Here is a 57,671-nt window from a genome sequence, read left to right on the forward strand (position 1 = left end):
CTATGCCGATGTCCTTCGCCTGTCGGACCTTGCCCCGATGGACCCGGCTGGCCCGAACGAGGAAGTCGTTCAGTGTGACCTTGCCGACCGTGCCGCCGTGCATGAACTGACCAAGGATGTCGACGGCATCGTTCATCTGGGCGGCATTTCAATCGAGGCCGCGTTTGATGACCTGCTTCAGGCCAATTTGCTCGGTACCTATAACCTCTATGAAGGGGCGCGCAAGAATGGCAAGCCTCGCATCCTGTTTGCCAGTTCAAACCATGCCATTGGCTTTCACAAGCGTACCACCAAACTCGATGAGGCCTCCGAACAGCGCCCCGATAGCCTGTATGGCGTGACCAAATGCTATGGCGAGGCACTGGCGAGTTACTATAACGACAAGTTCGATGTTGAAACCGTGTCGCTTCGTATCGGGTCGTGCTTTGACAAGCCGCGTAATCGCCGGATGCTGTCAACCTGGATGAGCCCGCGTGACTTTATGTCGCTGATAAAGGCGGTATTTGATGCACCGATGACCGGCCATCTGGTGATGTATGGTGTTTCAAACAACGCATCCAAATGGTGGAGCAACGACCACGCCGCATTTTTGGGATGGAACCCCCAAGACAGCTCTGAGCAATTCCGCGCGGAAATTGAAGCCGCCTCTGAGGCCGAATACCGCCATGACCCGGCGGTGATTTATCAAGGTGGACCTTTTGCTTCGACAGGTCACTTCGAGGACTGAGTTGAGAAAAAAAGTCCAATCATCTGATTTGGTAAGATGCCTGAAAGGCCCGCACATGCGGGCCTTTCATCTTTGGGATTGACGATTGTTTCTCATCGGCTATAACCAAAATTGAAAATGATAACCGTTATCATTGTTGATTGTGCCGGTGTATGAGTATGGCGGCCAGAGACCGTTTCTGGGACGTAATTTACCAACAATATCATCCGCGTCTTCTGCGTCAGGTTGAAAAATACCTGCCTACGCGTGAGGAAAGTCAGGACGTGTTGCAGGATCTTTATGTGCAATTGCGCCGCCGGGATGTTGATCCCAAAGAAGTCGAAAATCCGCCTGCCTATTTGATGCGCATGGCGACCAATCTGGCGATTGATGTTCTGCGCCGGAAAAACCGCAACCCGCTGGAATTTAGCGACCCTTCCGACATCGCCGAGATGAAGGGCAGCGGTGATCTTTACGCGACACCCGAACAAATCAGTTCAGATCGTCAACGGCTTGATATCATTGCAATGGCGGTTGAAAGTTTGCCGCCACGCTGTCGCGAAGCGTTTCTTTTCTGCAAACGCGACCATCTGACCCCGGCCGAGGCGGCAGAAAAGCTTGGGGTTAGTCGTAATATGGTGGAAAAGCATTTGCGAACTGCGTTAAAGCATTGTCGGGAAGTCTTGGCGCGTCATGAGAATTAGGGGATTGTTCCTCGATATCCTCATTTCCCCGTTCCAAACGTCATTTAACCAATAAGACACTTTATCAAAGGCCGGGCCGCAAAATTGCCATGACAGAATTCCGTTATCCTGACGATTGCACATGCGACAAGGACATTGCCGATTTTTGGGCCGTCCGGTTTGACGGCGGTGATCTTGACCGCGCCGAACAGGTTGCGTTTGATCACTGGCTGGCGGCATCGCCACAAAATTTGGGGCTGCTCGACCGGGCGCGCCAAACATGGCGCAGTATGGAAATTGTGGCCGCCGACGCCAAAGGCCCTGCCGGGCCGCTTGCGGTTGATCAAAACCGATCATCACGTAACCTGTCAAAAGATATGCCGCGTGCGCTTGATCAAACGGATCTTGATGGCATTCGCGATGATCTTGAACGCCTTGGTGCTCTTGGTGGTGGGCCGGGACGGTTGCCGGGCATGCGTCCGGTAAACCGGAAATTCAGACCCGTTATGGCGGTGGCGACCTTGATGGTGATTGTCGCATTGTTTGTTTTTGGTGCGGTGCGCCCTGATCCCGACCTGATGGCGGAAAAGTCGGCCAATGCCATTTCGCAAATCCATGACTTGCCCGACGGGTCGCAGATCTGGATGGAGCCGGGCACACGGTTAAACATCGATTATACGCCGGAGTTCCGCGATATCACGGTGCTGCAGGGCGGTATCTATGTCAAGGTGGCAAAGGACACATCACGTCCGCTTCGCGTTGGTGTCGGTGATCTGGTAGCGCGTGCGGTGGGAACGGAATTTGCCGCGTCAAACTGGGCGGGGCACCCGCGGGTCGAAGTTCGCGAAGGTGTGGTTGATGTTCTAAGCGGCGATCTTCGGTTGGCGCAATTGTCCGCCGGACACGCCGCATGGCAGGGAATACAGGGCGATATGCGCTATGGCGCTTATAACATTGATCGGTTGGCCGCATGGCGCGATGGACGATGGATCGCAGAAGACATGCCACTTGAAGAACTTCTGGCAAAAATCACGCCCCTGATCGCCGATGAAACCTATGTTCTTGATCCGCTTTTGGATGATGTCTATGTCACCGGCAGCTTTGACCTCAGCAAACCGCAAAGTGCAATTGCCGCAGTGCTCGGTGCTTACGCACTTAAAAAGCAATCCTTCCCGGGTGGCTTCGAAATAATTTCAAAAAAATAGCATAACCGACATCCTCAAACCCCGTCCCCATGCGTCATGAGGATAATAGTGAGTTGCATTATTATTTCTGATCTTGGGGAAAACGCGTGAAAAACACGAAAATGACAAAAGCACGCATGCTGGGTACCAGTGCGCTGGTTGCCGCCGTGCTGGGGATTTCAACGCCAAACGCATTTGCGCAATCTGGGGCAAGCACACCACAAGTGGTGGCGATCACTGCGGGCGATTTGCGGACGGCACTTGATCAATTGACCGGGCAGTTCGGTCTTCAACTGATTGTTCAGGGCAACCTTTCGGGGCTTAACAGCCCGTCGGTCAGCGGGGAGTTCAACGCACAAGCCGCCCTGACGGCTTTGCTGGCAGGGTCCGGGCATAGCTTTGAATTCATGACCGAAGACAGCGTGCGGGTTTTCCCACTGGCGGCACAGCAAACAGATAGCTCGATGGTCCTTCCTGACATCGTCGTAAGTGCCACGCGGTCGCGCCGTTCCATCACATCGATGTCGCCATCCGTTGTGGTGATTGGTCGCGATCAGATTGACGCCCAACTGGCGAAAACAAGCGACATCACCAATGTCATTCGCAACTCCGTGCCGGGTTTTATGTTTGATGACCAAAGCCTGATTGGCAGTACAGAAACCTTCCGTGGCCGCGATGTTCAGGTGCTGGTTGACGGGATTTCGCGCAATACGCCGCTACGTAATTCAAGCCGCATCCTGTCGATGATTGATGTCGCCCAGATCGAAAGCATCGAAGTCATCCCCGGATCAAACGCCATGAACGGCGATGGTGCCACCGGGGCAACCATCAACATCATCACCAAAACCGGCGAGGCCGGGGTAAACACTTTTACGGTTGATGGTCATATCAAGGCCTTTACCGAAGATGTTGGTGACAGTCTTGCCCCATCCCTGACCCTGTCGGGAAGTGGCGGTGTTGGTGCGGTGGATTACGCTGCCAGCATCACCGGGGCCAAATCGGAAAACTATTATGACGGTTACGGCAATCAGATGCCGTCCGACGCGATGCTGGGGCAGGGTGGTTTTGATAATGCCGAGGACCTCAATATTTTTGCAAAAACTGGCCTGACGTTAGCTGATGGACATCGTTTGTTTCTGTCGGGCGAAGTTGTTCGGTTTCGTCAGGACATTGAATATTATCCTGACCTGACCACCGATCCGATTTCGGTTGATTATAACGAACCGTACAATGCCCAGCCGCTTGAGGATGAAAGCCAGTATTTCACCGCCGGATATGAATATGACTTTGGCAAGCTTGGCGTTGGCGATCTTAAGCTGTTTTACAATGACAGCTATAAACAGGCCGCGAGCGCGCAATATCACGCGACCTATAACTTCGCGCTGGTCGCACTGCCCGGTAGCCCCGCAACCGAAGACCCGCTGGGTCAGTCGGTGATTGATACGGTGAAAACCGGGGTGAAACTTTCGACCGATACGTCGCTTGATATGATCTATGACGGCATGACGGTTAGTTGGGGTGGGGACCTGACATATGATGATGTCAAATACCGCACGGTCAGTGGGCGCGATATTGGCGCGCCGATGACGCAGGATGGCAAAGCGGTCTTTGCGCAATTGTCTGCACCGGTGACCGAATATCTCGATCTGTCGGGTGGGGTGCGCTATGAAAAATATGATCTGACGGTCAAGGATTTCACCCGCCCGAACTATATGCGCTATGTCGGCGGTGTCGGGCAGGCCTATTTCGGAACAGCCGATTTTACTGGTGGTAACACGACCTATGATGCGGTGACCTATAACGCCTCGGCAGTGGTGCATTGGACCGACAAAATTGATACCTCGCTTAGCTATAGCGAAGGTTTCTCTGTTCCTGATGTCGGGGCCTATACCCGCCGGGCCGGACTGACCGGCATTCCGCTTGATTTCGCCGATATCGATGTTGAGGCCTCCAAGGTCAAAACCTATGAACTGGCCGCACGCTATGCCGGGACCGATTTTCGGACCACCGGTGCTGTTTACATGAGCACGAACGAGCGCGGCGATAACTTTGATTCGTCAACCAACAAGCTCAGTCAGGAAAAAGAACGCATTCTTGGCGCCGAACTCAGTGCCGAATACGATATCAGCGAAGACACCTTTGTCGGTGCCTTGGCATCCTACGTCGAAGGGCGCTATGACACCAACGAAGACGGTGATCTTGATAGCTGGCTTCCCAATAACCGCATTCCATCGCCGTTCCGCTTTACCGGATATGTCGACAGTTACGTCTGGAATGATCTGAACATGCGTTTTGACGGTACATACACCGCCCCGCGCAATAAGATCGAAGATGAAAAGATCAAATCGAGCCTCGTCTTTAACCTGTCGGCCCATTATCCGGTGCTGGGCGGAACAGCGCGGTTTGGGGTCGAAAACATCTTTGACGCCAGCTATGAAAACCCGGCAGCAACAGCCCTGCGCGGCTATTCCGTGGCCGGACATGGCCGGACCGTCATGCTGGGATTCCAGCGCGAATTTTAAGTCCTATTCCATTTGAATTCAGGCCCGGCGGGAAATCTGCCGGGCCATTGATATTAAGGGAACAGATGTTCAGATCAAGTACCCATGGAACCGATATCGTTTTGTTTGAAACGATTGATGCGCAAAGCCCCGCTGATGGGGCTGCCTATATCAAGGCGCTTGATGATTTTGCAAAACGCAGCGAACCGGCCGTTCTGATCATGCTGGTCAAAGGCATGACAGGGCAGGATCATGAAACCCGCAAACAGGCCGCTGCATGGTTTAAGCAAAACCGCGACCGCTTGACGGTGTTTGCCAAAGGTGTGATCCGTGTCGAACAAGACCATCATCACGGGGGTGGCCATATGCATGATCATGCCGAAGAAGTTGAAAACAGCAACTTCGCCCGCATGCTGCCATTTCCAATGAAACATGCACGAACGCTGGATAGCGCATTCGAGATGGCAAAGAATTGGCCGCCTGAATTGGGTGAGTGAAACCAAGAAGGATGATGGACGAGCATCAGGGGTATTCTTGCTGGCAGGCACTAAATGTTCATGATATGTTCTATTGCTTTGAAGCATAAAATCGGGATGTAAAATGATCAAGGGAAGCTGTCTGTGCGGGAATGTCAGGTTCGAGATTTCCGGTGAACCGTCATCGCTGAGTTACTGTCACTGTTCACGCTGTCGTAAGGCTGCCGGGGTATTTTCTGCGGTGGTGATTGGCAAGGCCGATGACTTTCATCTCCTGTCGGGTAAAGAGTCGATTGGTCTTTACAAAGGGCCGGATGGAAAGTTTGAACGTTGCTTTTGTAAGGAATGCGGGACATCTTTGGGCGATATGTCGTCAGAGAAAATCTATGTGATTGCGGCATCAGCACTGGATGATGATCCGAAAATTCGTCCGTCGGTTCATATCCATACCGCATCCAAACCCGATTGGTATGAGATCAAGGATGACTTGATCAAGTTTGACGGTGACTACATCCCGTCAAACTGATGCCGGCGTACGGACCCGGCGACACAGGCGTCAGGGGAACCGGAGACGCCTGTGTTCGTTATCGTTTGCGTGCGGCGAGAATCAGGAAATAGCTGGTACCGATCAATGCGGCAATCAGGCCGGTTGGCAATTGCTGTGGATACAGCATGTTGCGCGCCAGCCATTCGGCAACCATCATCACATTGACCCCGATCAAAACCGATCCCAGCAAATGCCCCCCAGCCAGCCTATATCCGGCCACGCGCGCCAGATGGGGCGCCATCAGCCCGACAAAGCTGAGCGGCCCAACCAGAAGCGTTGCCGCCGCGGCCAGAATGGCCGCGACCAACATCATGGCGAACTGGAACGTTGAAATGCCAAGGCCAAGCGACACCGATTGATCCGTGCCAAGGGACGCCAGTTCAAGCGGACGGCGCAGGGCAATCGCAACAATCAGCAAGACACCGGTAACACCCGCGACAATCATGACCTCGTCCATATTGGTAAAATAGGTCGTGCCCGCCAGCCACGACAGCAACATTGATGTCTGTGTGCCGCTGCGGGTCAGCACAATGCGCACGATGGCCCCGAGGATGGCGGTCAGGGCCAGGCCGTTCAGCAACATATAATGCGGCGCATGGGTGAATTTACGACACAGGGCGAGTAACACGATCAACGAGATGATCCCGCCAAACGCTCCGATCAGCATCAGATCAGCGCGCTGTCCAACCCCGAAAATGGCCAGTGCGATGATAATCGCCAATGCGGTGGCCGAACTGACCCCGGTGATTTCCGGGCTGGCCAGTGGATTGCGCCCGACCCGCTGGATCAAGGTGCCCGATACGGCAAGGGCGGCCCCGCAAATCATCGCGGCAAAGGTGCGTTCGGCCCGTCCTGTGAGGATGTCAAAACTGCTGTCGCCCCATGGGCTGGTCCAGCCCAGAACGGCAAAACCATTCCCGTCAAGCGATGTAAACAGTGAGAACACCACGCCAACAATCAGGGTGACGGTCAAAAGGATGCTCAACCCAGTTTTGGAAATGATCTGTTGATCGCTGTGCTGATCATCGCTTTGTTGGCCGGGCATAATCCGGGCTTTGCGCAGGATCAGGATGATAAACGGGGCGCCAAACAAGGCCGTTGCCGCCCCGGTCGGTAAAATATCCCCGCCAAGACCGTTAAACTGACGCACCATGAAATCAATGAACAGCAATGCAAATCCACCGGTAAACACCGAATAGATCATAAGATCGCGCGACCGCGTCAGTCCGGCAATCCGCAAGGCGGCGGGCACGGCCAGCCCGACAAAGCCGATCATGCCGGCGGCAGAAATCACCGATGCGGTGATGAACACGGCAAAACCAAGGATCAACAGGCGCAAAATCGTGACCTTGGCCCCGAGTGAACTGGCGGTATCATCGCCAAGCGCCAAAAGATCGAGCGGGCGTGACAGGGCCAGCACCGCGATCATGCCAATCGCCACACGCGGCAGAATAAACAGGGTGGCGTCCCAGCCATTCTGGGCCAGATCACCAGCCCCCCACATAAAGACCGATTGCAAATACTGTTCGTTAAACAGTAGCAAAACCTGCGTGCCCGATTGCAGCAACAGATTAACAATCATCCCGGCCAGAATAAGCCACAGCGTCGCATTGCCGCGTTTGGCGGCAATCAAATACACAGCCCCCAGCGCAATCATACCCCCGGCAAGCGCGAAGGCTTCTTGAAACATCGCAAAGGAGGCCGGGGCAATTAGGATGAAGATCGTCAGGGCAAATTCAACGCCGGCCCCGACACCAAGGGTGGTGGGGGATGCTAATGGGTTGCGCAAAACCGTCTGGATGGCCGCCCCGGCAAGGGCAAGCCCGGCCCCACATAGAAACGCCATCGCAAGGCGCGGCAGGGTGCTGTAATGAAACAGGATCTGGTCAAAGTCGGTTTCATCGGGTGACAGGATCACCTGACCGGCAAGGCCGCGTTGCAAAAACGGCCAGAAATCAGCAATCAGCACGCCAGTACAACACAGCCCCAGAACGCCAAGCAAGATGGTAGGCGTGCGGGGGAATACACGTTTCATGTTCAGATGGGCGGTCGGGCTCATTGCACGGGGCCGCTTTCAAGGCTTTCGGCCAAAAGCCGGGCAAAGCGTAAGCCTGATGCCACCCCGCCATAGGCCCAAACAACCGGCAGCTCATAGACCCGCTTGTTGCGCACGAAATCCATGACTTTCCACATCGGGGATGACCAGACTTTCTGATAAATCACGTCGGGGATCGGGTTGGTATAGACCAAGGTGGTTTTGGCCAGCGGGGCCAGGATTTCAAGCCCGCCACGGGCAAACCCCCATTTCGATACCGGTCCGTCATAGGCCAGCGGCACATCCATGCGCTTTAAAACCGATCCGGGCAGGGACGGGGCGCCAAACACGCCGATGTTGGTTTCTGAATAGAAGCTTGCAATGGTAATTTTGTTGCCGTCGCCAAGAACTGCACGCACCCGCGCGCCATAGTCGGCAAGTTTCTGATCAACCTGTTTTAAATATGCCTCGCCTTCTGCCTCACGCCCGATGGCCTTGGCGACCTTACGCATCATGGTGCTTGCGGTATCAAACGCGACATTGCCATTATCATAGACCGACAGAACCATCACCGGCGCAATGTCCGAGAGGTTTTCATAGGCCATTTCCAGTTCCTGACTGATCAGGATCAGATCGGGCTTGGCCGCACGCAGGGCTTCAAGGTTTGGCGATCCGCGCTGTCCGATATCGGTGAAATTTTCCGGCAAATCCGGTTTGGCAACCCATTCACGGTAATCGGCCGGATCGGCAATCGCGACCGGATCAAGCCCCAGTGCCATCACGGTTTCGGTAAAGGCCCAGTTGGTTACGGCAACCCGTTTGGCCGGGTGATCAAGGGTCAACATCCCGCGTTCATGGTCAATGACAATCGGTTCGGCGGATGCGCGGCCAGCAAGGAACACGGGCAAGACGCCCAAAACACCAAGAATGGCAAGGCAGGAAACAAACAGGCGCAGGATTTTCATTACTCAGGATCCGTTGGCAGCAGTAACCGCATCGGCAAGCTGTTCGGCAAACCGTGCACCAGACAATACCCCGCCAAACGACCAGCTTGCCGGGACGTCATAGACATGACCGTTGCGCGCAAACGGCATGGCCTTCCAGATCGCGGAATTAAACAGCTTTGCCTTGGCGGCGGGCGGGACCGGTTCAACATGGGCAAATTGCACATCGCCCAGCTTGGCAAGGTCGGACACATCGCCATTGCGAAAGGCCCAACTGTTGACCTCCCCGGTCCAGGCATTGGCAAATCCCATCCGGTTCAAAACAGACCCGAACAGTGAATTTTTGCTATGGATGCGAAAATGCGCGTCATCAAGAATGCGCACGATGGCAAATGTCGCATCATCGCCGACCGATGTCCGTATGCGGGCCGCCGCGGCCGCAATCCGGTCATTGGCCGATGCGATGACCTGTTCGGCGGTGTCGGACTTTTCCGACAGTTTGCCAAGGTTGCGGAGCAATGTTTCGGCCCGGTCGATGGCGGGTTCGTCGGTATTTGTATTATAAATCGAATAGACCAGTGTCGGGGCAAAGCCCGACAGCTTGTCATAGGCCATCGCAACGTCCGAACTGATCAGGATGGCGTCGGGTTTGGCGTCGCGCAGGGCCTCGAAATTGGGTTCGCGGCGGGTGCCAAGATCGGCAAATGTTTCGGGCAGTTCGGGTTCGACCACCCAGGTGCGATAGCCATCAGCTTCGGGGATGGCGACGGGATCAATCCCCAGCGCCAGCAGGCTTTCGGTCAGCGACCAGTTCGACGTGGCAAAGCGGGTTGGTGTGACGTCAAAGGTGGCATTCCCCAGTTCATGGGGGAATGTTTCCGCCCCGGCAGAAGTCGGGGCAAACCCGCCCAGCACAAACAGGCAGATGGCCGCAGCCCGGCCAAAAGAGAACTTTTGCATACTAGCGTTCCTATGCAACATAGCTGACGAAACGGGTGCTGCCCGGCACCGCGATGACGTCGATTTCAGTTTGGAAGATGTCGCGCAGGATATCGCCACGCATGAAGTTTTGGGCATCCCCCTGCCAGCAGGTCCGCCCGCCGCGCAAGGCCAGAATATGATCGGCAAACCGTCCAACCATGTCGATGTCATGCAAAACCGCAATTACCGTCAGGCCAATGTCATCTTTGAGCGTGGCAATCAGATGCAGGATGTCGCGTTGATGCCCGACATCAAGGGCCGATGTCGGCTCATCCAGCAACAGGACGGGGGCGTCCTGCGCCAATAACATCGAAAGCCAGACCCGTTGGCGTTCCCCACCCGACAGGCTGGCGACCAGACGGTCGGAAAATTCGGTAACATGGGTCATCTCCATCGCCCGGTCGATCATGGCGTGGTCTTCGGTCCGATATCGGCCAAATGCGCCGCGCCATGGATACCGGCCAAACGCAACCAGTTCGCGCACACTTAAATGCGGCGGGACCACCGGGTTTTGCGGCAAATAGGCCACCTTGCGCGCAAAGTCGCGTGTGCCATGCCCGGCAAGGGCGGCGCGATCAAGGGTGATGTCGCCCGATGCCGGTTTGTTTTTGCGCGCCAGCAGTTTAAGCAACGTGCTTTTGCCCGATCCGTTGTGGCCGACAATCGCGCTAAATGCTCCGGTCGGGAAGCTGACCGTGATGTCATCAAGCAGCGTTTTGGGATGTTTGCCGTCACTTTTAAAGGTGACGTCTTTCAGATCGAACATGTGCCGGAAACTCGCAAAAACGGGAATGGGGTAAGACGGTCAGCGATGCATGGTCCGCGCACCTTCCCAATATGAGAATGCCTATCAATTACTTGCGGTAAATGCAACCGAGTTGCGATTGCAAATTGAAAAATGCCAATCATCATACAAAATGACTTTTCAGCAATTCGCATTCCGGGTAGCAATATGGGTCAATGATTGTCGATCTTGTTTTCCTTGCCGGATGGGCAGGGGGCAGACGATAAAACAAAGCGGAAAACCGCAAGGAACGATCAGGGAGACACCATGTCCGACGTTAAAACGGTCTTGCCGAACTTACGCTGCAGCTTGGGCGAAGGGCCGCATTGGGATGCCAAGGATGGCGTTTTGTATTGGGTCGATATTGTTGGCAAAACGGCCTATGCGTTGCGCCCCAATGATGGGGGGTCGCGCAGCTGGACATTTGATCAGCCGGTGGCAGCAATTGTGCCGCGTGAAAATGACGGACTTTTGGTTGCCCTGGCGGATGGCTTGGCGTTTCTGGATGCCGAAAGCGGAGAAACCACGCCGTTTGTTGCCCCGGATTCCGATCATGCGGGCAACCGTTCGAATGAAAGCCGGGTTGATCCGATGGGGCGTTTTTGGCACGGCACCATGCAAAACAACATCGGCCCGAACGGCGAAGATTTGCCTGTGACGGTTTCAACCGGAACCTTGAACCAGATTACGGCCGATGGTGATGTAACACGATTTGAATCCTATATCGGCATTTCCAACACGTTGCTGTGGTCTGATGATGGGACGAAGATGTTCTTTGGCGATACGATCAAAAACACGCTGAATGTGTATGATTTTGATATGAAAACCGGCGTACCGTCCAACCCGCGCGCATTCTTTGGCCCGCAGGATCGCGGCAACATGGATGGATCGGCGATGGATGCGGATGGCTATATCTGGAACGCGCGCTGGGGCGGGGGATGCCTGATCCGGTTTAATCCGGCCGGAGAGGTTGACCGGATTGTCGAACTGCCGGTCACACAGCCCACCAGTTGCGTATTTGGTGGGCCAGATTTGAAAACGCTTTATATCACCTCGGCTGCGGTCGGGTTGGAGGGCAATGGCAATCCGCTTGAAGGGGCGCTTTTGTCGATCAGGACCGATGTTGCCGGGCAGGCCTGTACGCGTTTTGCCGGGTAAGGCAAACTGGTCGAGGAAATTGTATGAGGATTAAATATCCCGATTTCTGCGCCTAGGATTTCGGGTCCTGACCCTAAGGATGTTTTGAAAATCAGGGACCATTTCTTGATAGATCGCTCGATGCTTTGTCTCTGTCTTGCTACATGACCAATTGATGTAATTTGGCTGATTTCGGTGCTCTGCCTATTTTTAGCCTTGGTTTTACGTATGTTTGGCGGCACGATTAACGAACTTAAAAAAAATCGCCAGCAAAATACGAGCAAACTGGGGCCAGAATGAAACGACTTTCTTTTACTTGGGGATCGCTGCGCACGATATGCGCCATCAGCATGGTGATGCTGATTGCCGGGTGTGCGGGGATGCAATCACATACAGCAAAAGTAACCGGGACGGTGACGTACCGGGAACGCATTGCCCTATCACCCGAAAGCAACACCCTTGTTGTCCGGCTTTTGGATGTGTCACGCGCCGACGCACCGGCAACCGTAATTGCGTCCGTGTCCAATCCGGTTTCAAACCCGCCGATGGGTTTTATCCTGCCCTATGATCCTGCCAAGATTGATGCGCGCTACACCTATGTTGTCGAAGCATCGATCATAAACAAGAACGGCGATCTTGTGTTTCGTAATGATCAGGCATACCGGGTCATTACGGGCAATGCCCCAAGTGACGTCGAGATCATGGTCAAGCAGATCGCACGACCGATGTCAGACGGGGCACGCAAAACGAATGGATCGGATGTATCGCGCGATGTGGCGGCAATCGAAAGCCGACTTGGCGATTTGCGGGTCATCCCCGGACAATACCGCGATGGTGACAATACGGTCAGCTATCAGGCGTATGTCACGACCGATGATGTTCCGGTTTATGTCGAAGAACATCGCGACCTTGGGAAATATGGTCGTTCGGATGTGAAGTTTTATTATCGCAATGGTAACTTGTTGCGGTTTGCCGAGGACGCCGAACGCACCAATTTTGGCGGGAATACATCAGACAGCGCGTTGCAATACACGCTTGAGCTTGATTTCGCGATGGGGCGTTTTTCCGACGGCAGCAAAACCGTCAATGGCGAAGCAAGCGAACCTGACGAACATGAAGTCAGCGGCGCAATTTCCCAAAGCAAGGTCGCATTGTCACGAATTGACGCAAAACTCAGCGAAAGCAGTGCCGTCCCCCTTGCGGGACCCCAGATTTTTGTGTGTGAGGACAAGGGTCGTTTTTCCGCCCGATTTGACGATCAGGCCAACACGGTTGTGATTGAATTCCCCGGCCGTGAACCGATCGCACTCGATCAGAAGCGTACAGCATCTGGCTATGAGTACGGCAATGATCAGTACGATTTGCGCGGCAAAGGCCAGGAAGCCACATGGCAAAGCCCGATGGGGAGCACGCGCTGTGCCGTTTCGGCGAATGCGATGTCACTTGCCCTGGCGCCGGGCAACTTCCCACTTGTTAAGACCGTTGATTTGAAAAAACCGGGAAACAATGAATGGACCCGTTATTTCGAAGACCTGTGGCCGGCCATCAATGCCTGCATTGTTGAAAATCCGGGGGATCTGGTGTCGGTACTGAAAGCCTGGCCGACCAACCATGGCATGGTCGGGGTGCGTACGGTTAATGGCAATGGCGGACGATATGACTGTCTGGTGCCGTCTGACGGGTTTGGCACGGCCCACACCGAATTGGTCGAGGCCACCACCAACATCCTGCCTGGTGAAAATCAGGTTCTGTTTACCCCGGCCAACGGGGCCTATCCCGGTGGTGACTGTTTCAGTCATGAACGGCTTGAACAGGATGGGGTGTTTATCGGCTGGTTGTCACACAACAGTTGCACAAGTTAGGCCAACGCAATTGGCCGGAACGCAAAAGCCCCGCAGCATTGCTGCGGGGCTTTTTGTTTGGAGTGTTCATCGGTTTAGTCGGACCAGCGAGACGCTTAGTGAGCTGTGGCACCGGTTGCGGTCAGCAGCCCCTGCGAACCCGAAAGGGTGTCACCGTTGCCCAGATTGATGCCAAGGAAGCGGTGGCGATCAAAAGGACCGGGCATCAGAAGTCCATGGGCCGGATCAGCGGTAAAGCCAAACCGGGCATAATAATCCGGGTCGCCAACCAAAAGAACCGACCGGTGGCCAGCCGACTGGGCGGCATTGAGTGCGGCATACATCAATCCCGCGCCGACACCAGACCCGTTATAGATCTTTTCAACCGCAAGCGGCCCCAGCAACAGCGCAGAACCGCCGTTGCCGGCATTGACATTCCATAACCGGACGGTGCCGATCATGTGGTTGCCGTCAAAGGCAACAAAGGCCATGCCGTCTGCCGGGCGCCGGTTACGGCGCAGCACTTCGGACGATTTGGTAAACCGGGCCTGTCCCATGACGCGATCAAGCAGGATTTCACGTTCGACGTGGTCAAACTGCCCTTCGCGATCAATCGTGATCATTGTCCTATCGTTCCCAAAAAGGGGTCAGATGATATAGGAGGCCAACGGCGCAAAGCCGTTGAACGCCACGGACGCATAGGTGGTGGTGTACGCACCGGTGGCCTCGATCAGAACCTCATCGCCAATCGTCAAGGCAATCGGAAGGTCATAAGGTTTCTTTTCGTAGAGCACGTCGGCCGAATCACAGGTCGGACCAGCCAAAACGCACGGGGCAACATCGCCACCATCATGGATGGTCGTGATCGGATAGCGGATGGCTTCGTCCATGGTTTCGGCCAAACCGCCGAATTTACCAATGTCGAGATAAACCCAGCGCACCGGATCATCGGCATGTTTGCGCGAAATCAGCACCACTTCGGCTTTGATCACGCCCGCATCACCGACCATGCCACGGCCCGGTTCGATGATGGTTTCTGGCATGTGGTTGCCAAAATGGGTGTGAAGCGCGTCAACAATGGCGGTGCCATAAGCCTCGGTTTTCGGGATGTCGCGCAGATAACGGGTCGGGAAACCCCCACCCATATTGACCATGCGAAGGACAATGCCCTTATCGGCAAGCGTGCGGAAGATCGCGGAGGCTTCGGAAAGGGCGGTATCCCATGCATCAAGGTTGCATTGCTGCGATCCGACGTGGAACGATACGCCGTACGCATCCAGACCCATGTGATGGGCATGCTCAAGAACCTCAAGCGCCATGGATGGTGCGCAACCAAATTTGCGCGACAGCGGCCATTCAGCGCCTTCGCCGTCAGTCAGGATACGGCAAAATACGCGTGCAGCCGGGGCGACACGGGCAATTTTTTCAACTTCTTCGACGCAATCAACTGCGAACAAACGCACACCAAGTTCAAAGGCGCGTGCAATGTCGCGTTCTTTTTTAATCGTATTGCCAAATGAAATGCGTTCAGACGTCGCACCAGCAGCCATCGCCATTTCAATTTCGGCGACCGATGCGGTGTCAAAGTTGCTGCCAAGATCGGCAAGCAGGCTCAGAACTTCCGGTGCCGGGTTGGCCTTAACCGCATAAAAAATGCGGCTATCAGGCAGGGCACGGGTAAAGGTTTCGTAGTTGCGCTGAACCACGTCAAGATCGACAACAAGGCACGGGCCTTCTGGTCGGTTCTGGGCAAGAAAATCAATAATACGCTGCGTTGCCATTGGGGCGTTCTCCCATTCCACGTTATGGCAGCTTGCGGTACCTGATGCGTTTTGGCGCGGTGGAGGCGCGTGACGCGGACTACCTGCAGGCTGAATAAGGTTCCGGTGCCTACCGAAACTTGCGAAGTCTGCCTCGCTATGGATGGGAGTTTCCCGTCCGCACGTGGGCAATGATGGTGTGCCTCTTTAGTGTCGGTGGATTTGGACAACCACCTGAGACCAAAAAAGCCCTACACCGTCGTTGCTTTAAGTAAGTCCTACAGGGTTCTTGAAGTAAGACCACCACAGGCACGTGCGACTTTGGGCAAGTCGCGATTTACGCCCGTTCTAACCTTTGCGCAAGTGAAATTTTCAACCCATTTGTCATGAAACAATCGCAGGATCGACGAAGAACACATGTCATGGCGCAAAAAATGGCTCAAAAGGCCGTGTTTTAATCGCGGCAGGGGCGACCTTATCCGTTTTGGTATGGGGCATTGCAATTTGTGCATGAATGCAATGGCAATTGACCGGTTTGAACCGGCAGGGTAGCCCTTAATCATAAGATAAAAAATCGTGCGCAGATTATCGCGCGGGCCAAGTGGCGCCAAGCTCAGGGAAATCAACATGACGAAAATCAAAATCACCGCTGGACCTTTTACCTTTGACGGCGTTCTAGAAACCGCAAAGGCGCCGGAAACCTGCAAGGCTTTCGTGGATCGCATGCCGTTTGAAAGCAAAGCTGTCCATGTCCGCTGGAGCGGCGAGGGCGTTTGGATGCCGCTTGGTGATTATCAGTTTGGGGTTGGCTATGAAAACCACACCAGTTATCCGGCCCCGGGGCAGATCATCCTGTATCCCGGCGGCATCAGCGAAACCGAAATCCTGCTGGCTTACGGTGGTGTTCATTTTGCTTCCAGGGTAGGGCAGCTTGCCGGCAACCATTTCATCACCGTCACAAGCAATCTCGAAGATATTGAAAAGCTTGGCAAGATGACGCTGTGGAAAGGTGCGCAGCCGATCAAGTTCGAACTGGCTTAACTGCGGAAACTTGTTCAGGTGATACTGCGTGGTCAGGCCGCGTTGATGTAGCGCCCGAACAACCGAAACACTAACGGGTGGATGACAAACACGATGGTTGTCACCGTGATCGGTGTTATGATCAGGGTCCGGTGCCAGATTTCCCATTCGTGTGTCAGTGGCATGGTGACATAGACCAGCATCGTTACGAGCGGATAGACAAAGGTCAACATAACCATCGCCAGCCGCCATTTTCTGGGACCCTTTGGTTTGGGGCGTTCAGTGTCGGGATCAGGGGGCAACGTTGGGGTATCGCATCCGCATGTTTCCATTGGATCCTCCGGCTTTTGGAGCTGCATACAAGGAAGCGGTTTAGTAGTTGGTGCTGGGTCGCTTTCTAAAATTCGCATACCAGATGTCAAGCCGCGGATGATTTGTCCCGAACGGAAGACTGAACCGTTCGCGCACCGTCTGGAAAATGGTGAATGTAGTGATATCGGCGACGCTGGGGCTTTCACCGGCCAGAAATTCATTCTCGCCAATCGACTGTTCCAGCGCATCAAGAATTTCAGTCATGTGTCGATGCATGATTGCTGTGACCTCGCTTGATCGGTGGGGCTGCATATGCGGAAATGCATCGGTCACGTTCCACAACCAGATTTGAGATCGCCCGACCAGATCGGAGGCAAGCCGTTCCAGTGAGCGTACTTTTGCCCGGCTGATCGGATCGGTGCCAAACATGGGGGGGGTGGGATATAGTTCTTCTAGATATTCGACAATTGCAGCGGATTCTGTAATCACCATACCGCAATCCGTGACAAGGGATGGTGCGCGTCCGGCGGGGTTAAGCGCCAAATAGAAAGGGGACTTGTGTTCCCGGTTGGCGTAATCAAGCTCGTAGCGCGGAATATCCAGTCCCTTTTCCGCAAGATAGATCGAAACCCGCCTTGGGTTGGTTCCAGCATTGAATTGATACAGCAGCAAGGTTCGGCACCTTTTTTCTAGGTATTAGAATTGATTTTGCGGAACGTAGATGCAAATTTATCCCGTTACTATATGATATTTATACTATTACTATTGTGATAGTTTCGGGATGGAAAAGGCATGGAAACAGATCGGTTGTCGCGTACCGACGACAGAGTAGAACTCTCGAACTTTTTGCGGTCCTGCCGTGATCGAATTTCGCCCGAACAACTTGGGTTACCCCCAACTCGACGACGTCGGACAAAGGGCCTACGACGTGAAGAAGTCGCCACGCTGGCCGGGGTTGGCCTGACTTGGTACACATGGTTTGAACAGGGTCGCGATATTCAGGTTTCCGAAGATTTTCTGCTGAGAATTTCGCGGGGGTTGCAGCTTAATCGGGCAGAGCAGGAACATCTTTTTGCCTTGGCACAGCGAAAGCCAATCCCGCCACCATCAGCTGCGACAGATGTTCCCAAGAATTTGTCGGCGATCATTCATCGCTTTCCAGATGCGGCATATATTTTGGACACATGCTGGGACGTTGTCGCCTTTAACGAGGCGGCCTTGCGTCTTTTCCCTGATTTGCACGGGGCCAATCCTAATTTGCTGCACATCGTGTTTTTTTCAGACGCCTACCGTCAAGTGGTGGGGAATTGGAATTTTGTGGCAAGGCTCGTATTTTTGCGTGCCCGCCATGATTTCCTGACAGGGGGGCGGAGCCCCATCTTGGGCGCCATTCTCGACGAGATCATGGAAAAGGAGCCCGAGGCCAGAAGTTGGTGGCATGACCCCGAAGTTCTGCGCATCGGCGATACGACACTGGAATTTCAAGACCCACAAACCGGTTGGACGACCTATCACCTCAGTATCCTCGCACACGAAGATCATCCAAATTTTCGTGTGGTGATATATGCTCCATACTAGTGCGGGATTAATGATTCGGGCACATTGCTCGCTTTGTGCGCTGAAAAGCCGAAAGGGTGTGAAGCCGAACACTCGCGCGTTTACACGGATTGCCCTAGAAGGCAGGCTATTGTTCATTCAAGCAGGCGAGTGTCTAAGTGTTTGAGACCATCAATCTGTGGATTCAGGATCATCAGGATCTGGTCTATATCCTGATCTTTACCTATTGCGTCAGCAAATCAAGCATCCTGCCGGTATTTGCCGGGATGCTGGTGGCGGCAGAAAGCCTGATGTTGGTGCCTGCTGTTACGTCCATGATCGCTGGTGGACTTGTTGGTGATGTGCTGCGCTTTGGCCTCGCGCGACGGTATGGCGATGCGATTGTCCGCAAGCTGCCAACTGCCTTGTCGGACTGGATGGGCAAGACCCTTCGGCTGTTTGAGCATTATGGTGTGGCCTATATCCTGCTCTGTCGCTATCCGCATGGGGTGCGATCCTTTGGCGTGTTTCCGGTCGGCATGAGTTCGATGTCGTTTATCCGCTTCCTGCCACTCAGTATCGCATCAGTTCTGCTTTGGGTCGGGCTGTTTTACGGATTGGGTCACGGCCTGGGGGCCGGGATGTCCGAACTGGTTGAGCAAAACTTGGCCATGCTCAGCCCCGCCTTGCTGATTGTGTTTCTTGTGTTGGGTTGGTTTGCCCTGCGCCGGATTGATCGGCTTGAGGCACAGGCCGAGCGCGCCATCAAATAGATAAAAGAAAGCGGCAGCATCGAAATCGAATGCTGCCGTTTGTCTATTTTTGATCGAGGGGTTGTTTACTCAGCAGCAATCGTTTTGCCGTCTTTTTCAAGCATCTCGCCCTGTTTGCGTTTGGCAAGGATTTCACGCGCCTTGGCGTAGCTTTCATCGTGCCAGAAGATCAGGCAGCCATTGCAGCCGCGGCCACAGCACCCCTTTGTGCCAACACGCGGGGTGCGGAAGGAGCGTTCCTTTTGGCGGTCATCAAGGGCGGTCTGAAGCGCATCACGCTTGGCGTCATAGCGCTCTTCGTTGCCCTTGCCCATTTCGATCTTGTGACCTTCCTGATCAAGTTTCATGCGCTGCCATTCGTCTTCGGTCAGCGCCTTTTCCTTGCGGATGATGGTCATCGGCGGGAAGGCGGTGCGCAGATATTCGCGGTCTTCAAGTTCCATCAAATCAAATGGAATGCGCACCAGCGGCTTATTGCCGGCATGCACGGCTTCGCCGACCTTGCCGGTTTTGGCATCGATGAATTCATACATGCGGATGAAAACGGTTTTACGCCCGCGTGGGGGGACGATTTCAATCACGTCACCAGCCAGCATGCGATTCTTGACCGACATGATAAAGGCGTCGTCTTCGACGGCTTCTATCTGCCCGGCAAATTCCCAGTCCGACACATTGCCCGATGTGTCATAGCCGTGCGCATAGTTGGTCAGACGGCCATCGTGGAAGGCCAGGGTGTAGCCCCGGTTCGGGACGGTCGACAGTTCCTTCATATAGGTTTCAGCCGACCAGTTTTCCGGATCTTCGTACCAGTCATCAATTGCCATGCGGTATGCACGCGCGACCAAACCCGCGTAATAGGCACTTTTGCCACGGCCTTCGACCTTGAGGCTATCGACCCCGATTTTAAGGTAGTCTTCGAGTTTCGGCATGATGCAAAGATCGCGGGAATTAAGGATGTAAGACCCGCGCTCGTCTTCCTGAATTTCCATCAGCTCGCCCGGACGCATTTCTTCTTCGAGGAAGAAATCAAACATCTCAAGGTTTTCTTCCGTTAGGTTGAGTTCCTTAACCGTGCCGTCCTTAAGCTTCATGTGGACTTTGTATTTCCAGCGGCATGAATTGGCACATGCGCCCTGATTGGCGCCGCGTTCGGACATAAAGTTCGACAGCAGGCACCGCCCGGAATAGGTCATGCACATCGAGCCATGCACAAACGCCTCGATCTTGATGTCCTGACATTTGGCACGGATTTCGGTCAGTTCCTCGTAGGAAACCTCACGGCCAAGCACAACCAGTTTGGCCCCGATGCTTTGCCAGAATTTGACCGACTGCCACGAACAGACATTGGCCTGTGTCGATACATGCAAATCAAGTTCCGGTGCATGTTCACGGACAAACATAAACACGCCCGGATCGGCGACGATCAACCCGTCTGGTTTGACCTTGCGCACGGTATCGACATATTCCGGCAGCTTGTCGATGTCCTTGTTGTGTGAAAACAGGTTCAGCGTCAGATAAACGCGAACGCCATGTTCATGGGCAAATCCGATGCCCTCAACCACATCTTCAAGTGACATCTGGCTTTTGACCCGCAATGACAGGTCCGGCGTGCCCATGTAAACAGCATCTGCGCCATAAAGCACAGCGACTTTCAGCTTTTCGAGCGAGCCTGCGGGCATCAGCAATTCGGAACGGTGCGATTGATTACTCATCACGTGCGGGTCTTTTCTATTGATCGTCTGCGGGAAATCTCTGTGCCTGATCTCTTATCAGGCGTCTCTCATCAAGTGGGGCGCTTCATATCACGAAGCCCCATTCTTGCCGATTAAAATCGCATATTTGCGTGCATTTGCATAGGGAGCCTGCGTGATCAGCAGCCATGACGCCGACGCAGGGCGGTTTGCGGCGTGGCGCATAAAGCCCAAAGTAGAACGCAAAGCACCCCCGCAGAATGTGCGGGGGTGCTACGCATTGGTTCATATCGCAAGAAGGTGTCTATTTGACCTTCTTGATTTCGCCGCGTTCAATCTTGTCCCAATATTGAGTGACCTCGCCGCGCACCACCGACATCAGGAAGTACAGACCAATGATGTTGGGAATGGCCATGGCAAAGATCATGGAGTCTGAGAAATCAATCACCGGACCAAGGCTCATGGATGCCCCGACGATGACACACAAGCAGAAGAACAGCTTGAAAACGATCTCTTTGCCTTTGCCTTCACCGACCAGATAGGTCCAGCCCTTAAGCCCGTAATAGGACCATGACAGCATGGTTGAAAAGGCAAACAGCACAACCGCCAGTGCCAGGATCAGCGGGAACCATGTAAAGGCCGATGCAAATGCAGCCGATGTCAGCTCAACCCCGGTCAGACCGGAATTAAGTTCACCACTGATGGTAATCACAAGGGCGGTCATGGTGCAGATCACCACCGTATCAATGAACGGTTCAAGCAGGGCAACATAGCCCTCGGTGATGGGTTCCTTGGTGCGCACGGCCGCGTGGGCAATGGCAGCAGAACCAATGCCCGCTTCGTTGGAGAATGCGGCACGTTTAAAGCCCTGGATCAGCGCGCCAACAACGCCACCGGCAACCCCGGCACCGGTAAAGGCCCCGACGAAGATCTGCGCAAAGGCATCGCCGACCATGCCGATGTTGCTGATGATAATGATCATACCTGCAGTGACATAAATCACGGCCATCAACGGCACGATTTTTTCCGTGACTTTGGCGATGGATTTAATGCCGCCAATAATGACAACGCCAACAATGATTGCCATGACAAGACCAAACAACCAGCCCGATCCGGCCAGGAAGCTGTTTTCGCCCCCGGTGACATTGACAACCTGCTGAAACGCCTGATTGGCCTGGAACATGTTGCCGCCGCCAATCGCACCGCCGATACAGCACACCGAAAACAGAATGGCCAATACCTTGCCAAGTCCCGGTCTGCCCTGCTCGGCCAGCCCCTTGGACAGGTAATACATCGGACCACCCGACACCCGTCCATCGGGGTATTCGTTACGGTATTTCACGCCCAGCGTACATTCGGTGAATTTGGATGCCATGCCCAACAACCCGGCAAGGATCATCCAGAATGTCGCCCCCGGACCGCCAATGGAAACGGCGACGGCCACACCTGCGATATTGCCAAGGCCAACCGTGCCCGAAAGGGCGGTGGCAAGGGCCTGAAAGTGCGAGACTTCACCTGCGTCTTCAGGGTGGGAATAGTCCCCCTTGACCAGTGATATAGCGTGGCCGAATTTGCGGAACTGCACAAACCCGAAATACAGGGTGAATATGGTGGCCGCAATCACCAGCCACCCGACAATCAGCGGAAAGGCGGTGCCGGCAACCGGAATCGAATAAAATATGGTCCCGGCGATCACATTTGAAATGGGGGCGATGGCTTGGTTGATTTGTTCGTCGAAACTGGCTTCCTGCGCGGCGGCGACATGTGGCAGAAGGGCCGACATCAGTGCAACGGCGGTTGCCGTGGCTGTCTTTTTCCAAAACATTAAGTTTCTCCGGTTTATCTTTTTTGGTGTGATTGCCTTACGGAACGACCGTGACCGGAACAGGCGATGCCTGCACCAGTGTCAGGGGCAAACTGCCCAGTAACCGCGCACCCAGCGCGGAACCGCCTTTACGACCAAGAATGATCTGCGATGCGTTTTTTTCCTTGGCAATCGCACAGATCAGCTCGCCGGAATGGCCGTATCGGACTTCCGAAGTCACCGGAACTTTTAGTTTGGCAAGAGCATCGAGCGCGGGCTTGAGTGTTTCCTCTGCGCGCGACAATTCTTCTGTACGGCGTTGATGCCGTTCTTCCAGTTCCTTTGTTGAAAGGAAGCTGTAGGGGGACCACTCAAGAACAAAAACCAGATGAACGGCACAGCCTACGGCTGCTGCGCGTTGACCGGCAAATTCTGCGGCACGTTGTGCTGCATCAGTTCCGTCGTAGCCTACGAGTATCGGCTGGTCGGTCATGTGCTTCTCCTGATCAGAGACGAATTTGTCAGGTAGATTCTCCCACGGCACGCAATGCAAAAATGGTTCTTTTGCACCTTGTCGCGATGGTCAATGACGGCAGGACGACGGTTTCCCCGATATGCATTCCCCCACCGCCAGTTGAGGCGACACAAAACAAAGGATACATAAAAATGAAATAATTTCGCTAAAAAGTTGATTTAAGGGTATTTCGTATGTGTCTAGGATTGGGTTTTTCGGGGCCAAAACAAAATAAAACGCGCCGAAATGAACTCGGCGCGTCGTAAAATACTGTCTGTTTATCGAAAAAGAGTGAGAAGAACCGGATGCGTTAGATCGATGACTTGGCCTATAGACCCTTCATCGGGCCAACCATTTGCAGGAAATCGATCAATACGGCTGCTGCGACATCGGCATCCTCGGGCGTGATGGCCTCCTCAGGATGATGGCTGAGCCCGTCGCGGCAGCGGACAAACAGCATGCCGATGTCACACAGATCATGCATCGCCAGTCCATCATGGCCCGCCCCGCTAAACAGGCGGTGGGGGGTGATACCCTGTTCGCCAATGGCCTGACCCAATCCATTCATGATCCAGTCGGCACATTTAACACCTTCTGCCTCATAGGTTTGATCCGCCGATATTTCGACCCGGCGGTTGCGCGCAATATTGGGCAGGGCCGAAAGGATCTGTCCCCGGCCATTGACCCGCACGATACGTTCGGGCGCGCGCAGCTCAATCGTCAGGTCAACATGATCGGGAATGACATTAACGGCATTGGGCGTGACGTCGATTTTACCCACCACGCCGACCATCCTCTCGGTGGCCGAGCAAATGGCTTCGACCTGATGAATAACGTCGGCGGCGGCAACCAATGCGTCATGGCGGTCCGCCATCGGGGTGGTTCCGGCATGGCTTGCCTTGCCTTGAATGCGAATGCGATGACGTTCAATCCCGGTCAGGGCGGTGACCACGCCAACCGGCAGGTCGATTTTTTCAAGAACCGGCCCCTGTTCGATATGGACTTCGACAAAGCCCAGTACATTCTTGCGGTCCCGCTTAAGGGTGGGGATGTCATCGGGATTGCAGCCAAAAGTCTTAAGCGCGTCGGCGACGGTGATGTCCTGATCATCGGTGGCATCGAGTGCCTTGGGATCGAACGTCCCGGCAAGGGCGCGTGACCCAACAAGGGTGGATTGAAAACGCGTGCCTTCTTCATCGCCAAAGGCAACAACTTCGATGCCAAACGGCAATTCAACGCCAGTTTTCAAAAGGTGCTCAATCACCGCAATCGGCAGGGCAACACCGAGCATTCCATCATATTTCCCGCCTGACACGACCGTGTCCTGATGCGATCCAAGGATCAGGGTTGGGGCACCATAAAGGGCCTTGGCATCGCGGCCAACGATATTGCCTGCCGCGTCAATTTCACTGGTTAGGCCGGCTTTGGTCATCCAGTCGCGGATCAACGGGGTTACCGCGCGGTGTTCGTCACTTAGAAACAGGCGGGTCACACCGGGGCCGGGTTGGCTGTGGCGGGCGGCGTCTTCGAGGCGGTCAAAGATCAGTTGGCCAAGCATGATGATTGGAACCTTAGTACTGGTGGGGCGTGTCAGGGGTCGGCAGTCGGTCAAAAAAGCTACGATATTCAGGATCGCGGGTCATGTTGTAAAGGCGCTGTAATTCCGCGATTGGATCGGCATGATCATCGACGCGCAGATCAAGCGGCAAGGCATTTGGATAGACGACCTTGATCATCGCCGATGTTGTGCCGCGCACATCCCCGCCAGCATCAAACCCGGCAACAAGGGATTCCAGCAGGCAAAGATCAAACCGTTGCGATGTTTGCGCCATGGCATGAAAACGGTCGCGCATCACATTTGGCACATTGGCATGGGCCAGCATATTACCGCCCAGTACAAGGTCGCGTTCAACAAAATGGGTGGTTTCAGGGCGGTTTTTATCGCCGGTCCAGGCGGCGGTTTCACCATTGCCATCAAGCACCAGCAATTGCCGCCATTGACGACCATCATCGGCATTTGTCAGTTCATCACGCACCGAATCGGCCCGTTTACCGGATTCAAGCAAGGTTAGACCGTTAATCCCGTACCAGTAGTTGGTTGAAAACCCCTGCGTCGCAATCACGCCGATACCGGGTTTGAGATGCGGGACAAAGCCACCCACGGCCAGATTTCCCGTCGCACTGGCAATGCCCAGTGCATTGGTTTTCGGGTCTCTGGCGACGATTGTGTAAGTCATGTTTCCTGCCTGTGTCCCAGCTTAGCACGATGGCGATCTGGAAATTTATTATGATAAATAATTGCCGAATTCGAATTTATCATTATAAATAGGTTTTGCAACCGTCACATCCGAGCGCATCGACAACGGGTTCGGAAAACGGGAAACGTCGTTAAAAAAAGAACACCACAAAAGCGGTGCGTTGTCGGTCGGTTCGGTTTGAGCCGGGGTAACAGGAAGGTTTCAACAAGGGAGGCTTGAATGAAAAGCCTGTTTAAAGGGGCGCTGACAGCAGCCGCCCTCGCGGTTTGTGCATTCGGGTTCGGCCATGCCGAAGCCCAGACCCCACCGGGTGTTCTGGTGGTGGGTCAGATTGCCGAGCCCAAATCACTTGATCCGGCGGCTGTGACCGCCGTGAACGATTTTCGCATTCTGATGAATGTCTATGATGGTCTGGTCCGCTACAAGGACGGCACGCTTGAAGTTGAGCCTGCCTTGGCCGAAAGCTGGACGATCTCTGATGACGGGACGGTGTATACGTTCAAGCTGCGCGATGGGGTGACATTCCATGACGGCACCCCGTTCAATGCCGAGGCGGTGAAATACAATTTCGACCGTATGCTTGACGAAAACCATCCCCAACATGACACCGGCCCGTTCCCATTGGCGTTTTTCTTTAGCGCTGTGGAAACGATTGATGTCATGGACGATCTGACGGTCAAATTTACGCTTAATGCGCCTTATGCACCGTTCCTGTCCAACCTTGCCTATCCGACCGGCCTGATCGTTTCACCGGAAGCCGTGAAGGAATTTGGTGCGGATTACGGTCGTCATCCGGTGGGCACAGGCCCGTTCAAATTTGCCGAATGGGAAAGCAATGCCAAGGTCGTTGTCGTGCGCAATGATGACTATTGGGAAGATGCTGCCAAGCTTGAAGCGGTTGTGTTTCGTCCGATCACGGATGCCAATACCCGTGTGGCTGAACTGATGGCCGGGGGCATTGATCTTATGGTCGAAGTGCCGCCAGATAGCCTGACGCAACTGTCGGGTGACGACAATTTCAGTGTCTATGAACAGGCCGGACCGCATCTTTGGTTCCTTATTCTGAACATGAAAGAAGGCCCGTTCAAAGACAAGAAAGTCCGTCAGGCGATCAACTATGCGATTGATAAAAAGGCATTGGTTGAAAACGTCCTGCAGGGCACTGCCGAAATTGCGACGGGGCCAACCCCGCCCGCATTTGCATGGGCCTATAATGAACAGCTTCAACCCTATCCCCATGATGTGGAAAAGGCAAAACAGCTGATCAAGGAAGCCGGTGCCGAGGGTGCGGAAGTGACGTTCTATGTCACCGAAGGCGGTTCGGGCATGCTTGATCCGATCCCGATGGGGGCGGCCATTCAGGCTGACCTTGCGCAGATCGGTCTGACCGTTGCAATTGAGACATACGAATGGAACACCTTCCTTGGTAAGGTGAACCCGGGTCTTGAAGGCAAGGCAGATATGGCGGAAATGGCCTGGATGACCAATGATCCAGATACCTTGCCATATCTGGCACTGCGCACAGATGCGTGGCCCGACAAGGGCGGGTTTAATTCCGGGTATTATTCCAACCCGGAAGTAGACAAGCTTCTTGAAGCTGCGCGTTCGTCCACCGATCAGGCTGAACGGGCCAAGCTGTACCGCGAAATGCAGGAAATCGTTTATGACGATGCCCCGTGGGCCTTTATCGCGAACTGGAAGCAAAACGCCGTTTCAAGCACCATGGTTGATGGTTTCAAATTGCAGCCATCCTTCTTCCTGTTGCTTGATGATGTGGTGAAGAACTGATCTGATCTTTGATGCCGGGGCGGGCTGTTCTTGCCCCGGCGTTTTTATTTTCCGCATTTCCCGCACATCAACAGACGAGCCGCGCCATGCACGTCTATATCCTGCGTCGATTGATCCTGATGATCCCGGTTTTACTGGGTCTGACAGTGATTGTTTTTCTGATTATGTCGCTGATCCCCGGTGATCCGGCACTTGCGATCCTTGGATCCTATGCCACACCGGAAAATGTCGCGAAACTGCGCGCCGATCTTGGGTTGGACAAATCCATGGTCGAACAATACTGGATCTGGCTGACCAATATGGTTCAGGGCGATTTTGGGCGATCTTACAGCCTGAACCGTCCAGTTCTTGATGAAATTCTTGAACGGTTCGGCGCGACATTGATTTTAGCAGGAACCGCCCTTGTTCTATGTACGATCTTTGGTCTGTTGACCGGGGTTGTCTCGGCCGTGCGTCAATATGGCTGGGCCGACAAAACACTGACCTTTGCAGTTTTGATCGGGATTTCCATTCCAAGTTTCTGGCTTGGTCTGTTGTTGATGATGTTTTTTGCCGTTGAATTGCGGTGGCTGCCAGTTAGTGGCATGTACGCGATTTATGGCGGCGGTGATTTGCCTGATTTGATCCGGCATCTGATTTTGCCATCGGTCACCTTGGCCGTGGTGGCGACCGGGATTATTGCCCGGTTGACACGATCCAACATGCTTGAAGTGCTACGGCAGGATTTCATCCGCACCGCACGAGCCAAGGGGTTGGACGAAAACCGGGTGATTTATCGCCATGCGTTTAAGGCCGCATTGGTCAATGTCATTCCAGTGATCGGGGTGCAGGCGGGCTTCGTTCTGGGCGGGGCGGTGTATATTGAAACCGTGTTCCAGTGGCCCGGCATTGGCCGCATGCTGGTCAATGCGATTTCAACGCGCGATATCCTGCTGGTACAGGGCGGGGTGGTTCTGGTCGCGGGCAGTTACGTTCTGTTTAACCTGTTTGCCGATGTCATCCAGCATCTGCTTGATCCAAGGGTGAAGGCATGACCAGCAACGCCGTGACAGGCCCAAATTCAAATCCTCATACCAATGCAAAAAAGCGATCCGCGCGCCCCTCGGCGTTCAAGCTTTTGGCGCGTAACCAGCTTGCCCTGATGGGGGCGGTGATTTTGGTGTTGGTGGTTTTAATTGTTATTATAACACCGATCCTGCCGCTGCCCGATCCGGATGCCACGGACCCGGCACAGCGTTTGTTGCGCCCCCTTGCCGACGGGCATTTTCTGGGCACCGACCACCTGGGGCGTGATTTGCTGTCCCGGTTAATTTGGGGCACGCGGGTCAGCCTAGCAGTGGGGATTTCGGCGTCCCTTGTTGCTGCGCTGTTTGGTTCGGCCATCGGGATTGTCTCGGGCTATTTTGGCGGGCGTACCGATAACATCATGATGCGCGGCATTGATATGCTGATGGCGTTCCCTTACATCCTGCTGGCTTTGGCGATTGTGGCTGCCCTTGGTCCGGGGTTGATGAATGCGCTTTATGCGATTGCGGTGGTCAATATTCCGTTCTTTGCCCGTAATATCCGCGGTGTGACCGTCGGGATTGCGCACCGCGAATTTGTCGATGCGGCCAAACTTTCGGGCAAAGGACATGTCCGCATCATTCTGACGGAAATCCTGCCCAATGTGATGCCGGTGATTGTGATTACGATCTCGACCACGGTCGGCTGGATGATCCTTGAAACGGCGGGGTTAAGCTTCCTTGGTCTGGGCGCACAGCCACCACAGGCCGACCTTGGGTCGATGCTGGGCGAAGGGCGGAAACTGATCACGACCGCGATGCATCTGTCGGCCATTCCCGGTGCGATGATCTTTGTTCTGGTGATGAGCATCAATTTGCTGGGTGATGGCATTCGCGATGTGCTCGACCCGCGTTTGAAATCGGGTGCATTGGCACGTCCTGCACCACTGACCCGCATTGACCGGACGGACGAGGGGGCAGGCACAACTTATCCCGATGACACGATTCTGGCGGTCGATGAGTTGCGCACCGAATTTGTTCTGGGCGATGACAGCTATAAGGCGGTCGGCGGGGTCAGTTTCCATGTCGGCAAAAACGAATGCGTTGGTTTGGTCGGGGAGTCTGGTTCAGGCAAATCGGTTACCGCATTGTCGCTTTTGGGGTTGGTTGCATCACCGCCGGGCACGATTGTTGGCGGACGGGTGATGTTTGATGGCAAGGATGTCTATGGCATGTCGGAAGATGACGTGCGCGACATTCGCGGCGGTAAAGCGGCCTATGTTTTTCAGGACCCGTTATCGACCCTGCATCCGTTGTTTTCCATCGGCGATCAACTGGTCGAAGCCATTCGGGCGCATAATGCTGTTAGCTATAAGGATGCGTGGGCCAAGGCGGTTGAGTTACTTGGCATGGTGCGCATTCCCAATCCGCAAAGTCGGGCTGATAACTATCCCCATCAACTGTCGGGCGGGATGCGTCAACGGGTTGGCATTGCCATGGCGCTGGCCAATGAACCGCGCCTGATCATTGCCGATGAACCGACCACGGCCCTTGATGTGACGGTACAGGCGCAGATTTTGAAATTGATGAACAATCTGCGCAATGATCACGGCACGTCGGTTTTGTTCATTACCCATGACTTTGGCGTGGTATCGGAAATCTGTGACCGGGTGGCGGTGATGTATGCCGGACGGATTGTTGAAATGGGTACGACCGAGCAAGTGCTTCATCATCCGGCCCATCCCTATACCAAGCGGTTGATCGATTGTGTGCCACGGCTGGGCGAACCCGACCGTCGGACGTCTGCCATTCCGGGATTGCCGCCAGCGGTCAATAATCTGCCCGCCGGATGTGCCTTTGCCGATCGTTGTGACCGGGTCGAGGACGCATGTCGGGTTGGCTCAATTGCCTTTGATGATCTTGGCGAAGGCCATGGTGTGCGCTGTATCAAACCGATGGAGGGTGCAGATGTCTGATGCGTCTCATGTTTCTGATGTCGTTTTGCAAACCCGCGATCTGGTGCGGACATTTGGCGGTGGCAGGACCCTGTTTGGCGGGCAAAAGCCAACCGTCTATGCCGTGCGTGGCATTGATGTCGCGGTGCGTAAGGGGGAAACCCTTGGCATTGTCGGGGAATCAGGGTGCGGAAAATCGACATTGGCCCGGATGTTGGTTGGGCTGGATCGCCCGACAGAGGGCAATATCACCCTGACCGGATCGGATATGAACGATCTGATTGCGCGTGATCGTCATGCGTTGTCACGGCGCATTCAATATGTGTTTCAGGATCCGATCAGTTCGCTTAATCCGCGCAAATTGATCCGTGAGACCCTTGCTGCGCCGTTACGTTATTTGCGCGGACTGTCAGGGGATGCGTTAAATCAGCGCATGGCTGAGCTGATGGATGCGGTTAATCTGCGCCCGGAATTTCTGGATCGTTACCCGCATGAGTTTTCTGGCGGGCAGGCGCAGCGGGTTGGCATTGCGCGGGCGTTGGCCGCAGAACCGGAAATCATTGTTCTGGATGAACCGGTGTCGGCACTCGATGTTTCGGTTCAAGCACAGGTGCTGAACCTTTTGGCCGATCTTAAAAAGAAATTTGGCCTGACATATGTTTTCATCAGCCATGATTTATCCGTGGTCGAAGCGGTCAGTGACCGGGTGGCCGTGATGTATTTCGGGCGCGTCGTCGAACAGGCAAAAGGCCGTGCGCTGTTTGACAAACCCCAGCACCCCTATACCCGTTTGCTGCTTGATAGCGCGCCGGTGCCGGGCAAACGCGGGTTGACGGTTGAGGATGCCAGTGCCGAACTGCCCGACCCATTATCGCCACCCCCGGGATGTGCCTTTGCGCCGCGCTGTCCTCGTGCGCAGGATGACTGCGTTGCCAAGGTGCCCGATGCGCAATATGGCCTCGAAAATCATGATGCGGCATGTTTCCATCCGCTCAATCCGGTGACATCTGCCTAAAATAAACTAATATGTGCCCGATAAATTACCTTCAGGGCGCGACAGGGAAAACAGGATGACCAAAAACCCGATCAAGGGTCCGTTAAAAGATATGGAGCTTACGACGCGACCGCGAAAACGCGACCGTAAACGGCCCGATATCATTGCCGATGCGCTGAAAGATTACATCGCGCAAAAGGGCCTGCGCCCCGGTTCACGATTGCCACAGGAAGCCGATTTGATCGCCCTTCTTGGTGCGTCAAAAGGCACGGTGCGCGAAGCGCTGAAATCCATGGAAACGCAGGGGATCATCACCACCCGTACCGGTCCGGGGGGCGGGGCGTTTATCGACAGCGTGTCAGAAGGCCGTGCGGTTGAGCTTTTGTCGAATTACTTCTTTTTCAAGAACCTTTCGATCCGCGATATCTATGAATTGCGGATATTGCTGGAACCGGAAATGGCCGCAGCCTGCATCGGGCACTTGTCCGAGGATGATTTTCAGCGTCTTGAAGAAGTGATGACATGGTATGCAAGCCATCCGCAATCAATCGAAGAAGCCCGCCGTCAGCGCCACAAGGAACTTGAGTTTCATCTGGTTCTGGTGGAACTCTGCCCCAATCCGCTGTTGTCGTTTTTCTGTCGGTTCATGATTGATCTTTTGATGAATTTGACCGTGTGCAAAAAAATCTATGATCAGCCCAATACCGAATTGCGCGAAACGGGCCGGAATTATCAATTCCGTCTGATCGAAGCCCTGCGCAACGGGGATGGTGAAACCGCCCGTGCGGTAACCTATCAGCACATGTGCGCGGCCCAGCGTTTGATGGAAGAACAGGAAGCAGTGGTTGAAAACCGGTTTTTGCGCGTAGGCAATATTGATCTGCCGCGCGATTTACCGCCCAGTGCCGAATTACGCGCCCTTTCGGGTATCGCCACCAAACACTAAGTCTTCTCTACGCTCTCTCAACACGCCATTCAGGACGATTATCATGACAGCTCCCCATATCGACCGCCAATATCTGAGTGCTGTTCTGGCGAAGCTTCTGACGATTGATAGTCCGACGGGCATGACCGACGGGGCGGTGGCATTCGTTTGCGATGAATTGCGCGACATGGGGATTGCGTTTGAGCTGACCCGACGTGGTGCCATTCGGGCCGATTTGCCCGGCACACGTAAAAGCCCGGATCGGGCGGTGGCGGTGCATCTTGATACCCTTGGCGCCATGGTCAAACAGATCAAGGACAACGGCCGGTTGGAAGTCACCATGATCGGTCATTGGTCGTCGCGCTTTGCCGAAGGTGCGCGGGTGACGGTCTATGCCGATGGCGGCAAGACGTTCCGGGGCACGATCCTGACCATCAAGGCATCGGGGCATACCTATAACACCGAAATTGAAAGCCAGCCGGTGACATGGGAACAGCTTGAACTGCGTCTGGATGCCCGCATTGCCAATGGTGATGATGCGCGTGCCCTTGGCGTTCATGTCGGTGATATGGTGGCAATTGATACCAATGCCGAGTTTACCGACAGCGGCTTTGTCGTGTCACGTCATCTTGATGACAAGGCCGGGGTGGCCGCCGTGCTTGCGGCTGTGCGCGCCGTGGTCAAGGGGCAGGCGTCCTTGCCGGTTGAATGCCATGTCCTGTTTACCATTGCCGAGGAAGTCGGCCTTGGTGCGCCCCATATCCTGCATGACGATATTGCCGAACTGGTCGCGGTTGATAACGGCACCTTTGCGCCGGGCCAGAACACCAGCGAGTTTGGTGTGACGATTGCGATGAAGGACATGTCAGGGCCGTTTGACCGCAAGCTAAACCGTCATTTGCTGGATCTGTGTGAAACAAACGGCATCGAGCATTCCCGCGATGTGTTTAAATTTTATCGCAGTGACGTCGCATCCGCGCTTGAAGCCGGGTACGATACACGGGCGTCCCTTATTTGTTTTGGGCTGGATGCATCGCACGGGCATGAACGCGCCCATATCGACAGTTTTGTCGCGGTGGGGGAATTGCTGGTGGCCTATTTGCAAAGTCCGCCGATTGATCAGGCCTGATCGTCGGCCTTGGGGTCAAGCGGTCGGGGCTGGCCGTCTTCGTCAAGGGCGACAAAGGTAAACACCCCTTCGGTGACTTTCTGGGACGTTTCTTCAAAGCGCGTTTGACGCCAGGCTTCGACATTGATGCGAAGCGACGTGCGGCCCACATGGGTGATGTCGGTAAAAATTGACACTTCATCCCCGACATGGACGGGGCGCAGGAATGACATGCTGTCGACAAACACGGTTGCAGTGCGCCCACCTGCACGCCGTGCCGCAGCTGTTCCCGCTGCGAGGTCCATTTGCGACATCAGCCAACCGCCAAAGATATCCCCTGACGGGTTGGTGTCGGCAGGCATGGCAACGGCACGGACCGACGGTTGCCGGTCGGGCGGGGTGTGCGTTGCATCATCATGGTGTGTCATTATAGGCGTTCCGAAGTGGGCATAACCAATATGACGTTACTGTAATTGATCGCGTGATAGCCAGTAAAAATATCGCTAAATCAGCAGACTGACCCAACTTAGGCGGGCTGACTATGGTGGGGGCCGAACGGTGTAGATCGCCGGTTTTCGGGGAGATTTCAGGTGTTTTCTGGGCCAAACAAGAATTCGCATTTTTAATCTTGACCAAATGATCAGGATTGGACATGCTGTATCTGTCAGAGAGAGGCATCTGCACGCGTACTCAACCGGGGATAAACCCGAAAACATAAAGACGCGGCAGATCAAATACTGGGAAACAGTCCGGCGAATGCCGGACGGATACGCCAAGAATGTCCGTACGTGAAGATCAACAGTTGGTCGGGCCCGCCCGTCCGCGTAACGCCATAAATCCATCCTGATCCCGATTTTGGGGTCATCATTTTGGCTGTTGGTCGATCCGTATTTGCATTCTTGTTTTGTCTCTCGATGACGTCAGGAGAGGACGCCTTTTAGGCAGGGAGACAAAACACATGACCATCTTGCAGGCCAAGCAAGCCCAGAAATCCGGTGCGAACCACAGTGTTGCAGACAGCCACACCGATGACGGTTTTTCCGATCTGCATCCGGCGTATTCCACCTTACAGGCTATGGCAGAAAGCAATCGCTGCCTGTATTGCTATGACGCGCCATGTGTCACCGCATGCCCGACATCAATCGATATTCCGAGCTTCATCCGCAAAATCAGCACGGCCAATCCCGACGGAGCGGCCAAAACCATTTTGTCGGCCAACATCATGGGCGGCACCTGTGCCCGTGCATGCCCGACCGAGGTTCTGTGTGAAGAAGCCTGCGTGCGCAATGTCGCCGAAGATACCGCTGTTGAAATCGGAAGCCTGCAACGTTTTGCCGTTGATCATTTAATGGCGCGTGATTTGCCCCATCCGTTCAAACGTGCGCCTGAAACTGGCAAACAGATTGCCATTATCGGTGCCGGTCCCGCCGGACTATCGTGCGCGCACCGGGCCGCCATGCTGGGCCACGATGTGACGGTGTTTGAAGCCAAGGCAAAGCCGGGCGGCCTTAATGAATATGGTTTGGCTGCCTATAAGATGACAGATGATTTCGCCCAGCGCGAAGTTGAATTCTTGCTCGGCATTGGTGGCATTCGCATTGAATATGGCAAGGCGCTTGGCACGGACATCAACCTTCAGGCACTTAAAGATTCCTATGACGCCGTGTTTGTCGGTGTCGGCCTTGGATCGACCAATAATCTTGGGCTTAAGGGCGAAGAATTCCCCGGCGTGGATGACGCGATCAAATTCATCGAGCAATTGCGTCAGACCGAACCGAAATCCGATATGCCGGTCGGCAATAATGTGATCGTCATTGGCGGGGGCAATACTGCCATTGATGCCGCGGTTCAGGCCAAGCGTCTTGGCGCTGGCGAAGTCACCCTTGTGTATCGTCGCGGGCCTGAAAACATGTCGGCGACCGAGTTTGAGCAGGATCTGGCGAAAACCAACGGTGTTGTCGTGCGCTACTGGGCAAAGCCCGTCGCGATCAAGGCCAATGGCAAGCTGATGGGCATGTCGTTTGAAAAAACCGAACTTGATGCCAGTGGCAAGCTGGTGGGTACGGGTGAAACATTCGATATCCCCGCTGATCAGATTTTGAAAGCCATCGGACAAAAAATCAAACCCGATGACCTTGCCGGGATGGAAATCACCGGTGGTAAAATCATTGTCGATGACACCTATCAAACGACCGCGCCCGGCGTCTTTGCCGGTGGGGATTGCATCAAAAGTGGCGAAGACCTGACCGTGCAATCGGTCGAGGACGGCAAACAGGCCGCGATTGCCATCGATGCATTTTTGAAAACCGCCAGCGCATAACGCCAGCACAGGGAGAGAGAACATGGCTGATCTAAGTTGCAAAATTGCCGGGATCGATTCACTAAACCCGTTCTGGCTGGCGTCCGCACCGCCGACGGATAAGAAATACAACGTTGTCCGTGCCTTTGAAGCAGGCTGGGGCGGGGTTGTCTGGAAAACCCTTGGCATTGATCCGCCGGTGATCAACGTATCGTCGCGCTATGGCGCGCATCATGATCAAAACCGCCGTCTTTTGGGCATTAACAACATCGAACTGATTTCTGACCGCCCGCTCGTGGTGAACCTTCAGGAAATCCGTGAATGCCGCAAAGAATACCCCGATCACGTCATCATCGGATCAATGATGGCCCCGATTGAGGAACGTGTGTGGAAGGACCTTGCCCAGCAGATCGCCGAAAGCGGTGTGCACGGGATTGAACTTAACCTTGGCTGCCCGCACGGCATGTGCGAACGCGGCATGGGATCGGCCATCGGGCAGGTGCCCGAAATGGTCGAACAGGTCACCCGCTGGGTTAAGGATGCCGTTGATATTCCGGTCTTTACCAAACTGACGCCAAACATCACCAACATCCTATGGTCGGCCGAGGCCGCCTATAAGGGCGGGGCGGATGCGGTGTCATTGATTAACACTGTTAACTCGATCATTTCGGTCGATATCGACAATATGATCCCCGAGCCGGTTGTTGATGGCAAAGGGACGCATGGCGGTTATTGCGGGTCGGCGGTTAAGCCGATTGCGCTGAATATGATTGCCGAAATTGCCCGCACACCGGAAACCAAGAATCTTGAGATTTCCGGCATTGGTGGCATCACCACATGGAAAGATGCGGTCGAATTCATGGCGCTTGGGTCCAACGCGGTTCAGGTCTGTACTGCTGCGATGATTTATGGCTTCCGCGTTGTGGATGACCTGATTGATGGCATGAGCCAGTGGATGGACGACAAGGGCTATACCAGTGTCGAACAGTTCACCCGGGCCGCCGTCCCGCAGGTTGCCGACTGGAACGAGCTTAACATGAACTACGATACCAAGGCGGTGATCAACACCGACAATTGTATCGAATGTGGCCGGTGCCATATCGCGTGCGAAGACACATCCCATCAGGCGATTACCATGACCGACAAGCCCGAAGGCGGGCGCGTGTTTGAGGTGGTCGACGAGGAATGCGTTGGCTGTAACCTGTGTTACCACATTTGCCCGGTCCCTGATTGTATCACCATGGAACCGGTCAAAACCGACAAGCCGCCAATGACATGGCCCGAACATCCGCTTAATCCGATGCGGGCCGCGGCGGAATAATCCATCAGGCCACCAGCGCCACGTGACTAAGGAAGAAGGACTAGATAATGACCGTTCAACCCAGTGTACGTAACCTGTCGATTGATGGTGATCGCCTTTGGGACAGCCTGATGGAAATGGCCAAAATCGGCAAAACAGCAAAGGATGGCGTGTGTCGTCTGGCGCTGACCGATCTGGACCGGGAAAGCCGCGATTTATTCATCAAATGGTGCGAAGCCGAAGGCTGTTCTATCCGTGTTGATCAGATGGGCAATATCTTTGCCCGTCGCGAAGGCAAAAATCCCGATCTGCCGCCAGTTGTGATCGGAAGCCACCTTGATAGCCAACCGACCGGTGGCAAATATGATGGGGTTTATGGTGTGCTGTCGGGGCTTGAAGTGATCCGAACCCTGAATGAAGCCAAATACGAAACCGAGGCCCCGATTGAAGTTGTGTCATGGACCAACGAAGAAGGATCGCGCTTTGCCCCGGCGATGGTGTCGTCAGGCGTCTTTGCCAAGGTATTTGATCTTGAATACGGGCATGGCCGGGCCGATGTCGATGGCAAAACCATGGGCGAGGAACTTAAACGTATCGGCTATTTGGGGCCAGATGAGCCGACCATTGATGCCCATCCGATGGGGGCCTATTTCGAAGCCCATATCGAACAGGGCCCGATCCTTGAAGACGAAGGCAAGGACATTGGGATTGTCACTGATGCCCAAGGCCAGCGTTGGTACGAAATCAAATTTACCGGTGTCGAGGCCCACGCCGGACCGACCCCGATGAAAACGCGCAAAGATGCGTTGCTGGGGGCGGCACGGGTGGTTGATCTGGTCAATAAGATCGGTCTGGACCGGTCGCCTTTGGCCTGTGCGACGGTGGGGATGATGCAAATCCATCCCAATTCACGCAACGTCATTCCCGGCGAGGTTTCCTTTACGGTCGATTTCCGTCACCCCGATGATGCGGTACTGTCAGACATGGACAAGGCCCTGCGCGAAGGTGTGGAAAAAATCGCCAAAGACATCGGACTTGAAAGCGAATTGGACAATATTTTCTATTACGCGCCGATCCCGTTTGATGCGTCCTGCGTTGATGCCGTGCGTAAGGGGGCCGAACTTGGTGGTTTCTCGGCGCGGGAAATCGTTTCAGGTGCCGGGCATGATGCGTGCTATTTGGCCCAGGTGTGTCCAACCGCGATGATCTTTATCCCGTGTGTCGATGGCATTTCCCATAACGAAATCGAAGAAGTTCACAAACACTGGTCCGATGCCGGTGGGCAGGTTCTTTTGACGGCGGTTTTGGCCAAGGCTGATGAAACGGTGATGGCAAAATCCGACTGAGTTTCGGACGGACAATAACGGGACGGCTGACCATGCAGCTGTCCTTGCGGGCGGGCCGGTTATCCGGTCCGCCCGTTTTCTATTCCAGTCATGACAATCAAACGGGGAATTCGTTTTCCACCGGATGGATGACCTTGGTAAAGGGTTCGTCTTCGTTTTCGGCAATCCAGTGCGCCCAATAGCGCGGGCGGGCCCGGCTTGTATCGGGTTCAAGGCTAAGGAAATTGCGCGCACCGACAAACTTGGTGTTGGTGCCGGGGAATGTGCCCATCCGCGATATGATCGACGGATCGATTTCCTTTTCGTTATCAAGCAAATGGGTCAGGGCAAACAGCACCATCTTGCCCGGTGCGGGATGGACAATTGCCGATGAAATCAACTGATTGATCACCCGCGTCTGACCAATGTATTCGGTCCGGTTGTTTTCAAGCATGCCAAAGGCCGCGACATGCACATCGCCCGACAGGATCGTCACCCGGATGCCGGTTTCCTGAATTTTAAACAGGCGATGGACCATGCGGCTGCGTTCACCCTTATGGCTTCGGCTGCTCCAATGGTCTTGCAAATCGTCTTCAAGTTCCTGTTGGCCGGGCACGGCACCCAGCAAGGTTTCAAGCACATTAAAGTCGGGATAGACGACCGGGATGCTCGACATTACAAACAGATGGTCGATCTCGGAAAGGCTGGAAAGCCAGTCATATATCTTGTCCCAGTGATCGGGCGATAAGACCTGTCTTTGGGTGCGTTCGGACCGCATATCAACAGACAGGATCGCTGTACTGCCGACAATGTGCCCAACCGAAAATCCATGATCGGGGGCCAGATAGAAGGCAGGTTTTTCGGTTTCGGGGGACAGATGTTGCTGAAACACGCCAAAGGCATGGGTGGCGATTTTGCCGATGCCCTGAAACACATCGCAATTCTGGCGTTCGGGCGGATAGGAGCCCCAGCCATCGAAAATATCATGATCATCCCACATCGAAATTGCCGGAACGGTCGCCATCATTTGCGCGACTTCGGGCTGGGCCCAGCGTTCGGTATAAAGATCGAAATAGAATCTTTCGAGTTGGCTTTCCATCGTCTTGGTAAAGGTCGCCTTGTTGGCCTTGGCATTGGGTAAGGCGTTCCATGTCTTGATACTTGGCACGACTTCCCAAACGGAATCGGCATAGACCTGATCCCCGCCAAGCAACATCAGATGATAGGGGGCTTGATCATGACGCCCGGCCATCTCAAGCCACATTTTGTTTTTAACCTCGACCCCCTTCATCACCTTTTGCGATGAAAACCCGTTGCACGACGCATAGGCCATGTTTGGTGCATGGTCGCGGGGAGGTAGATGAACATCAAAATAGGTGTCTTCCGACGGGCTATACGTCAGTGTGGTCGGGGTGTCTGCAAGTGGGGCGTCAAAAGAAAAACTGTAAGCTGCACGATCACCAAGCTGCCAAACAAGCGTTGCGCTGGCAGGAGGCACATGGACATCGCCGATAAAGAAAAGATCGCCGGGTGGCCCAATTTTGGTCACCATCAGCACACTGAGTTTCCAGCGGTTTGTTGCCGCGTCATAACCACGAAATGAAAGTACCGGTCCCATCAGGATTTTCATCATGCCCACCCTTTTGTTTTGATTTTATGCCCGCTTTGGGTCGCCAATATATTGCAATTTAAAGTGGATTTGAACGCCCGTTATAATGCTATTTTTCGGTGGCTGGGCGGTTTTGAGGCAAAGGGGCCAAATCATGATGGGCGCGAAATAATATGATCTGAGGCAACGCGCGATGCCCTAACTGTCTGAGGGCGTCTCGTTCATAACGCCGCGAAGGTGGACGGTTGTCCATCTTTCAAGCGTACCGTCTTCTTTCAACCTTTTGATCAGCAGATTAATTTCGGCAATATGCTGTGCGCAGGGACTTTGGCGCGAAAACATCAGCAACACTTCGTTGCGGGCCAGTGGGGGCTCTGCCGGTTCAATTACGTCCTCAAGATGGTTTTTATACAGGTTGGTTAACCCATCATAGCGGCCCAGCATCACATAATCGGCACGGCCATTGATAAGAACATCGAAAATTCTGTTTCCTGTCGGGGAATAGATCATATCAAGGCTGGTTTGGGCGTAATGATCGATGTAATCGCCATAACTGCCACCTTGCGGGCGTGCCCCGCGATAGCCGATCAAATCATAAATGTTGTTCATTGGAAAACGGTTCTGGCGGTGCTGGAAAACCATGACATCGTCAAAGGCAAATGGCGCACTATAGGTGTAAATGCGGTTGCGTTCCTTGGTGAAATAGGCACCTGCGATGACGTCAATCTCACCCTTACCCAGCATTTGGATCGATCGTGACCAGGGAATATCAAGCATGAGGTTAAGGTGGATGCCATGTTGCGCGGCATATTCATCAAGGATGTCGATGGCAAGGCCCAACTGCCGGCCATTCTCGTCGATATAGGTGATCGGTTCCCAGCCTTCAGCGCCGCCAACAGACATGGTTTCACAACCCTGTATGGCAACAGAACGTATCATTTGATCCTTGGAGGCGTCGGGTTCGTCGGCAATCGCGCTGCTGATCGACAAAATACTCCCGGCGCCAAGAAATAAGGCACCAACAAATAAAGCAGCGTCAAAAAAGCCAGCCGCACCTGATCGCGGGGGCGTGCACACCATTTCTGACCTCGGCGGAAGTTATATCAACATCTGCTGCTATAGGTTTGTTCCGCGGGCGGGGCTTGCAACTATCCATAAGTGGAGGCAGGACGCGCATTCAAGCCGATCTTTGATGTCTTATCCGTTCAGTCCAACGCCTTTGAGGATAATGCGCACGACATTTTCTTTGGCCTCGGCGAATTGGGTTTCGCTCAGTGGCTGATCATTGTTGAAAATCTCGATCTGGGCCCCGAAATCGGCGTAATGCTGGGTGGTGGCAAAGATCATATACATCAGTGAGTAGGGCTCAATGTGGTCCATCTTGCCCTCGGTAATCCAGCCGCGAATGACGACAACGCGGCTATCGAGCCAGTTTTTCACCGTGGTCGAGATGTAATCAGACGAGAATTTTGCCCCACGAATGATTTCATGTGCCCAAAGCCGCGAGCCATAGGGCCGGGCGCGCGATAAATCCATCTTGGCTTCGATGTATCCGCGCAGGATGATGGCCGGATCGGCACTGTTGTCAAACGTCATGGCCGCTTCAAGCCAGTGATCGCAAACGTCTTCCATAATCCGGCGATACAGCGCTTCTTTGGTGCTGAAATAATAGTGCACATTTGCCTTGGGGACGTTGGCAACTTCGGCAATCAGTGCGGTGGTCGCCCCCTTAAATCCGTAATCAGCAAAAACCTTCTCGGCGGCAGCAAGAATTTGCTCTTCGTTTTCCTGGCGAATGGCGGCTTTGTGTGCCCCGTTTTGCGCCGGTTTTACCGCTGTCTTGCTGTCTGTTTTTGAGCCGGTTTTAAGTGGGGTCATTCATGCTCTCTGATTTGCGTCATTTATCTTGACCGTTTGGTCAGGTTAAAATAACCTCTACCTTAAATATGCAAAAGAAACTTTTTTATGCGCGTCATGTTTTGGGGACCCGAAAAAGGGTTCCAGAGTCGGTTTTGTCCGAAATATCGAACACTCCCGATGAAAGATAAACAGAAAAAAGGCGCCGTAAACAAAAATCAGGGTTCCTAAAATGGCATTTGACGGTCGAAAATTCGAAACAATTCCCCGGTGGTGTTAAAGCTCTAGTGCATGGGCGTGTCTCATGCTAACGATTTTTGCGTGTCCGCATGCCGGACACCCCCAAATTAAAAATGTTCGACATATCGGTCACTGCGTTGATCTTTGGGCTGGATGAAAAACATACGTTTGGATGAAGAAGTCAGGTATCGGCGATTGGGGAAGGTCCCCCGACCGATATCAGGGAAGCAATGCGAAAAGGTACGGGAGACCTTTTATGACAGCCACCACGAAAATCAGCCGGCCGAATGATCTTTCGGCATTCTGGATGCCGTTTACGGCCAACCGCCAGTTCAAGCAGACCCCGCGTATGCTGGTCGCGGCCGAAGGCATGTATTACACAACCGATGACAACCGCCAGATCCTTGACGGGACGGCGGGTCTTTGGTGCTGCAACGCTGGTCACAAACGTCCGAAAATCGTTGAAGCGGTCAAGGCGCAGATGGACGAGCTGGATTATGCACCAGCCTTTCAGATGGGCCACCCCAAGGCGTTTGAGCTTGCCAATCGTTTGGCACAGATCATGCCGGGGGACCTTAATCATGTGTTCTATACCAACTCTGGTTCTGAATCGGTTGAGACCGCCCTTAAAATCGCCCTTGCCTATCACCGTGCACGCGGCGACGGCCAGCGCACCCGCCTGATCGGGCGTGAGCGCGGCTATCATGGTGTGAACTTTGGCGGCATTTCGGTGGGTGGTATTTCTGGCAACCGCAAAACATTTGGCCAGATGTTGGGTGGTGTTGATCATATCCGCCACACATACCTTCCAGAAGAAAACGGCGTGACGCGCGGCATGCCAGAACATGGGGCCTTTTTGGCCGATGATCTTGAACGCATTTGCGCACTGCATGATCCATCAACCATTGCAGCCGTGATTGTCGAGCCGGTTGCAGGCTCCACCGGCGTTTTGATCCCGCCAAAGGGATATCTTGAACGCTTGCGTGAGATTTGTACCAAACACGGCATCCTTCTGATCTTTGATGAAGTCATCACTGGTTTCGGTCGCCTTGGTGCGCCGTTTGCGGTGGATTATTTCGGGGTTCAGCCTGATCTGGTGACAACGGCCAAGGGGCTTACCAACGGCACCATCCCGATGGGGGCAGTGTTTGCCACCGATGATATTCATGATGCCTTCATGACCGGCCCGGAAAACATGATCGAGCTGTTCCATGGTTATACCTATTCGGGCAACCCAGTTGCCTGTGCGGCCGCCATGGCAACGCTTGAGACCTATGAAGAAGACGGTCTGTATGAAAAGGGCAAGGAACTTGGCCAGTATTGGGAAGATGCGGTGCACAGCCTGATCGACCTTCCGTTGGTCAAGGATGTTCGTAACCTTGGCCTGATCGGTGCGATCGAGCTTGAGGGGATCGAAGGATTCCCGACCAAACGTGCCTTTAACGCGTTCCTGAAGGCGTTTGAAAAAGGCATCCTGATCCGCACCACCGGGGATATCATTGCGCTGTCGCCACCACTGATCATTGAAAAATCACACATTGATCAGCTGTTTGGCACGCTGCGCGACGTGCTCAAAGAAATCGACTGATTGGTCGTTGAGCTATGTCCCTTGCCCGGATCGGGCAGGGGACAAAAGCCCGGTCTGCTGATTACAACAACGACAGCAGATCGGCGCATGATGAGGAAACATCTGTTTCGCGATTTTTCTGATCGCGTCCCGACTGGGAAATAGACCCGCATAAAAACAAGGGGTCTTTGGGGCGCGGTTGGACATAAGTCCGAAGATCGGCATAAGCCGGCAAAAGGACATTAAAATATCAGATCAAGGAGGTTATCTCGGATGTCAAAGCTGAGAGGCGGCCTGATTCAAATGAGCCTGAAAGGTTCAACCGATCAGACCCCCGAAGAAATCCGCAAGGCCATGATCGAGGCACATCTGCCCTACATCGAAGAGGCGGGTAAAAAAGGTGTGCAGGTCCTGTGTTTTCAGGAAGTTTTCACCCAGCCCTATTTCTGTCCCAGTCAGGACAAGAAATGGTATGCAGCGGCGGAAAAGATCCCCGATGGCCCAACCACGCAATTGATGTGTGAACTGGCGGCCAAATACAAAATGGTGATTGTTGTTCCGATCTATGAGGAAGACATCACCGGGGTCTATTACAATACCGCTGCGGTGATTGACGCCGATGGCACCTATCTTGGTAAATACCGCAAAACCCATATCCCCCATGTCGCCGGTTTCTGGGAGAAATTCTTCTTTAAACCCGGTGCGTCAAACTGGCCGGTGTTTGAAACCCAGTATTGCAAGCTTGGCGTTTACATTTGCTATGACCGCCACTTCCCCGAAGGCTGGCGTGCGCTGGCCTTAAATGGGGCGGAATATATCGTCAATCCATCGGCCACCGTTGCCGGGGTTTCGGAATATATCTGGAAACTCGAACAGCCCGCATCTGCCGTTGCCAATGGCTGCTTTATCGGGGCGATCAACCGGGTTGGCCGCGAACAGCCCTGGGATATTGGCGAGTTCTATGGCCAAAGCTATTTCGTCAATCCGCGCGGTGAAATCGAAGCACAGGCATCGCGTGAGAATGACGAACTTCTGGTCCATGACATGGACATGTCGATGGTGCGTGAAATTCGCAATAACTGGCAGTTCTTCCGCGACCGTCGTCCTTCAACCTATACCCGACTGACAGACGGAAATTGAGATTGAATACCGGCGAACGGGGAAACCCGCTCGCCGTTTTGCTTTGACCGACATATGGGGCAATGACCCCGAAATTCCGGCAAAGTTCAGGGCAACGTCCCTGAGGGAGGCTTCCATCGAGTGTGCCAAAAGAAACTCTTTTGGTTCCGAGAGAGACATACGATCAGGGGACACCCCATGACGCTAAAACAAGTTGTCGATAACGTTGCCGCGATGCCCGCATCGAAAAAAGCCGTTGTTGATATCAAAGATTTATCGCTGACTTTTCAAACGGCTGATGGCCCGGTTTACGCGCTGTCAGAAGTTGACCTTACGATTGAAGAAGGCGATTTCGTATCGTTCATTGGTCCGTCGGGCTGTGGCAAAACAACGCTTTTGCGCGTGATTGCCGATCTGGAGAAAGCCACGGGCGGCGAAATTTCGATCAATGGCGTCTCGCCCGAGGCGGCCCGCGAAGCGCGCGCATATGGCTATGTGTTTCAGGCGCCGGCATTGTTGCCGTGGCGCTCCATTGAACGCAATGTGACCCTGCCGCTTGAGATCATGGACCTGTCCAAGGAAGAACGCATCAAGCGCGCCCATGACGCGCTCAAGCTTGTGGAACTCAACGGGTTTGAAAAGAAATTCCCATGGCAGCTTTCAGGCGGGATGCAGCAACGTGCGTCCATTGCGCGTGCGCTTTCATTTGATGCCGATTTGCTGTTGATGGATGAGCCGTTCGGCGCGCTGGATGAAATTGTCCGCGATCATTTGAACGAACAGCTTTTGAAGCTGTGGGCGCGGACCAACAAGACGGTGGCCTTTGTCACCCACTCCATCCCCGAGGCGGTCTATCTTTCAAGCAAGATTGTCGTGATGTCACCGCGTCCGGGGCGGATCATTGATGTGATCGAAACCAAATTCCCCAAGGACCGAACACTCGACATTCGCGAAACGCCGGAATTCCTTGAGATTGCCCATCGGGTACGCGAAGGACTGCGCGCGGGGCATGGCCATGACGAGTAACACCGCAACCCTGTCGGGATCAGTTGCTGGACCGTCGCTTTGGACCCGGATGATGTCGGGGCACAGCGGGCCGGTCTGTGTTGTTCTGCTGGCCCTGTTGGTTCTTTGGTATGTCGGTGCGGTTTTCATGAATGCGCCGACCCAGATCGACCGATATGACCGGGCGGATCAAACATGGACGACCAGTCAGCTGATTGAAGATACGCTGGCACAGGAACGTCCAATCCTGCCTGCCCCCCATCAAGTCGTCGAGGAGATGTATAAATCCATCTTTGCGATCAAGATCACGTCAAAGCGGTCCTTGGTCTATCATAGTTGGGTCACGCTTTCCTCTACACTTCTGGGGTTTAGCATAGGAACCTTGCTGGGCATTGTTTTGGCGGTGGGCATTGTCCATGTCATGACGCTGGAAAAAAGCCTCATGCCGTGGGTGATTTCGTCGCAAACCATCCCGATCCTTGCCATTGCGCCGATGGTCATCGTTGTTCTGGGCGCGATCGGGATCAAGGGGCTGGTGCCAAAGGCGATTATTTCGACCTACCTTTGTTTTTTCCCGGTCACGATCAGCATGGTTAAAGGCCTTCGATCCCCGCAGGTGATCCAGCTTGATCTAATGCGGACCTATAATGCCTCAAAATGGCAGACATTCTGGCAACTGCGGTTGCCATCCGCCATGCCGTACCTGTTTGCCAGCCTTAAGGTCGCGATTGCAATTAGTCTGGTCGGCGCGATTATTGGCGAATTGCCAACGGGTGCGCAAGCTGGCCTTGGTGCACGACTGCTTGCCGGATCGTACTATGGCCAAACCATTCAAATCTGGTCGGCACTTTTCACCGCAGCCTTTTTGGCCGCGATGATGGTGGTGATTGTTGGCTGGTGTGAACGGCGTGTTCTCGCCCGGATGGGGGTAAGCGCATGACACAGGTAAAGCTTGATAAATTCTGCCTTGTGGGTGCCGTTGCCGCCCTGTTGGCCCTGATTTTCCCGCTGGCGGGCATTGATGGTGATACCGGCAAACAGGTTGCCTTTGTCGGTGATATTCCCGGTCTTGCCAGTGCGATGGCGCTGTGCGTGATTGCCGGGGCGGCGTTTACCTGGATTGGTGTGCGCACCATTTTCCATGCGTTCATTATTCTGGCGGTTGCGGTGTTTGGCGCCTGGCAGGCGATTGATGCGCTGTATGATTACGGTGTTGCTGGTTATGCCAGCACCGGGTTCTGGCTGTTCATCATTTCGCTTTGGGCGTTTGTCTGGCGCGCGATTGATGTGATCGCCAATTACCACAGCCTTGAAACCGTCAAACAGCAATCGGCCAATATTATTGTGCCCATCGCGTTTGGCGTCTGGTTGCTGTTTGTCTGGGAAGTTGTTGTGTCGGGCTTTGGTGTGCCGCAGGTTTTGCTGCCGCCGCCCAGCATGATCGGGGTACGTTTCGTTTCTTCGACCGACACTATGATGGCCGATTTCTACCAGACCTTTGTCAAGGCAGCACTCAGTGGCTATGTCATGGGCTGCGGATCTGCGTTTCTGGTCGCGATTGCGGTGGACCGTGTGCCGTTCCTTAAACGCGGGCTTTTGCCGCTGGGCAATATGGTTTCGGCCTTGCCGATCATTGGGGTCGCGCCGATCATGGTGATGTGGTTTGGCTTTGATTGGCAATCGAAGGCCGCGGTGATTGTGATCATGACGTTTTTCCCGATGCTGGTGAATACGGTGACCGGGTTGAATGCGGCGGGCAAACTGGAAAAGGACCTGATGGCGACCTATGCGTCGGGCTATTGGTCGACACTTTTCCGTTTGCGGTTGCCGGCGGCCATGCCGTTTGTTTTCAACGCACTTAAAATCAATTCCACGCTTGCGCTGATTGGTGCAATCGTCGCCGAATTTTTCGGCACTCCGATTGTTGGTATGGGCTTTCGCATCTCGACCGAGGTGGGCCGCATGAATATCGACATGGTCTGGGCGGAAATCGCACTGGCGGCCCTTGCGGGGACCGCCTTCTACGGGGCCGTTGCGTATGTTGAGAGAAAAGCAACGTCATGGCATCCGTCTTTTAGGGTACGTCGCCATTAAAGGCACAATTAAAGACGACCCACCGGGAGGACTTGACGATAACCTTGAGGAGACATCGACGAATGAAGAAATTATTGGCGACTGCACTAGGGTTGAGTTTCGGTCTGACATCGCTTTCGGCGATGGCAGCAGATGACGTAACCCTGCAGCTTAAATGGGTTACGCAGGCTCAGTTTGCCGGCTATTACGTGGCACTGGATAAAGGCTTCTACGAAGACGCCGATCTGAACGTTACCATCAATCCGGGTGGCCCGGATGTGGCCCCGCCGCAGGTGATTGCCGGTGGTGGTGCAGATGTGATCATTGACTGGATGCCGTCGGCATTGGCTTCGCGTGAAAAAGGCGTTCCGCTGGTCAATATCGCACAGCCATTTGCCAAATCGGGCATGATGTTGACCTGCTTGAAAGAAACCGGCGTTGAAAGCCCGGACGATTTCCCGGGCCGGACCCTTGGCGTCTGGTTCTTTGGCAATGAATATCCGTTCCTAAGCTGGATGTCGAAACTTGGCATTCCGACCGATGGCAGCGACAAAGGTGTTACCGTCCTTAAACAGGGCTTTAACGTTGATCCGCTGATCCAGAAGCAGGCCGATTGCATTTCGACCATGACCTATAACGAATACTGGCAGGTCATTGATGCCGGTATTTCGGCCGATGACCTGAAGGTCTTCAAATACGAAGATCAGGGTGTCGCGACCCTTGAAGACGGTCTTTATGTGCTTGAAGACAACCTCAAGGATCCGGCATTTGTCGACAAAATGGCGCGTTTCGTCGATGCCAGCATGAAAGGCTGGATGTGGGCAAAAGAAAACCCGCAAGACGCCGCCATGATCGTTCTTGATAACGATATGACCGGTGCCCAGACCGAAAAACATCAGGTCCGCATGATGACCGAGATTGGCAAGCTGCTTGGCGATAGTGCTGCTTTGGACGATGCCGCCTATCAGCGGACCGTCGATAGCCTGCTGTCGGGTGGTTCTGATCCGGTGATTACCAAAAAACCGGAAGGTGCCTGGACCCATGCCGTAACCGATAAATCGGCAATGTAATCGGTTCTTGAACCGCGACTTTAAACCGTCCGGCGGACATCGGTTCGCCGGACGGGTTTACCTTCCGAAAATGCTTTAGATGATGCCCCGAAATAGTTGGGGAAACAGACGGAATGCCGGGCTGCCCGCACCTTTCCGCAAGAGACAGACAAGGAGCCACCCATGTCCATGGTTATTCGTGGCGGAACCATTGTTACCGCCGATCTGACATATAAATCTGACATTCTGGTCGAAGACGGCAAGATCGCCGCGATCGGGGACAATCTGACCGGTGACAAGGTGATTGACGCCGACGGTTGCTATGTCATGCCCGGCGGGATTGATCCGCACACCCACATGGAAATGCCCTTTATGGGCACCTATTCCGAAGACGATTTTGAAAGTGGTACCAAGGCGGCTGTTGCCGGTGGCACGACCATGGTGGTCGATTTCTGTTTGCCTGCCCCAAACCAGTCGCTGCTTGAAGCATTACAGGCGTGGGATAACAAATCATCCAAAGCCGTTTGTGATTATTCCTTCCATATGGCGGTGACCTGGTGGAGCGAGCAGGTCTTTGACGAAATGAAAGTCGTCGTCGAGGAAAAGGGCATCAACACCTTTAAGCACTTCATGGCTTATAAGGGCGCGCTTATGGTCGATGACGATGAGATGTTCGCATCCTTCTCGCGCTGTTCCGAACTGGGGGCAATGCCACTGGTCCATGCCGAAAATGGTGATGTGGTCGCGACCTTGCAGCAAAAGCTGCTGGCTGAAGGCAATAACGGGCCTGAGGCGCACGCCTATTCCCGCCCCGTGGATGTTGAGGGCGAAGCATGTAACCGTGCAATCATGATCGCCGATATGGCCAATGTGCCGCTTTATATCGTGCATGTGTCCTGCGAACCGGCCCACGAAGCCATCCGCCGTGCGCGTCAGAACGGCAAACGTGTGTTTGGCGAACCGCTGATCCAGCATCTTGTGCTCGATGACAGCGAATATAAAAACACCGATTGGGATCACGCCGCACGCCGGGTGATGTCCCCGCCATTCCGCAGCAAGGAACATCAGGACGGTCTTTGGAACGGTCTGGCATCGGGCAGCCTTCAGGTGGTGGCAACCGACCACTGCGCGTTCACGACGGAACAGAAACGCATGGGCGTTGGTGATTTCACCAAAATCCCGAACGGGACGGGTGGTCTTGAAGACCGTATGCCGCTTCTTTGGTCGCGCGGTGTGAATACCGGTCGTTTGACCATGAATGAATTCGTGGCTGTCACTTCGACCAACATTGCCAAGATTTTGAATGTCTATCCGCGTAAGGGTGCGATCCTTGTCGGGGCGGATGCGGACCTTGTGGTTTGGGATCCGAAGGTGTCAAAAACCATTACGGCGAAACACCAGCAATCGGCAATTGATTACAATGTGTTTGAAGGCATCGAAGTCACCGGTCTTCCGCGCTACACCATCAGCCGTGGCCGCATTGCCGCCGAGGAAGGTGTTGTTGTTGCCAAATGTGGTGATGGCGAGTTTGTCCGTCGTGATGCTTACCCGGCAGTCAATAAGGCGCTTTCGAAATGGAAAGAGCTGACCTCACCGCGCAAAGTCGAACGCAAAGGCATTCCAGCGGGCGTCTAAGGTTCGTTCAGGTATAGCACGACAAACGGGGCAGTCATCGGCTGCCCCGTTTTGTATTCTGCGCTGCGTTTGGGAATGTCAGCTCGGGCTAAACAGTTTCAGCATCACAATCCCGCCAAGGATCATGCAAATTGCGATCAAACGGCCAATATTTGCCGCTTCGCCCAGCATGACGATGCCAAAAATAACCGCCCCAACCGCCCCGATGCCGGTCCAGATGGCATAAGCCGTGCCCAGCGGAATGGTCCGCATGGCAAGTGCAAGCAGCCAGAAACTGCCCGCCATGGTGACAAGGGTAAAAATGGTTGGGACGGGTTTGGTGAAACCTTCGGAATATTTCAGGCCAGATGCCCAGCAAACTTCCAAAACACCGGCAATGATCAATGCAATCCAGGCCATAGGCGGCCTCCTTTTAAAAAGGGGCCGTCCCCGTTGCTCTGATACAGAAAACCGGTCGTCCGGTTTTCTGGGTGCCTTACGCGCGCAAGGTCACCATTGTGCTAACAGGATTTATAGGCGACAAATCACCGGTGGGCAATTGTCTGATTGGCAATGGCGCTATGCCACTTTGTCATTACTCTGAGCATTCTGGGCGACATGACGAGATCATCTGATACCCGTGCCATACCAAAGACCGCCGCCCTGATCCTTGCGGGCGGCGCGGGGCGGCGCATGGGCGGTAACAAACCGTTTCGCGAAGTGGGGGGGATGACATTGCTGGCGCGCGTGATCGAAGCGGCGCGCGCCCAATGCGACCATGTGATGATTTCGTCAAACGAAGATACCGCGATATTTGCCGAATATGATGTGCCCGTGATCGGGGATCAGCCCAAAGCCGGGCAGGGACCATTGGGCGGCGTTCTGGGGGGGCTGGATGTATTGCCGAGCGATATTGATTGGCTTGTGAGTTTTCCGGTTGATTGCCCGATTGTACCCGATGACATGGTTGCACAGTTGTTGAGCGGTGCCCGAAATGCAGACGTCAAAGCCGCCTTTGCCAGCTACGCGGATCGGGATCATTATCTTTCAAGCATCTGGCATCGCGGCAGTGCGCCGGTTATTGCAAGGCAGCTTGCCGACGATGACCGCCGCGTTGGGGCGGCCTTGAGGATGATGGATGCGGTAAAGGTGACGTTTCCTGTTTCCGACGGGGCGATTGAACCCTTTACCAATGTCAATTCGCCAGAGGATTTGAACGAACTTCATAAAATGCTGTCTGGCTTTGTCGGCGGCAAGGGGGGCTAACCCTTCCCCCGGACGGCATTTGGGTGTTGTTCTAGAAAATCAAAGTTCGAACAATATTATTGCACACCAAATGCAGGTTGCAGGTATGATTGGACTTATTCATTTCTGGTGGTTCTCGTTTGGCTATATTTTGCGCCGATCTGGCCACCTAAACACCGAATCTTCGTTATCAGATTCGACATTCTAAGGGCTAAAGATGCAATCGACGTTTGCAATATTCTCGCTCGCCTTTGTTGTGCTGGCAGTCGTTCTGACTTTCATGAGTGTCAAGATCGTGCCGCAGGGCTACGAAGTTACCGTCGAAAGACTGGGGCGCTATTTGCGCACACTGGATCCTGGGATGCACGTCCTGGTCCCGATTATTGATCGGCTCGGACAGCGTATGAGCCTGATGGAACGGGTGCTCGACATTCCCAGTCAGGAAGTCATTTCCAAGGATAATGCGTCTGTTGCGGTTGATGGTGTCGTCTTCATCCGGGTGACCACCACCAAAGATGCAGCCTATAAAGTCGAACGGCTTGATTATGCGGTTCAGAATTTGGCAATGACCAATTTGCGCAGTGTGCTCGGCTCGATGGAACTCGACGAGATGCTGTCAAATCGCGAAAAGATCAGCCTGTTGCTTTTGGCGGTTCTTGATGAAGCGACAAGCGATTGGGGTGTTAAAATCACCCGGGTTGAGATCAAGGACGTCAATCCGCCCGAAGATCTGACCGATGCCATGAACCGTCAGATGAAGGCAGAACGTGAGAAACGTGCGCTTATCCTTGAAGCGGACGGTGAACGTGAAGCCAACATCAAACGTGCGGAAGGCGAAAAATCTGCTGCCATTCTGGCCGCCGAAGGCCGCATGGCCGCTGCCGAGCTGGATGCACGGGCCCGTGAACGTACGGCCGAGGCAGAAGCCAAAGCAACCGAAACGGTGTCCAAAGCCATCCGCGAAGGGGATGTTCAGGCGATCAATTACTTTGTTGCTCAGAAATATGTTGAGTCACTGGGCCAAATTGCATCAAGCCCCAATAGTAAACTTGTCTTCATGCCGCTTGATGCGTCAGGTGTCGTTGGTTCGATTGGCGGTGTTGCCGAATTGATCAAAACGATTTCGCAGACGGATAAAAGCTAACGTGACCTTGGGATCGCTGTAATGGATTTGTTTGCTGATCTGAGTATCGAGTTTTGGCATTGGTGGATTTTGGCCTGCCTGATGCTTGTGCTTGAAATGGTGTTGCCGGGCATCATTTTCTTGTGGCTGTCCGTCGCGGCGGCGGCCGTGGGATTTGTCGTTTTGTTGGTTCCCGACATTTCGGTGGAAATACAACTGATCGCGTTTGGCGTGTTTAGTGTGCTGTCGTTCGTGATCGGACGGCGGTTTTTTCGGCCCGGGGTTTCCGGGGCGAACGAGCAAGATGTCAGCAGTGCCAGTTCTTCGCTGGTCGGCAAAACAACGGTCCTGACCGAAAAAACCACCAATGGCCGTGTGCGCCAAAGTGTCTATGGTTCAAGCTGGGTCCTGAAATCAGACGAAGACCTTGCCAAAGGACAGAAAGTCCGTGTCTGCGGCATCGAAGGCAGTACACTTCTTATCGAGGCGGTCAAAACCGACACACCAAGCTAGGGTTTAGACACTAGTCGCGTTTCTGGTAAATGAAAGGCCCCGATCTTGGTTGATCGGGGCCTTTTTGATTTGGTTAGTCGACCGCACAGGCCCGCCACGGCGTCCAAGGCTTATAACTGTCAAAGAACCGGGCCAGAAACTGATCAACCCGTTCACGGTTGGCTGCGCGCTCCGTCGGTTCAAGATCCTTGTCAAACTTGCCACAATTCTTTTCGACTGCATCGCCAATGGTTTTCCAGTCGACATCTTCGGTGTGGCCGGGAAGGCCGGTGGCAATTGCGCACCAGCCAACGGCTTCGGCCGGGTCGCCAAGGGACTTGGCTTCTTCGGCAAGATAGGCTGCAGCGCGCATTTCACCGCGTTCGGCCGCTTGGCGCAGATATTGATAGCGCGCGGTATCGCTGGCGGCAAAGCGGTTGGCAAGAAGGGTGGCCGCACGCGGATCACCAGCCTCCCATGCGGTGGTCAGATATTCTTTTGCCGGGGCGGTTTTACCCTGATCAAGCGCATCAAGGGCAAGCCACAGCATGGCTTGTGTTTGTCCCTGATCGGCGGCTTGTTGATACAGGGTGCGGATCAGATCGGCAGGGGCGCCAGTCGCCTCAAGTTTGCGGGCCATGACAATGCTGGCATCCGGGTTCTTATTACCCGCCGACGCCTTCATCATGGTCCATCCGGCGTCTTCATTGGCCTTAACGCCAACACCATTGATCATTTGGCACGACAAAAGGTACTGCGCGGTGGCGTTGCCCTGATCGGCAAGGGGGGTGAAAACCTGTGCCGATTTTTCAAATTCACCATGGCGGTAGGCCGAAATACCGTCATCAAGGACAGACGACGCATCGGCTTGACTGCCGAATGTGGCCAATACCAGCGATGCGGCCAGCATAAGGGCCGTGGGCCGCAAAGCCGACGTTTCCGATTTGTGCGGGACAGTCTTGCACACGGCAGACTTTGAACAATGGGCGATCAAGGTTTTCATGGAATTCTGTCTAACATTTTTGCTGTACTACAGGCGAAAAAAGCGCCGGGGCGGATACGGTAATTGGGGTCCAGTCACCGTATTAGCCCCGGCAAGTTCGCTCATGGCAGGGAGGATCTGGTTGGGCGCATGTCTTGGTTTTGGTCAGAAGCGTGGTCTGCTGGTTGATCTGAACGAATGGTGGTAAGGAAATCACGAACACGATTGCCCAGATCATCAGATTGCGTACGCAGGCGATCTGTCGCATCGCGCAGGCCATCCACGGCATGCAGGTTATCATCTGCCGCCGTGCTGACCTGTGCGATGGTGCTGTTCATTTCACCAGCCGCGGTGGCGGATTGTTCGACATTGCTGGCGATTTCGGCGACGAATTCCTGTTGCTCGCTGACCGCATCGGACATTTCGCCGACGGTTTCATGAATACCGGTGATGCTGTCGCGAATACCGGCAATCGCCTTGACCGCGATGCCGGTGGTTGACTGAATTTCATTGATCCGTTCGGCAATACGATCTGTTGCAGATCCGGTCTGGTTGGCAAGGTTTTTGACTTCTTGCGCAACCACGGCAAAGCCTTTTCCGGCTTCGCCCGCGCGGGCGGCTTCGATGGTGGCATTCAGTGCCAGAAGGTTGGTCTGCGCGGCGATGTCCTGAATAAGGTTAAGGATCTCGCCGATTTCCTGCGCACCGGTTTCAAGTTCATGCATCGTGGCATTGGTGCGCTGCGCGGCATCGACAGCACTGGTCGCAGCAGTAACAGATTTCTGTGCCCGATGGCCGGTATCCTGTACCCGTTCAGACAGTGAATGCGTGGCATCAGATACCGACGCCATATTGATCGAGATTTCCTCAGACGCGCCAGCAACACCGGTCGCATTCGAGGATGCGGCCTGTGCACGATCACGCACCTGATTTGAGGTTGCCTGAATATTTTCCGCTTCGCGGGCAACCCCTTGGGCGACCTGCATGATGGAGGCCTCAAACGCATCTGCGAGATCGAGCATGGCGCGCCTGCGTTCGGTTTCGGCGTGTTCGCGTTCGCGGGCAACTTTTTCTTCAGCCTGCTGGGCGGCAAGGCTGGTTTCGCGAAACTGACCAAGGATTTCGGCCATGCGCCCGATTTCATCGCGTCCCTGATCTTTGACCTCGGTCGAAAGATCGCCGTTGGCCACACGGCGCATGCCATCAATCACCCGCAAAAGACGTTTGATCAGGTTGCCCCGAACATAGAAAATCAGGATCAAAAGTGAAATCACCAGAACAGCGACACCGATAAACGCAATCACTTTTTGATCGCGGACCACCTGCGACAGCGCATCGGTGGCATTGGCATCGACCTCGACCCGTTTGCCATCGACCATCAAGGTGATGGAATGCGAGAGGGCTTCGGCACTGGCAAGTGTTGCTTCAAGGGTTTGTTCGGTCTGATACTGATTGTCCCATTCGGTTTCACGCAGGTCAAACACACTCTTGCCACCCGTGCCATATCCCAAAAGGGCCTTGGCAAGGTCGCGAATTTGGTTGCCATCATCAGTATCGGGCAATTCTTCAAGCGCATCGGAAATGCGCAATTCTGCCCAGCTCCATTGGTTGCGAACTTCATCGATCGCCTCTCCCTCGGGTACGGCAATAGCAGCGGTTAACATGCCAAAGGCAAGGTTCACATTGGCGCGTATTTCGGCAATCAGCTGTGAAAAGGCGATGGTTTCTTCAAGTGTTGCGGCGGCATCAAGATTGCCATTCGAAACCCGGGAAATCCCGCGTGATACATCGATATCAACCACCTCAACCAGCGGATTGAGGAATTCCGACAGGTCGGCATAGGCAAAAACCATATCAAGCGTCAGATCACCGCGCTTTTCCTCAGTTTCAAGGCGCTGGGTGGTCAGATCATGCAGGGTTTCACGGCGGGCAACAATGTCATCAAGCTGTGCGGTCAGGGCCGGGATCGCATCAACCAGTTCGGGCTCTGAGGGTGTGTCATCTTCCGATGCTGGATCCTCGGCGTTTTCGTCACGTGGAGCGGAAACGTCTATCATCACCGGTTCGGGATTGGCCGCGGCAATTTCGGTCAAACGCAGCCGGGCATCAGCAATCAATGTATCAAGGCGCGCCTGTGTTGCGGCCAACTCGTCGGCATTGCGGGACGCGGCAAGTACGGGGGCCTGTGCTGCCAGGCCAACCCCATCCATAGCCAGTTCCATCTGGCGAATGATTGACGGCAGACTATCGGTGGTGATGTCGGCGACAAGGTCGCGACTGTTACCAAACGACACCCATGATACGACCGATGAAACCCCGGCCAATACCAGAATTAGGGCAAAAGAAGCCATTAGCCGACCTTGAATACCAAGGCCAGCGCGACGTTTTTGAATGGCGCTATTCACTGTTTCCTCCCTGTCTTGCCGCACTTCTTATTGTTGAGGCAGACATTCCCGTTTGGGACATTTCGCATCCGTTTTCGGACGTCTCGGGTTTTTATTTTCAGGTCTTATGACTTAATGAAAAAGGTGTCTTTGAAAGCGTTGGTGGCGCAGATGGTGGTTTTGGGAAGGGACGGTCGGGGATGAAAAATCATCCCCGACACCCCCAGTAGTGAAGCCCGAATTACTGGGCAGCACTCCATTCCGCGATCAGATCGTCATATTTAACGGTCTCACCCTGCGGTTTTTCGTTGTCGAGTAACGGTTTTGGCGCACCCGGCTGGTCGAACCAGTACTGTGCGTCACGCTCTTCGTTCAGCTTCGGTGCACATTCACCACCGATGCCTGCACGTTCCAGGCGCTGCATCACACGGTCCATCGCAGTTGCAAGGTTATCCATTGCTTCCTGCGGGGTCCGCTCCCCGGTAACAGCTTCGGCAACGTTCTGCCACCAGAGCTGAGCCAGTTTCGGATAATCTGGAACGTTGGTACCGGTCGGGGACCACTGAACACGGGCAGGTGAGCGATAGAATTCAACCAGACCACCCCAGTTCGGTGCGATGTCGGTCATGGCCTGGGAATCCAGGTCAGACTGACGGATTGGTGTCAGGCCCGTAAGGGTCTTTTTCAATGATACCGATTTGGAGGTCGTGAACTGTGCATAGAGCCATGCAGCTTTACGGCGCTCAAGCGGGGTGGACTTCATCAACGTCCAGGAACCCACATCCTGATAACCAAGCTTCATGCCTTCTTCCCAGTACGGGCCATGCGGGGACGGTGCCATACGCCATTTCGGCGTGCCATCGTCATTCACAACTGGCGTACCTTTTTTGGCCATATCGGCGGTAAAGGCCGTGTACCAGAAGATCTGCTGAGCAATCTGGCCCTGGGCCGGAACCGGACCAGCTTCACCAAAGGTCATGCCAGCAGCTTCTGGCGGCGCATAGGCTTTGAGCCAATCAATGTACTTGGTCAAAGCATAAACCGCTGCCGGGCCGTTGGCGGCACCACCACGGGTGACACTTGAGCCAGCTGGCGCACAGCCTTCAACACGGATACCCCATTCGTCG

At 54.2% G+C, this 57,671-nt stretch carries 51 protein-coding genes (2 of these 51 running past the window's edge); 30 read left to right on the forward strand and 21 right to left on the reverse strand.

Annotation, left to right across the window (positions count from 1 at the left end; translation table 11 throughout):
* From K355_RS0110740 to K355_RS23810, 6 genes are all read left to right on the forward strand, one after another.
* Window positions 1–727: the 3' portion of an NAD-dependent epimerase/dehydratase family protein gene (locus K355_RS0110740; protein ID WP_022732145.1), read on the forward strand. It extends 68 nt beyond the left edge of the window; only the last 727 of its 795 coding nucleotides appear in the window; the start codon falls outside the window, past its left edge; it ends in the stop codon at window positions 725–727.
* A gap of 158 nt (window positions 728–885) precedes the next feature.
* On the forward strand, window positions 886–1,410 hold the full coding sequence (locus K355_RS0110745) for an RNA polymerase sigma factor (protein ID WP_028791524.1): 525 nt from the start codon (window positions 886–888) through the stop codon (window positions 1,408–1,410).
* Window positions 1,411–1,499: 89 nt separating this feature from the next.
* On the forward strand, window positions 1,500–2,594 hold the full coding sequence (locus K355_RS0110750) for a FecR family protein (RefSeq protein ID WP_022732147.1): 1,095 nt from the start codon (window positions 1,500–1,502) through the stop codon (window positions 2,592–2,594).
* Between the two features lie 86 nt (window positions 2,595–2,680).
* The gene (locus K355_RS0110755) at window positions 2,681–5,095 is read left to right on the forward strand and encodes a TonB-dependent receptor (RefSeq protein WP_022732148.1); all 2,415 of its coding nucleotides are present in this window, start codon (window positions 2,681–2,683) and stop codon (window positions 5,093–5,095) included.
* Between the two features lie 65 nt (window positions 5,096–5,160).
* Window positions 5,161–5,571, forward strand: a complete 411-nt coding sequence (locus K355_RS0110760; RefSeq protein ID WP_022732149.1) for a hypothetical protein — start codon at window positions 5,161–5,163, stop codon at window positions 5,569–5,571.
* A 103-nt stretch (window positions 5,572–5,674) separates the two neighbouring features.
* Window positions 5,675–6,076, forward strand: coding sequence for a GFA family protein (locus K355_RS23810; protein ID WP_022732150.1), 402 nt, complete (start codon window positions 5,675–5,677; stop codon window positions 6,074–6,076).
* A 58-nt stretch (window positions 6,077–6,134) separates the two neighbouring features.
* Here the strand turns inward: K355_RS23810 and fhuB are convergent, their stop codons facing one another.
* Genes fhuB through K355_RS0110785 form a run of 4 tightly spaced genes read right to left on the reverse strand, consistent with a single transcriptional unit; the run spans window position 6,135 to window position 10,823 of the window.
* Window positions 6,135–8,156, reverse strand: a complete 2,022-nt coding sequence (gene fhuB / locus K355_RS0110770) for a Fe(3+)-hydroxamate ABC transporter permease FhuB (protein WP_022732151.1) — start codon at window positions 8,154–8,156, stop codon at window positions 6,135–6,137.
* Window positions 8,153–9,097: an ABC transporter substrate-binding protein gene (locus K355_RS0110775; RefSeq protein WP_022732152.1), complete on the reverse strand. Its 945-nt coding sequence runs from the start codon at window positions 9,095–9,097 to the stop codon at window positions 8,153–8,155. The genes fhuB and K355_RS0110775 overlap by 4 nt, the downstream gene beginning before the upstream one ends.
* A gap of 3 nt (window positions 9,098–9,100) precedes the next feature.
* The gene (locus K355_RS23815) at window positions 9,101–10,036 is read right to left on the reverse strand and encodes an ABC transporter substrate-binding protein (protein ID WP_022732153.1); all 936 of its coding nucleotides are present in this window, start codon (window positions 10,034–10,036) and stop codon (window positions 9,101–9,103) included.
* 10 nt (window positions 10,037–10,046) lie between these two features.
* Entirely contained in the window at window positions 10,047–10,823 is a 777-nt protein-coding gene (locus tag K355_RS0110785; protein WP_022732154.1) for an ABC transporter ATP-binding protein, read from the reverse strand.
* 285 nt (window positions 10,824–11,108) lie between these two features.
* Between K355_RS0110785 and K355_RS0110790 the strand changes: the two genes are divergently transcribed.
* A complete protein-coding gene (locus tag K355_RS0110790; RefSeq protein ID WP_022732155.1) occupies window positions 11,109–11,999 on the forward strand; it encodes an SMP-30/gluconolactonase/LRE family protein in 891 nt (296 codons plus the stop codon).
* 275 nt (window positions 12,000–12,274) lie between these two features.
* Window positions 12,275–13,840, forward strand: a complete 1,566-nt coding sequence (locus K355_RS0110795) for a YbaY family lipoprotein (protein WP_022732156.1) — start codon at window positions 12,275–12,277, stop codon at window positions 13,838–13,840.
* Window positions 13,841–13,935: 95 nt separating this feature from the next.
* Here the strand turns inward: K355_RS0110795 and K355_RS0110800 are convergent, their stop codons facing one another.
* Together K355_RS0110800 and K355_RS0110805 are read right to left on the reverse strand one after the other, a co-directional pair.
* Window positions 13,936–14,442: a GNAT family N-acetyltransferase gene (locus tag K355_RS0110800; protein ID WP_022732157.1), complete on the reverse strand. Its 507-nt coding sequence runs from the start codon at window positions 14,440–14,442 to the stop codon at window positions 13,936–13,938.
* 24 nt (window positions 14,443–14,466) lie between these two features.
* Window positions 14,467–15,600: a type III PLP-dependent enzyme gene (locus tag K355_RS0110805; protein ID WP_022732158.1), complete on the reverse strand. Its 1,134-nt coding sequence runs from the start codon at window positions 15,598–15,600 to the stop codon at window positions 14,467–14,469.
* Window positions 15,601–16,206: 606 nt separating this feature from the next.
* Here K355_RS0110805 and K355_RS0110815 point away from each other — a divergent pair.
* Window positions 16,207–16,620: a DUF3830 family protein gene (locus tag K355_RS0110815; protein WP_022732160.1), complete on the forward strand. Its 414-nt coding sequence runs from the start codon at window positions 16,207–16,209 to the stop codon at window positions 16,618–16,620.
* A gap of 32 nt (window positions 16,621–16,652) precedes the next feature.
* Here K355_RS0110815 and K355_RS23820 read toward each other — a convergent pair whose 3' ends face one another.
* Window positions 16,653–16,931 carry a putative antibiotic biosynthesis monooxygenase gene (locus K355_RS23820; RefSeq protein ID WP_022732161.1) on the reverse strand — a complete coding sequence of 93 codons (279 nt, stop codon included), beginning with the start codon at window positions 16,929–16,931 and terminating at the stop codon, window positions 16,653–16,655.
* A gap of 40 nt (window positions 16,932–16,971) precedes the next feature.
* On the reverse strand, window positions 16,972–17,583 hold the full coding sequence (locus K355_RS0110825; RefSeq protein WP_022732162.1) for a glutathione S-transferase family protein: 612 nt from the start codon (window positions 17,581–17,583) through the stop codon (window positions 16,972–16,974).
* Window positions 17,584–17,703: 120 nt separating this feature from the next.
* On the opposite strand from K355_RS0110825, the gene K355_RS23825 reads away from it, so the two are divergent.
* Window positions 17,704–18,489 (forward strand): helix-turn-helix transcriptional regulator, encoded by a 786-nt coding sequence (locus K355_RS23825; protein ID WP_022732163.1) that lies wholly within the window; start codon window positions 17,704–17,706, stop codon window positions 18,487–18,489.
* 137 nt (window positions 18,490–18,626) lie between these two features.
* A complete protein-coding gene (locus tag K355_RS0110835; protein ID WP_022732164.1) occupies window positions 18,627–19,220 on the forward strand; it encodes a DedA family protein in 594 nt (197 codons plus the stop codon).
* Between the two features lie 65 nt (window positions 19,221–19,285).
* On the opposite strand, the gene K355_RS0110840 is transcribed toward K355_RS0110835, so the two are convergent.
* From K355_RS0110840 to K355_RS23830, 5 genes are all read right to left on the reverse strand, one after another.
* Window positions 19,286–20,932 carry a U32 family peptidase C-terminal domain-containing protein gene (locus K355_RS0110840; RefSeq protein ID WP_022732165.1) on the reverse strand — a complete coding sequence of 549 codons (1,647 nt, stop codon included), beginning with the start codon at window positions 20,930–20,932 and terminating at the stop codon, window positions 19,286–19,288.
* A gap of 283 nt (window positions 20,933–21,215) precedes the next feature.
* Window positions 21,216–22,736, reverse strand: coding sequence for an alanine/glycine:cation symporter family protein (locus K355_RS0110850; protein WP_022732167.1), 1,521 nt, complete (start codon window positions 22,734–22,736; stop codon window positions 21,216–21,218).
* A gap of 37 nt (window positions 22,737–22,773) precedes the next feature.
* On the reverse strand, window positions 22,774–23,208 hold the full coding sequence (locus K355_RS0110855; RefSeq protein ID WP_022732168.1) for a universal stress protein: 435 nt from the start codon (window positions 23,206–23,208) through the stop codon (window positions 22,774–22,776).
* 349 nt (window positions 23,209–23,557) lie between these two features.
* Complete coding sequence (locus tag K355_RS0110860) at window positions 23,558–24,787, reverse strand: allantoate amidohydrolase (protein ID WP_022732169.1); 1,230 nt, start codon at window positions 24,785–24,787, stop codon at window positions 23,558–23,560.
* 13 nt (window positions 24,788–24,800) lie between these two features.
* A complete protein-coding gene (locus tag K355_RS23830; protein WP_022732170.1) occupies window positions 24,801–25,466 on the reverse strand; it encodes a DUF1028 domain-containing protein in 666 nt (221 codons plus the stop codon).
* Between the two features lie 240 nt (window positions 25,467–25,706).
* Between K355_RS23830 and K355_RS0110870 the strand changes: the two genes are divergently transcribed.
* The 6 genes from K355_RS0110870 to K355_RS23840 all read left to right on the forward strand — a co-directional run bounded on the left by K355_RS0110870 (window position 25,707) and on the right by K355_RS23840 (window position 33,282).
* The gene (locus tag K355_RS0110870) at window positions 25,707–27,275 is read left to right on the forward strand and encodes an ABC transporter substrate-binding protein (protein WP_022732171.1); all 1,569 of its coding nucleotides are present in this window, start codon (window positions 25,707–25,709) and stop codon (window positions 27,273–27,275) included.
* An 86-nt stretch (window positions 27,276–27,361) separates the two neighbouring features.
* Window positions 27,362–28,309, forward strand: a complete 948-nt coding sequence (locus tag K355_RS0110875; protein ID WP_028791526.1) for an ABC transporter permease — start codon at window positions 27,362–27,364, stop codon at window positions 28,307–28,309.
* Window positions 28,306–30,255 carry a dipeptide/oligopeptide/nickel ABC transporter permease/ATP-binding protein gene (locus K355_RS0110880; RefSeq protein WP_022732173.1) on the forward strand — a complete coding sequence of 650 codons (1,950 nt, stop codon included), beginning with the start codon at window positions 28,306–28,308 and terminating at the stop codon, window positions 30,253–30,255. Before K355_RS0110875 ends, K355_RS0110880 begins: the two co-directional genes overlap by 4 nt.
* Complete coding sequence (locus tag K355_RS0110885) at window positions 30,248–31,249, forward strand: ABC transporter ATP-binding protein (RefSeq protein ID WP_022732174.1); 1,002 nt, start codon at window positions 30,248–30,250, stop codon at window positions 31,247–31,249. Before K355_RS0110880 ends, K355_RS0110885 begins: the two co-directional genes overlap by 8 nt.
* 55 nt (window positions 31,250–31,304) lie before the next feature.
* On the forward strand, window positions 31,305–32,174 hold the full coding sequence (locus K355_RS23835; RefSeq protein ID WP_022732175.1) for a FadR/GntR family transcriptional regulator: 870 nt from the start codon (window positions 31,305–31,307) through the stop codon (window positions 32,172–32,174).
* A 43-nt stretch (window positions 32,175–32,217) separates the two neighbouring features.
* The gene (locus tag K355_RS23840; RefSeq protein ID WP_022732176.1) at window positions 32,218–33,282 is read left to right on the forward strand and encodes an osmoprotectant NAGGN system M42 family peptidase; all 1,065 of its coding nucleotides are present in this window, start codon (window positions 32,218–32,220) and stop codon (window positions 33,280–33,282) included.
* Here K355_RS23840 and K355_RS0110900 read toward each other — a convergent pair.
* Window positions 33,273–33,689, reverse strand: a complete 417-nt coding sequence (locus tag K355_RS0110900) for an acyl-CoA thioesterase (protein WP_022732177.1) — start codon at window positions 33,687–33,689, stop codon at window positions 33,273–33,275. The genes K355_RS23840 and K355_RS0110900 overlap by 10 nt on opposite strands.
* A 530-nt stretch (window positions 33,690–34,219) precedes the next feature.
* Between K355_RS0110900 and K355_RS0110905 the strand changes: the two genes are divergently transcribed.
* Genes K355_RS0110905 through K355_RS0110915 form a run of 3 tightly spaced genes read left to right on the forward strand, consistent with a single transcriptional unit; the run spans window position 34,220 to window position 38,206 of the window.
* A complete protein-coding gene (locus K355_RS0110905; protein ID WP_022732178.1) occupies window positions 34,220–35,581 on the forward strand; it encodes an NAD(P)-dependent oxidoreductase in 1,362 nt (453 codons plus the stop codon).
* Window positions 35,582–35,603: 22 nt separating this feature from the next.
* The gene (gene preA / locus K355_RS0110910) at window positions 35,604–36,881 is read left to right on the forward strand and encodes an NAD-dependent dihydropyrimidine dehydrogenase subunit PreA (protein WP_022732179.1); all 1,278 of its coding nucleotides are present in this window, start codon (window positions 35,604–35,606) and stop codon (window positions 36,879–36,881) included.
* A gap of 47 nt (window positions 36,882–36,928) precedes the next feature.
* Window positions 36,929–38,206, forward strand: a complete 1,278-nt coding sequence (locus K355_RS0110915; protein WP_022732180.1) for a Zn-dependent hydrolase — start codon at window positions 36,929–36,931, stop codon at window positions 38,204–38,206.
* A gap of 97 nt (window positions 38,207–38,303) precedes the next feature.
* On the opposite strand, the gene K355_RS0110920 is transcribed toward K355_RS0110915, so the two are convergent.
* The 3 genes from K355_RS0110920 to K355_RS23850 form a co-directional block, all read right to left on the reverse strand.
* Window positions 38,304–39,818, reverse strand: a complete 1,515-nt coding sequence (locus K355_RS0110920) for an alkaline phosphatase D family protein (RefSeq protein ID WP_114091508.1) — start codon at window positions 39,816–39,818, stop codon at window positions 38,304–38,306.
* Between the two features lie 174 nt (window positions 39,819–39,992).
* On the reverse strand, window positions 39,993–40,784 hold the full coding sequence (locus K355_RS23845; RefSeq protein ID WP_245562938.1) for a substrate-binding periplasmic protein: 792 nt from the start codon (window positions 40,782–40,784) through the stop codon (window positions 39,993–39,995).
* A 207-nt stretch (window positions 40,785–40,991) separates the two neighbouring features.
* A complete protein-coding gene (locus tag K355_RS23850) occupies window positions 40,992–41,672 on the reverse strand; it encodes a TetR/AcrR family transcriptional regulator (RefSeq protein ID WP_022732183.1) in 681 nt (226 codons plus the stop codon).
* A 475-nt stretch (window positions 41,673–42,147) separates the two neighbouring features.
* Between K355_RS23850 and aptA the strand changes: the two genes are divergently transcribed.
* From aptA to hydA, 7 genes are all read left to right on the forward strand, one after another.
* Window positions 42,148–43,479 carry an omega-aminotransferase AptA gene (aptA, locus tag K355_RS0110935; RefSeq protein ID WP_022732184.1) on the forward strand — a complete coding sequence of 444 codons (1,332 nt, stop codon included), beginning with the start codon at window positions 42,148–42,150 and terminating at the stop codon, window positions 43,477–43,479.
* Between the two features lie 252 nt (window positions 43,480–43,731).
* Window positions 43,732–44,598: a nitrilase-related carbon-nitrogen hydrolase gene (locus tag K355_RS0110945; RefSeq protein WP_022732186.1), complete on the forward strand. Its 867-nt coding sequence runs from the start codon at window positions 43,732–43,734 to the stop codon at window positions 44,596–44,598.
* 213 nt (window positions 44,599–44,811) lie between these two features.
* The gene (locus K355_RS0110950; protein ID WP_028791527.1) at window positions 44,812–45,603 is read left to right on the forward strand and encodes an ABC transporter ATP-binding protein; all 792 of its coding nucleotides are present in this window, start codon (window positions 44,812–44,814) and stop codon (window positions 45,601–45,603) included.
* Window positions 45,593–46,522, forward strand: coding sequence for an ABC transporter permease (locus K355_RS0110955; protein ID WP_028791528.1), 930 nt, complete (start codon window positions 45,593–45,595; stop codon window positions 46,520–46,522). Before K355_RS0110950 ends, K355_RS0110955 begins: the two co-directional genes overlap by 11 nt.
* Entirely contained in the window at window positions 46,519–47,676 is a 1,158-nt protein-coding gene (locus K355_RS0110960; protein WP_022732189.1) for an ABC transporter permease, read from the forward strand. The genes K355_RS0110955 and K355_RS0110960 overlap by 4 nt, the downstream gene beginning before the upstream one ends.
* Window positions 47,677–47,738: 62 nt before the next feature.
* Window positions 47,739–48,725, forward strand: a complete 987-nt coding sequence (locus tag K355_RS0110965) for an ABC transporter substrate-binding protein (RefSeq protein ID WP_022732190.1) — start codon at window positions 47,739–47,741, stop codon at window positions 48,723–48,725.
* Window positions 48,726–48,887: 162 nt separating this feature from the next.
* On the forward strand, window positions 48,888–50,339 hold the full coding sequence (gene hydA / locus K355_RS0110970; RefSeq protein ID WP_022732191.1) for a dihydropyrimidinase: 1,452 nt from the start codon (window positions 48,888–48,890) through the stop codon (window positions 50,337–50,339).
* A gap of 78 nt (window positions 50,340–50,417) precedes the next feature.
* Here hydA and sugE read toward each other — a convergent pair whose 3' ends face one another.
* On the reverse strand, window positions 50,418–50,738 hold the full coding sequence (gene sugE, locus K355_RS0110975) for a quaternary ammonium compound efflux SMR transporter SugE (RefSeq protein ID WP_022732192.1): 321 nt from the start codon (window positions 50,736–50,738) through the stop codon (window positions 50,418–50,420).
* A gap of 198 nt (window positions 50,739–50,936) precedes the next feature.
* On the opposite strand from sugE, the gene mobA reads away from it, so the two are divergent.
* The 3 genes from mobA to K355_RS0110990 all read left to right on the forward strand — a co-directional run bounded on the left by mobA (window position 50,937) and on the right by K355_RS0110990 (window position 53,199).
* Window positions 50,937–51,584, forward strand: coding sequence for a molybdenum cofactor guanylyltransferase MobA (gene mobA / locus K355_RS0110980; RefSeq protein WP_022732193.1), 648 nt, complete (start codon window positions 50,937–50,939; stop codon window positions 51,582–51,584).
* 196 nt (window positions 51,585–51,780) lie between these two features.
* Window positions 51,781–52,707 (forward strand): SPFH domain-containing protein, encoded by a 927-nt coding sequence (locus tag K355_RS0110985; protein ID WP_022732194.1) that lies wholly within the window; start codon window positions 51,781–51,783, stop codon window positions 52,705–52,707.
* Window positions 52,708–52,728: 21 nt separating this feature from the next.
* Complete coding sequence (locus K355_RS0110990) at window positions 52,729–53,199, forward strand: NfeD family protein (RefSeq protein WP_022732195.1); 471 nt, start codon at window positions 52,729–52,731, stop codon at window positions 53,197–53,199.
* A 73-nt stretch (window positions 53,200–53,272) separates the two neighbouring features.
* On the opposite strand, the gene K355_RS0110995 is transcribed toward K355_RS0110990, so the two are convergent.
* From K355_RS0110995 to K355_RS0111005, 3 genes are all read right to left on the reverse strand, one after another.
* Entirely contained in the window at window positions 53,273–54,181 is a 909-nt protein-coding gene (locus K355_RS0110995; protein ID WP_022732196.1) for a tetratricopeptide repeat protein, read from the reverse strand.
* A gap of 101 nt (window positions 54,182–54,282) precedes the next feature.
* Complete coding sequence (locus K355_RS0111000) at window positions 54,283–56,565, reverse strand: methyl-accepting chemotaxis protein (protein ID WP_022732197.1); 2,283 nt, start codon at window positions 56,563–56,565, stop codon at window positions 54,283–54,285.
* 220 nt (window positions 56,566–56,785) lie between these two features.
* Window positions 56,786–57,671: the 3' portion of an ABC transporter substrate-binding protein gene (locus tag K355_RS0111005; protein WP_028791531.1), read on the reverse strand. Its footprint extends 863 nt past the window's final position; the window shows 886 of its 1,749 coding nt (coding positions 864–1,749); its start codon lies beyond the right edge, outside the window; the stop codon is at window positions 56,786–56,788.

It is taken from the genome of Thalassospira lucentensis MCCC 1A00383 = DSM 14000, assembly GCF_000421265.1.
Classification (GTDB): Bacteria; Pseudomonadota; Alphaproteobacteria; order Rhodospirillales; family Thalassospiraceae; genus Thalassospira; species Thalassospira lucentensis.

What these genes read in the sequence shown, in the direction of transcription:
- K355_RS0110745 (WP_028791524.1), top strand. Translation starts at nt 886, where the DNA reads ATGGCGGCCAGAGACCGTTTCTGGGACGTAATTTACCAACAATATCAT.
- K355_RS0110750 (WP_022732147.1), top strand. Translation starts at nt 1,500, where the DNA reads ATGACAGAATTCCGTTATCCTGACGATTGCACATGCGACAAGGACATT.
- K355_RS0110760 (WP_022732149.1), top strand. Translation starts at nt 5,161, where the DNA reads ATGTTCAGATCAAGTACCCATGGAACCGATATCGTTTTGTTTGAAACG.
- K355_RS23810 (WP_022732150.1), top strand. Translation starts at nt 5,675, where the DNA reads ATGATCAAGGGAAGCTGTCTGTGCGGGAATGTCAGGTTCGAGATTTCC.
- fhuB (WP_022732151.1), bottom strand. Translation starts at nt 8,156, where the DNA reads ATGAGCCCGACCGCCCATCTGAACATGAAACGTGTATTCCCCCGCACG.
- K355_RS0110775 (WP_022732152.1), bottom strand. Translation starts at nt 9,097, where the DNA reads ATGAAAATCCTGCGCCTGTTTGTTTCCTGCCTTGCCATTCTTGGTGTT.
- K355_RS23815 (WP_022732153.1), bottom strand. Translation starts at nt 10,036, where the DNA reads ATGCAAAAGTTCTCTTTTGGCCGGGCTGCGGCCATCTGCCTGTTTGTG.
- K355_RS0110785 (WP_022732154.1), bottom strand. Translation starts at nt 10,823, where the DNA reads ATGTTCGATCTGAAAGACGTCACCTTTAAAAGTGACGGCAAACATCCC.
- K355_RS0110790 (WP_022732155.1), top strand. Translation starts at nt 11,109, where the DNA reads ATGTCCGACGTTAAAACGGTCTTGCCGAACTTACGCTGCAGCTTGGGC.
- K355_RS0110795 (WP_022732156.1), top strand. Translation starts at nt 12,275, where the DNA reads ATGAAACGACTTTCTTTTACTTGGGGATCGCTGCGCACGATATGCGCC.
- K355_RS0110800 (WP_022732157.1), bottom strand. Translation starts at nt 14,442, where the DNA reads ATGATCACGATTGATCGCGAAGGGCAGTTTGACCACGTCGAACGTGAA.
- K355_RS0110805 (WP_022732158.1), bottom strand. Translation starts at nt 15,600, where the DNA reads ATGGCAACGCAGCGTATTATTGATTTTCTTGCCCAGAACCGACCAGAA.
- K355_RS0110815 (WP_022732160.1), top strand. Translation starts at nt 16,207, where the DNA reads ATGACGAAAATCAAAATCACCGCTGGACCTTTTACCTTTGACGGCGTT.
- K355_RS23820 (WP_022732161.1), bottom strand. Translation starts at nt 16,931, where the DNA reads ATGGAAACATGCGGATGCGATACCCCAACGTTGCCCCCTGATCCCGAC.
- K355_RS23825 (WP_022732163.1), top strand. Translation starts at nt 17,704, where the DNA reads ATGGAAACAGATCGGTTGTCGCGTACCGACGACAGAGTAGAACTCTCG.
- K355_RS0110840 (WP_022732165.1), bottom strand. Translation starts at nt 20,932, where the DNA reads ATGAGTAATCAATCGCACCGTTCCGAATTGCTGATGCCCGCAGGCTCG.
- K355_RS0110850 (WP_022732167.1), bottom strand. Translation starts at nt 22,736, where the DNA reads ATGTTTTGGAAAAAGACAGCCACGGCAACCGCCGTTGCACTGATGTCG.
- K355_RS0110855 (WP_022732168.1), bottom strand. Translation starts at nt 23,208, where the DNA reads ATGACCGACCAGCCGATACTCGTAGGCTACGACGGAACTGATGCAGCA.
- K355_RS0110860 (WP_022732169.1), bottom strand. Translation starts at nt 24,787, where the DNA reads ATGCTTGGCCAACTGATCTTTGACCGCCTCGAAGACGCCGCCCGCCAC.
- K355_RS23830 (WP_022732170.1), bottom strand. Translation starts at nt 25,466, where the DNA reads ATGACTTACACAATCGTCGCCAGAGACCCGAAAACCAATGCACTGGGC.
- K355_RS0110870 (WP_022732171.1), top strand. Translation starts at nt 25,707, where the DNA reads ATGAAAAGCCTGTTTAAAGGGGCGCTGACAGCAGCCGCCCTCGCGGTT.
- K355_RS0110875 (WP_028791526.1), top strand. Translation starts at nt 27,362, where the DNA reads ATGCACGTCTATATCCTGCGTCGATTGATCCTGATGATCCCGGTTTTA.
- K355_RS0110880 (WP_022732173.1), top strand. Translation starts at nt 28,306, where the DNA reads ATGACCAGCAACGCCGTGACAGGCCCAAATTCAAATCCTCATACCAAT.
- K355_RS0110885 (WP_022732174.1), top strand. Translation starts at nt 30,248, where the DNA reads ATGTCTGATGCGTCTCATGTTTCTGATGTCGTTTTGCAAACCCGCGAT.
- K355_RS23835 (WP_022732175.1), top strand. Translation starts at nt 31,305, where the DNA reads ATGACCAAAAACCCGATCAAGGGTCCGTTAAAAGATATGGAGCTTACG.
- K355_RS23840 (WP_022732176.1), top strand. Translation starts at nt 32,218, where the DNA reads ATGACAGCTCCCCATATCGACCGCCAATATCTGAGTGCTGTTCTGGCG.
- K355_RS0110900 (WP_022732177.1), bottom strand. Translation starts at nt 33,689, where the DNA reads ATGACACACCATGATGATGCAACGCACACCCCGCCCGACCGGCAACCG.
- K355_RS0110905 (WP_022732178.1), top strand. Translation starts at nt 34,220, where the DNA reads ATGACCATCTTGCAGGCCAAGCAAGCCCAGAAATCCGGTGCGAACCAC.
- preA (WP_022732179.1), top strand. Translation starts at nt 35,604, where the DNA reads ATGGCTGATCTAAGTTGCAAAATTGCCGGGATCGATTCACTAAACCCG.
- K355_RS0110915 (WP_022732180.1), top strand. Translation starts at nt 36,929, where the DNA reads ATGACCGTTCAACCCAGTGTACGTAACCTGTCGATTGATGGTGATCGC.
- K355_RS0110920 (WP_114091508.1), bottom strand. Translation starts at nt 39,818, where the DNA reads ATGATGAAAATCCTGATGGGACCGGTACTTTCATTTCGTGGTTATGAC.
- K355_RS23850 (WP_022732183.1), bottom strand. Translation starts at nt 41,672, where the DNA reads ATGACCCCACTTAAAACCGGCTCAAAAACAGACAGCAAGACAGCGGTA.
- aptA (WP_022732184.1), top strand. Translation starts at nt 42,148, where the DNA reads ATGACAGCCACCACGAAAATCAGCCGGCCGAATGATCTTTCGGCATTC.
- K355_RS0110945 (WP_022732186.1), top strand. Translation starts at nt 43,732, where the DNA reads ATGTCAAAGCTGAGAGGCGGCCTGATTCAAATGAGCCTGAAAGGTTCA.
- K355_RS0110950 (WP_028791527.1), top strand. Translation starts at nt 44,812, where the DNA reads ATGCCCGCATCGAAAAAAGCCGTTGTTGATATCAAAGATTTATCGCTG.
- K355_RS0110955 (WP_028791528.1), top strand. Translation starts at nt 45,593, where the DNA reads ATGACGAGTAACACCGCAACCCTGTCGGGATCAGTTGCTGGACCGTCG.
- K355_RS0110960 (WP_022732189.1), top strand. Translation starts at nt 46,519, where the DNA reads ATGACACAGGTAAAGCTTGATAAATTCTGCCTTGTGGGTGCCGTTGCC.
- K355_RS0110965 (WP_022732190.1), top strand. Translation starts at nt 47,739, where the DNA reads ATGAAGAAATTATTGGCGACTGCACTAGGGTTGAGTTTCGGTCTGACA.
- hydA (WP_022732191.1), top strand. Translation starts at nt 48,888, where the DNA reads ATGTCCATGGTTATTCGTGGCGGAACCATTGTTACCGCCGATCTGACA.
- sugE (WP_022732192.1), bottom strand. Translation starts at nt 50,738, where the DNA reads ATGGCCTGGATTGCATTGATCATTGCCGGTGTTTTGGAAGTTTGCTGG.
- mobA (WP_022732193.1), top strand. Translation starts at nt 50,937, where the DNA reads ATGACGAGATCATCTGATACCCGTGCCATACCAAAGACCGCCGCCCTG.
- K355_RS0110985 (WP_022732194.1), top strand. Translation starts at nt 51,781, where the DNA reads ATGCAATCGACGTTTGCAATATTCTCGCTCGCCTTTGTTGTGCTGGCA.
- K355_RS0110990 (WP_022732195.1), top strand. Translation starts at nt 52,729, where the DNA reads ATGGATTTGTTTGCTGATCTGAGTATCGAGTTTTGGCATTGGTGGATT.
- K355_RS0110995 (WP_022732196.1), bottom strand. Translation starts at nt 54,181, where the DNA reads ATGAAAACCTTGATCGCCCATTGTTCAAAGTCTGCCGTGTGCAAGACT.